Annotated in this window: 34 protein-coding genes, 1 tRNA gene and 1 rRNA gene (1 of these 36 running past the window's edge); 15 read left to right on the forward strand and 21 right to left on the reverse strand. The window is 71.7% G+C overall.

The annotated features are described in order from the left end of the window. Window positions 1-418, reverse strand: a 16S ribosomal RNA gene (locus FJ251_00600) (it extends 1141 nt beyond the left edge of the window). Window positions 419-751: 333 nt separating this feature from the next. Further along, on the reverse strand, window positions 752-1975 hold the full coding sequence (locus FJ251_00605; protein MBM4116238.1) for a tyrosine--tRNA ligase: 1224 nt from the start codon (window positions 1973-1975) through the stop codon (window positions 752-754). A 98-nt stretch (window positions 1976-2073) separates the two neighbouring features. On the opposite strand from FJ251_00605, the gene FJ251_00610 reads away from it, so the two are divergent. Beyond that, window positions 2074-4242, forward strand: a complete 2169-nt coding sequence (locus tag FJ251_00610) for a PBP1A family penicillin-binding protein (protein ID MBM4116239.1) — start codon at window positions 2074-2076, stop codon at window positions 4240-4242. An 11-nt stretch (window positions 4243-4253) separates the two neighbouring features. Here the strand turns inward: FJ251_00610 and FJ251_00615 are convergent, their stop codons facing one another. The 6 genes from FJ251_00615 to FJ251_00640 all read right to left on the reverse strand — a co-directional run bounded on the left by FJ251_00615 (window position 4254) and on the right by FJ251_00640 (window position 10131). Further along, window positions 4254-5666, reverse strand: a complete 1413-nt coding sequence (locus tag FJ251_00615; protein ID MBM4116240.1) for a thymidine phosphorylase — start codon at window positions 5664-5666, stop codon at window positions 4254-4256. Continuing rightward, the gene (gene cdd / locus FJ251_00620) at window positions 5600-6004 is read right to left on the reverse strand and encodes a cytidine deaminase (protein MBM4116241.1); all 405 of its coding nucleotides are present in this window, start codon (window positions 6002-6004) and stop codon (window positions 5600-5602) included. The genes FJ251_00615 and cdd overlap by 67 nt, the downstream gene beginning before the upstream one ends. Next, window positions 5997-7199: a phosphopentomutase gene (locus FJ251_00625; protein ID MBM4116242.1), complete on the reverse strand. Its 1203-nt coding sequence runs from the start codon at window positions 7197-7199 to the stop codon at window positions 5997-5999. The genes cdd and FJ251_00625 overlap by 8 nt, the downstream gene beginning before the upstream one ends. Window positions 7200-7207: 8 nt before the next feature. Next, window positions 7208-8173 (reverse strand): HD domain-containing protein, encoded by a 966-nt coding sequence (locus FJ251_00630; protein ID MBM4116243.1) that lies wholly within the window; start codon window positions 8171-8173, stop codon window positions 7208-7210. A 12-nt stretch (window positions 8174-8185) separates the two neighbouring features. Continuing rightward, window positions 8186-9232 (reverse strand): redox-regulated ATPase YchF, encoded by a 1047-nt coding sequence (gene ychF, locus FJ251_00635; protein MBM4116244.1) that lies wholly within the window; start codon window positions 9230-9232, stop codon window positions 8186-8188. A gap of 92 nt (window positions 9233-9324) precedes the next feature. Further along, window positions 9325-10131 (reverse strand): hypothetical protein, encoded by an 807-nt coding sequence (locus FJ251_00640; protein ID MBM4116245.1) that lies wholly within the window; start codon window positions 10129-10131, stop codon window positions 9325-9327. Window positions 10132-10377: 246 nt separating this feature from the next. On the opposite strand from FJ251_00640, the gene FJ251_00645 reads away from it, so the two are divergent. From FJ251_00645 to FJ251_00655, 3 genes are all read left to right on the forward strand, one after another. Then, on the forward strand, window positions 10378-13872 hold the full coding sequence (locus tag FJ251_00645) for a hypothetical protein (protein ID MBM4116246.1): 3495 nt from the start codon (window positions 10378-10380) through the stop codon (window positions 13870-13872). A gap of 13 nt (window positions 13873-13885) precedes the next feature. Next, a complete protein-coding gene (locus FJ251_00650; protein MBM4116247.1) occupies window positions 13886-15514 on the forward strand; it encodes a GWxTD domain-containing protein in 1629 nt (542 codons plus the stop codon). An 83-nt stretch (window positions 15515-15597) separates the two neighbouring features. Next, complete coding sequence (locus FJ251_00655; GenBank protein ID MBM4116248.1) at window positions 15598-16509, forward strand: phosphate/phosphite/phosphonate ABC transporter substrate-binding protein; 912 nt, start codon at window positions 15598-15600, stop codon at window positions 16507-16509. Between the two features lie 184 nt (window positions 16510-16693). Here FJ251_00655 and FJ251_00660 read toward each other — a convergent pair whose 3' ends face one another. Next, entirely contained in the window at window positions 16694-16975 is a 282-nt protein-coding gene (locus tag FJ251_00660) for an acylphosphatase (protein ID MBM4116249.1), read from the reverse strand. Between the two features lie 81 nt (window positions 16976-17056). Here FJ251_00660 and FJ251_00665 point away from each other — a divergent pair, with 81 nt between their 5' ends. Continuing rightward, window positions 17057-17995 (forward strand): sugar kinase, encoded by a 939-nt coding sequence (locus tag FJ251_00665; GenBank protein MBM4116250.1) that lies wholly within the window; start codon window positions 17057-17059, stop codon window positions 17993-17995. Here the strand turns inward: FJ251_00665 and FJ251_00670 are convergent. From FJ251_00670 to FJ251_00685, 4 genes are all read right to left on the reverse strand, one after another. Further along, window positions 17982-19319 carry a class I SAM-dependent RNA methyltransferase gene (locus tag FJ251_00670; protein ID MBM4116251.1) on the reverse strand — a complete coding sequence of 446 codons (1338 nt, stop codon included), beginning with the start codon at window positions 19317-19319 and terminating at the stop codon, window positions 17982-17984. The two genes, FJ251_00665 and FJ251_00670, sit on opposite strands and share 14 nt — an antisense overlap. 100 nt (window positions 19320-19419) lie before the next feature. Further along, window positions 19420-21741, reverse strand: coding sequence for an NADP-dependent malic enzyme (locus FJ251_00675; GenBank protein ID MBM4116252.1), 2322 nt, complete (start codon window positions 21739-21741; stop codon window positions 19420-19422). Between the two features lie 135 nt (window positions 21742-21876). Further along, entirely contained in the window at window positions 21877-22437 is a 561-nt protein-coding gene (gene efp, locus FJ251_00680; protein MBM4116253.1) for an elongation factor P, read from the reverse strand. A 76-nt stretch (window positions 22438-22513) separates the two neighbouring features. Beyond that, window positions 22514-23443, reverse strand: coding sequence for a histone deacetylase (locus FJ251_00685; GenBank protein ID MBM4116254.1), 930 nt, complete (start codon window positions 23441-23443; stop codon window positions 22514-22516). Between the two features lie 177 nt (window positions 23444-23620). Here FJ251_00685 and FJ251_00690 point away from each other — a divergent pair, with 177 nt between their 5' ends. The 7 genes from FJ251_00690 (at window position 23621) to nikR (ending at window position 27931) form a co-directional block, all read left to right on the forward strand. Then, window positions 23621-24430 carry an SDR family oxidoreductase gene (locus tag FJ251_00690; protein MBM4116255.1) on the forward strand — a complete coding sequence of 270 codons (810 nt, stop codon included), beginning with the start codon at window positions 23621-23623 and terminating at the stop codon, window positions 24428-24430. A gap of 50 nt (window positions 24431-24480) precedes the next feature. Continuing rightward, the gene (locus FJ251_00695) at window positions 24481-24870 is read left to right on the forward strand and encodes a dethiobiotin synthase (protein ID MBM4116256.1); all 390 of its coding nucleotides are present in this window, start codon (window positions 24481-24483) and stop codon (window positions 24868-24870) included. A 133-nt stretch (window positions 24871-25003) separates the two neighbouring features. Continuing rightward, on the forward strand, window positions 25004-25498 hold the full coding sequence (locus tag FJ251_00700; protein MBM4116257.1) for a hypothetical protein: 495 nt from the start codon (window positions 25004-25006) through the stop codon (window positions 25496-25498). A 42-nt stretch (window positions 25499-25540) separates the two neighbouring features. After that, entirely contained in the window at window positions 25541-26191 is a 651-nt protein-coding gene (locus FJ251_00705; protein MBM4116258.1) for a cobalamin biosynthesis protein CbiM, read from the forward strand. Beyond that, window positions 26188-26739 (forward strand): ABC transporter permease, encoded by a 552-nt coding sequence (locus FJ251_00710; GenBank protein ID MBM4116259.1) that lies wholly within the window; start codon window positions 26188-26190, stop codon window positions 26737-26739. Before FJ251_00705 ends, FJ251_00710 begins: the two co-directional genes overlap by 4 nt. Continuing rightward, window positions 26732-27508 carry an ABC transporter ATP-binding protein gene (locus FJ251_00715; GenBank protein MBM4116260.1) on the forward strand — a complete coding sequence of 259 codons (777 nt, stop codon included), beginning with the start codon at window positions 26732-26734 and terminating at the stop codon, window positions 27506-27508. The genes FJ251_00710 and FJ251_00715 overlap by 8 nt, the downstream gene beginning before the upstream one ends. A 3-nt stretch (window positions 27509-27511) precedes the next feature. Beyond that, the gene (nikR, locus tag FJ251_00720) at window positions 27512-27931 is read left to right on the forward strand and encodes a nickel-responsive transcriptional regulator NikR (protein MBM4116261.1); all 420 of its coding nucleotides are present in this window, start codon (window positions 27512-27514) and stop codon (window positions 27929-27931) included. Window positions 27932-27952: 21 nt separating this feature from the next. Here nikR and FJ251_00725 read toward each other — a convergent pair whose 3' ends face one another. From FJ251_00725 to FJ251_00740, 4 genes are all read right to left on the reverse strand, one after another. Continuing rightward, window positions 27953-31981 carry a response regulator gene (locus FJ251_00725; protein ID MBM4116262.1) on the reverse strand — a complete coding sequence of 1343 codons (4029 nt, stop codon included), beginning with the start codon at window positions 31979-31981 and terminating at the stop codon, window positions 27953-27955. 195 nt (window positions 31982-32176) lie between these two features. Beyond that, complete coding sequence (locus tag FJ251_00730) at window positions 32177-34738, reverse strand: hypothetical protein (GenBank protein ID MBM4116263.1); 2562 nt, start codon at window positions 34736-34738, stop codon at window positions 32177-32179. 111 nt (window positions 34739-34849) lie between these two features. Next, window positions 34850-35113 (reverse strand): hypothetical protein, encoded by a 264-nt coding sequence (locus FJ251_00735; GenBank protein ID MBM4116264.1) that lies wholly within the window; start codon window positions 35111-35113, stop codon window positions 34850-34852. Further along, window positions 35110-35721, reverse strand: coding sequence for an HD domain-containing protein (locus FJ251_00740; GenBank protein ID MBM4116265.1), 612 nt, complete (start codon window positions 35719-35721; stop codon window positions 35110-35112). The genes FJ251_00735 and FJ251_00740 overlap by 4 nt, the downstream gene beginning before the upstream one ends. Before the next feature lie 141 nt (window positions 35722-35862). On the opposite strand from FJ251_00740, the gene FJ251_00745 reads away from it, so the two are divergent. Both FJ251_00745 and FJ251_00750 read left to right on the forward strand, forming a co-directional pair. After that, window positions 35863-37926, forward strand: a complete 2064-nt coding sequence (locus tag FJ251_00745; protein MBM4116266.1) for a S9 family peptidase — start codon at window positions 35863-35865, stop codon at window positions 37924-37926. Further along, window positions 37923-38867 (forward strand): hypothetical protein, encoded by a 945-nt coding sequence (locus FJ251_00750; GenBank protein ID MBM4116267.1) that lies wholly within the window; start codon window positions 37923-37925, stop codon window positions 38865-38867. Before FJ251_00745 ends, FJ251_00750 begins: the two co-directional genes overlap by 4 nt. A gap of 74 nt (window positions 38868-38941) precedes the next feature. On the opposite strand, the gene FJ251_00755 is transcribed toward FJ251_00750, so the two are convergent. Next, window positions 38942-39529, reverse strand: a complete 588-nt coding sequence (locus tag FJ251_00755) for a YceI family protein (GenBank protein MBM4116268.1) — start codon at window positions 39527-39529, stop codon at window positions 38942-38944. A 204-nt stretch (window positions 39530-39733) separates the two neighbouring features. Here FJ251_00755 and FJ251_00760 point away from each other — a divergent pair. Continuing rightward, a tRNA-Glu gene (locus tag FJ251_00760) sits at window positions 39734-39811 on the forward strand. 23 nt (window positions 39812-39834) lie between these two features. Here the strand turns inward: FJ251_00760 and FJ251_00765 are convergent. The 3 genes from FJ251_00765 to FJ251_00775 all read right to left on the reverse strand — a co-directional run bounded on the left by FJ251_00765 (window position 39835) and on the right by FJ251_00775 (window position 42733). After that, the gene (locus FJ251_00765; protein MBM4116269.1) at window positions 39835-40263 is read right to left on the reverse strand and encodes a DoxX family protein; all 429 of its coding nucleotides are present in this window, start codon (window positions 40261-40263) and stop codon (window positions 39835-39837) included. Between the two features lie 108 nt (window positions 40264-40371). Continuing rightward, on the reverse strand, window positions 40372-41004 hold the full coding sequence (gene lexA, locus FJ251_00770) for a transcriptional repressor LexA (GenBank protein MBM4116270.1): 633 nt from the start codon (window positions 41002-41004) through the stop codon (window positions 40372-40374). A gap of 580 nt (window positions 41005-41584) precedes the next feature. Beyond that, window positions 41585-42733 carry a DNA polymerase IV gene (locus tag FJ251_00775; protein MBM4116271.1) on the reverse strand — a complete coding sequence of 383 codons (1149 nt, stop codon included), beginning with the start codon at window positions 42731-42733 and terminating at the stop codon, window positions 41585-41587. Window positions 42734-42881: the final 148 nt, after the last annotated feature.

Genomic DNA, 42881 nt, shown 5'->3' on the forward strand with positions numbered 1-42881 from the left:
ACCCACGCGGCGTCGCTCCGTCAGGGTTTCCCCCATTGCGGAAGCCTCTCGACTGCTGCCTCCCGTAGGAGTCTGGGCCGTATCTCAGTCCCAGTGTGGCCGGACACCCTCTCAGGCCGGCTACCGATCGTCGCCATGGTAGGCCGTTACCCCACCATCTAGCTAATCGGACGCGGGGCCATCCCCAAGCGACAGCTTGAGACAGAGGCCATCTTTGACTGAACTCGGATGCCCGTGTTCAGTATCATGCGGTATTAGCGTCTCGTTAGAAACGTTATCCCCCACTCAAGGGCAGGTTCCCCACGCGTTACTCACCCGTTCGCCACTCTACTCACGTCCCGAAGGACGCTTTCTCGTTCGACTTGCATGCCTAATCCACGCCGCCAACGTTCGTTCTGAGCCAGGATCAAACTCTCCGTTGTAGAAAAGAGCCTGGTTACGCGACCTCCTCGCAAGCGAATCGGCCGCGCACCGGTTTTCCTACCTGGCGTCCCAGCAATGGGACGCAAGGCTGCGATCCGGAATCGAACGGACTGTGCGCTATTCGGTTTTCAAAGAGCGGCTGCCCCAAGGGACAGGAGAGGTACCGTAGACCACTGGTACGGCCAAGTCAACGACTTTCTATGCGCAGCCGTACTCGCCCTCTCCCTTTCGCCCTAGGGCTCCGAGGGTAAAGCGGGGGTGAATATAGCCCGGACGCTGGGGCCTGTCAACAGGGGGAGGGAAAAAAGGCCCGCCCCTGTCGATGTCGCTAGGACTCCACTAAGATCCTGAAATAGCGACGCTTACCGACCTTTACTACCGCCGAATCCCCGGCGGCCAGTTCCAGGGACCTCTCGGGATCGCTCACCACCAGGCCATCCACGCTGACGGCTCCCTGGGCAATCAGGCGCCTCGCATCACTCGCGCTCTTCGCCAGGCCCTGCTCTGTCAGCAGTCGGACCAACCAGATCGGTCGACCGGCAGCAAACCTACCCTCAGGGATGTCGGACGGCACGTCCTTGGTGACGAAGAGGCGGTCGAACGCCTCCTCCGCCTGCGCGCCCTGCCCAGGGCCAGCGTAGAGGTCCGCGAGATGCCGCGCGAGCTTCCGCTTGAGAATCACAGGATTCACGGTTCCCGCCGCCAAAGCTGCGAGGTCCGCCTCCACCTCTAGCGGCGGCCAGACACTAGCGAGTCTGAAGTACGATGGCAGCAGCGCATCGGAAATCGACATCGTCTTGCCGAAGATCTCAGCCGCGGGCTCCATGATCCCGATCGTGTTTCCGAGACTCTTAGACATTTTCTCGCCGTTGCCCGCTGTTCCCTCCAGGAGCGGCAGCGTGAGGACGACTTGGGGTTCCTGGCCGAATGCTTGCTGGAACTGACGCCCCACGAGCAGGTTGAATTTCTGGTCAGTTCCCCCCACCTCAATATCGGCCCCCAGGGCAACAGAGTCGTAGCCTTGGATGAGCGGGTAGAGGAACTCCATGACGCTGATCGGTCTTTGCTCGGCGTAGCGCTTCGCGAAGTCGTCGCGCTCTAGCATCCGCGCCACTGTGTAGTGGCTCGTGATCCGGAGCACATCCGCGAAGCTCAGTCCTGAGCACCACTCGCTGTTGAAACGGACTTCGAGGCGGTCGAGATCGAGAATCCTGCCGACCTGCTGACGATAGGTCTCGGCATTCGCCTCGACATCGGTCCGCGACATGGCTTTCCGCGTTTCAGAGCGGCCAGAGGGATCCCCGATGAGAGCTGTGAAGTCTCCGATGAGGAACACCACTCGATGCCCCAGGTCCTGGAACTGGCGCAGCTTCCTCAGCCCCACGGCATGCCCCAGGTGCAGATCTGGGGCCGTGGGATCGAAACCCTGCTTGATGACGAGCGGACGGCCGGTCGCCACCGCTCGTTCGAGCTTCCGCTCCAGTTCTCCCTCCGGGAGAACCTCCTCCGTGCCGCGTCGAATGATGTCGAGCTGTTCCTTGACCGGCAGCATGAACCTCTCCTCGCGCCTTCCCCTGGTGGGGTGCAGATACGCTAGCCACGGGTCGCATCGTTGACAAGGGGATTCGCGTTACCTAAGGTCTCAGCCCAATGAATACGGTTCTGGAGCCTCCGTCACGCCGCCTGCCGCAACGCCGGCCGCCCTTCCGCCGTTCCTTGCTGCTGCGCCTGCTGCTGCTTGCGTTTTGCTTTGCGCTCGGCATCGGCATCGCAAGCTTCGTCTGGCTCTCGCGCGACCTGCCGTCGACGACGCGGCTGCAGACGATCACGCAGAGCCTCAAGACCCAGGTCTTGGACCGCCACGGCGACGTCTATGGTTCCTTCGGCATCGAGAACCGGGTCGCCATCTCGCTCGACGCGATGCCGGAGCACCTGGTCGACGCCGTGCTCTCAGTCGAGGACCGTCGCTTCTACCGGCATTGGGGACTGGATATCTTGCGCTGGCCCAAGGTCTTGCTGACCGACATCGGGATTCGATTGCGCAGCCGGAGCGCGCCCCTCCAGGGAGCCAGCACGATCTCGCAGCAGCTCGCCCGTGACCTCTTCCTCACGAAGGATCAGAGCCTCGAACGCAAGCTCAAGGAGATGATCCTGACGCTGAAGATCGAGCGCGCCTACGCGAAAGAAGAGATCCTGACGCTGTACCTGAATCAGGTCTACTTCGGGGCCGGCGCCTACGGTGTGGAGTCCGTCTCGCAGACGCTCTTCGGCAGGCCTGCCGCCGAGCTCGACATCGTGCAGGCGGCCCTGATCGCGGGCATGCCGAAGAACCCTGCGGCCTACAATCCGCTGCGCTATCCGGACCGGGCCCGCGAGCGCCGGAATCTCGTCCTCAAGGCGATGGTGGACAACGACTGCCTCGATCGCGGACAACTGGCCGCTCTCCAGGCCGCGCCGCTCGGGCTCCTCGAGCACAAGCCTGAACGTCGGAGCGGGAGCTACTTCCTGGAGTACGTGCGACAGTACCTGGAGAGCCGCTACGGTACCGAGCAGCTCTACCGCGATGGGCTCACCGTAGAGACGACCGTTGATCCCGCGGCGCAGCTGCTGGCCGAAGAGGAGATGGAGGCCTACCTCGAGTACCTCGAAGGTTACATGCACTACCGGCAAACCTACGCCAGCGTCACCGCCCGCATCATTGCGGGCCAGCAGGTGCCGTCCGGCGAGCAGTATCTTCAGGGTGCCGTGCTCGTGATGGACCCGGAGATCGGCGCGATTCGCGCGATGGTCGGTGGTCGCGACTTCACGCAGAGCGAATTCAACCGTGCGGTCCAGGCGCCTCGGCAGCCGGGGAGCGCGTTCAAGCTCTTCGTCTATCTCGCTGCTATCGAGAACGGATTCGCCCCCAGCGACCTGATCCTCGACACGCCTGTATCCATTCCCCTCCCCGGGCAGGCGAAGGCCTATCGGCCACGCAATCACTCGGGCAAGTTCCTCGGCGAGATCACCCTGCGCACAGCCCTTGCCCAGTCGATCAACATCCCGGCCGTCAAGCTGACGAGTCGCCTGGGCCCGGTGACCGTGATCGACTACGCCCGACGACTCGGCATCGAGAGTCCGCTGCCGCCGGTGATGTCACTGGCGCTCGGCGCCGCCGATGTCACCCTGCTCGAACTCACCAGCGCCTATGGCACGATTGCCGCAGGCGGTATCCACAGCGAGCCCTTTGCCATCGTTCGCGTCATCGACCGCTGGGGCCAGGTGCTGGAAGAGCACCAGCCCGAGCGGCGCGAGGTCGTCAACCCACGCAGCAACTCTCTGATTACGAGCATGCTCGAGTCGGTGATCAGCTCAGGCACCGGGGTCCGCGCCCGCAGCCTCGGCTTCCAGCACCCTGCCGCCGGGAAGACCGGAACCACGGACTCCAACTTCGACGCCTGGTTCATCGGTTTCTCCCGCCAGTACGTTTGTGGAGTCTGGGTCGGCTTCGACCAGAAGCGGCCAATGGGGCAGTGGATGGAGGGGTCGCACGCGGCCCTGCCGATCTGGGCCGAGATCATGAAGGGTCTGCACGCGGATCTGCCGCCAGAAGCCTTCCCCGTGCCGGAGGGCATCGTCAAGGTGGCGATCTGCCCGCAATCGGGACTGCTTTCCACACGCTACTGCCCGGGCGCCCGCCAGGAGGCCTTCAGCGAGGGCCAGCAGCCGACGCGGACCTGCGATCGCCACGCGCACGGCGCTTCCGGCCGTCTCGGAACCGGGCCCGACTTCCGGGAGATCGACCGTCGAAGTCAGGAAGAGGAACTGCCCGGCCGCTGAGCCCAGCCGCTTCAAGCGCTGAGCAGTTCCTCCAACCGGCTCAGCGGCCGAAATCCGCGCGCGTCCTCCAGGCCCAGCAGCAAGGGGACTGCCGACGGCGGCTCCGGCCGCGCTTCGAGGAGCCGCGCCAGTTCCTCGGCGGCGGTCGTCACGCGCGCGGAGTCGCTGCCCTCGACCTGAGCGATGGTCTCGCCGACAGCGACGGGCTCCCCCCAACCCTTGAGGAAGACCACCCCCGCCGCCGAATCGACGCCATCCTCGGCGCGCACGCGCCCGGCCCCCAGCCGGGCCGCGAGCGAGCCGACGGCGGCCGCACTGGGAGCCGGCAGGAAGCCCGCTCTGCGCGCACAGACTGCGGCCGTCGCCGGTGCTGCCGGCAGACCCCAATCTGGACGGCCGGGATCGAGACGGCCGCCCTGGGCGGCAACCACGGCCAGGAATCGCTCCCGCGCCCGGCCCTCGGCCAGAACCGCTCGACAGTCCGCCAGCAGCGTCGATCGCGGTCTGCCGAGCGCCAGCTCGAGCATGACCGTCGCCAGCGCCAGAACGAGGTCCCGCGGGGGCGACGGACCGCCACCCCCGAGCAGGTCCAGGGCCTCGCGCAGTTCGGGCCGGTTGCCGACCGCCCGCCCCAGCGGCGACTCCATGCCTGTGTAGAGGACGCTGCACCGCAGCCCGAAGGCCGCCGCCGTCTCGCGCAACGCGGTCCCCAGCGCGCGCCCCTCGGCCAGGTCGCGCATGAAGGCGCCCTCACCCACCTTGAGATCGATCACCAGGGCCTGCGGGCCGGCTGCGATCTTCTTGCTCAGGATCGAACTCACGATGAGCGGCAAGGACTCGATGGTGCCCGTGACGTCGCGCAGGGCGTAGAGCCGCCGATCGGCCGGGGCGATGGTCTGGCTCTGGCCGATGAAGGCGCAGCCAAGAGCCTCGACCTGTCGCGCGAATGACTCGGCCGCTAACTCTGTGCGGAAGCCGGGGATCGCCTCCAGCTTGTCGAGCGTGCCCCCGGTGATGCCGAGGCCGCGCCCGCTGAGCATCGGCACGGCTGCGCCCAACTCGGCCACGAGGGGCGCCAGCACGAGCGAGAGCTTGTCGCCGACACCGCCGGTGCTGTGCTTGTCGACCGTCGGCCGGCCGAGACCCGACCACTCATGGCAGTGCCCCGAAGCGGCCATCGCGCGGGTGAGCGCAATGGTCTCGCCGGCGTCCATGCCTCGGCAGTAGATGGCCATCAGCAACGCACCGATCTGGTAGTCCGGCACTTCACCCGTCGCCACCGCCTGCGCAAAGCGGTTCAGCGCGGCGGGGGCGAGGGCGCGGCCCGCCCGCTTCTCGAGAATCAGGGGCAGGGCATTCACCGCAGCGGCTCCCGACGGGGATAGTCCAGGAACGGTCGGGGCAGGAAGTCCACCAGGCGACACCGCTCCCGTTCGCCGCTCGCGTTGACCAGGATCACCGGCAACTCCGCCGCGAACTCGCGCAGGACCTGCAGGCAGGCGCCGCAGGGCGGCGTGAAGCCAGCCGCTTCCGTGGCGATGGCGATCGCGAGCCAATCCCGCCGCCCCGCGAACACCGCCGCCGCGACCGCATTGCGCTCGGCACAGACGGAGAGCCCGAGCGAGGCGTTCTCGAGATTGGCGGCGGCGACGACGCTGCCATCCGCGCAGGCGATCGCCGCACCGACCCGAAACCCCGAATAGGGTGCGTGCGCCCCGGCGCGCGCCGCCAGTGCGGCCGCCACTAACGCCTGCTCATCCATGCCGCTCCTCCTCGCTCGCCGCCGACTGCGGCGCTTCCCTGAGCGCAGCCCAGAGCGACCGCCCCGCGCCCGTGACCGGCAGCGCAAAGGCCTCCGCCAGGGTGGCCGCGAGGTCGGCGAAGCTCTCGCGTCGACCGAGATCGCGCGCCTCGCGAACCTCAGGCCCGCGCGCCAGCAAGGGCACGTACTCCCGCGTGTGATCGCTGCCGGGGCCCGTGGGATCGTTGCCGTGGTCGGCGGTGATGAAGAGCCAGTCCCGCGGGCCCATGTCGGCGAGGAAGCCCGCGAGCCAGCGATCGAAGACCCGCAGCCCCTCGGCGTAGCCCGCCGGATCGCGGCGGTGCCCCCAGAGCATGTCGAAGTCGATCAGGTTGGCGAGCACCAAGCCGGCCCGCGCGGAGCGCGCCTGCACTTCGCGCAGGCTCGCCATGCACTCCTCGTTTCCCTTGCTGGGCACATGCGTGCTGAAGCCTCGCCCCGCGAAGAGGTCGCGGACCTTGCCGATGCCGATCACCGGCAGCCCCGCCGCAAGCAGGCGATCGAGCAGGGTCTCACCCGGCGGCGGCAGCGAGAAGTCGCGCCGGCCGGCGCTGCGGCGGTAGTTGCCCGACCGCCCCGTGAAGGGCCGCGCAATCACGCGGCTCACCCCGAACTCGCCCTGCAGGAGGGCGCGCGCTTCCGCACAGAAGGCGTAGAGCCCGGTCACCGGCAGCCGTTCCTCGTGCGCCGCCACCTGGAAGACGGAGTCCGCCGAGGTGTAGACGATCAGCTTGCCCGTCTCGCGGTGCTCGTCGCCGAGGCGCTCGATGATCTCCGTCCCCGAGGCGGCCACGTTGCCGATGAAGCCGAATCCCGTGCGCTGCGTGAGCTCTTCCAGCAGCGGCACCGGGAAGCCCTGCGGGAAGAGCGGGAACGGCCGGTCGAGCACGAGTCCCATCAGCTCCCAGTGCCCGGTCGTGCTGTCCTTGCCGGGCGACTTCGCCGCCAGGCGCGCGAAACCGCCCTGCACCGGACGGTCCAGGTCCAGGCCGTGCCAGGCCTGCACGCGACCGAGGCCGAGACCCGCGAGGGTCGGCAGCGCGAGCCCGCCTACGGCAGCCGCGAGATTGGCCAGGGTGTTGCGACCTTCATCGCCGAAGGCGCGGCTGTCCGGCAGGTCGCCGACGCCGAGGCCGTCGAGGATGATCACGAACACCCGCGGCGTCACTCCTCATGCCCTCCCATGTAGAGGTTGCGGCCGAGCAGCTTGTGGACGCCGGTCCAGTTGCTGTCGCCCCCCATCGTTTCCCGGCCCTCTTTGAGGACGCGGGCATAGCCGTCGATCTGCGCGTCGAGATTGTCGATGTGGTGGAAGACGATCGCCTCCAGGGTCTTGGGCAGCTTGGGGCTGCCGAACTCGTAGGCGCCCTGGTGGCTGACGATCAGGTGTTTGAGCCGGTAGACCGTCTCCAGCTCGAGTTCGGGGAAGCGCGGCAGGTACTCGCTGAGGATCTCGACGCCCTGCACGACGTGCCCGATCAGGCGACCCTCGGAGCTGTAATCGATCGCCCGCTCGAACTCCATCTCCCGCACCTTGCCGAGATCGTGGAGATAGCAGGCGGCGAGCAGGAGGTCGCGATCGAGCTCCGGATAGAGCGTGCACAGGTTCATCACGATGCGGCTCAGCTTGACGACGTGCTCCATCAAGCCGCCGACGTAGGGATGGTGCCAGGTCTTGCCCGCCGGCGCGGCCCGGAAGCGCCAGCCGAGCTCGGGATCCTCGAACATCTCCGTGAGGAGGCGCCGCAACGTGGGATCGCGGACGTCGGCCAGGCGCTGTCGCCACTCGGCCTCGAGCGCTTGCCGGTCGCAGGGTGTCACCGGCAGGAACTCGGCGAGGTCGAAGTGCGAGCCGTCCACCGCCTCGATCTCGTGGACGCGCACCTGCAGCTGCTCGCGGTAGTCCTGGACCTCGCCGATCACGCGCACGAAGCGGCCCTGCTCGAGGCGGTCGTAGGTCTCCTGGGCGCCGTCCCAGAGGATGCCGCCGAGCACGCCGCTGTTGTCGCTGAACTGGAAGAGGAGGAAGCGGCTGCCGTCCGGGTTCTTCTTGAGCAGCTTGCGCTTGAGGATGTAGATGCTGTCGATCTCCCGCCCCGCCTGGAGGCTGCTCACGGGCTCGCGTCGCATGGCGTCTCCGATCTAGACGTTGAAGCGGATGTTGACGATGTCCCCATCCTGGACAGGATACTCCTTGCCTTCCAGGCGCAGCTCGCCGTGCTTGCGCGCTTCCGCCAGGGAGCCGCGCGCGATGAAGGTCGCATAGGCGATCACCTCGGCCCGGATGAAGCCGCGCTCCAAGTCGCTGTGGACCTTCCCCGCCGCGCGCACGGCCGGCAAGCCGCGCTCGATGGTCCAGGCCCGCACCTCGTCATCGCCGACGGTGAAGAAGGAGGCGAGAGCGAGCAGTTCGTAGCAGGCGCGGATGAAGCGGTCGCGGGCGGGCTCGCTGACGCCGATGTCCGCGAGGAAAGCCTGCCGATCCTCGGGCGCCAGCTGCGCGATCTCCCACTCGTCGACCGCGTTCAGGCTCAGGAAGGCGAGGCCGCCCGCCTCGGCGAGCGCGGCAGCGCCGGCCAGGGCCCGTGCATCCGGCTCGCGGCCGCAGTTCGCGAGCAGCACCATCGGCGGTTTGCTGAGGAACTGGTAGCCGCGCACGAGGCTCTCCTCCGCCTCCTCGAGCGGCAGGCGGCGCAGCGGCTGCTCATCCCCCAGGGCCTCCTGCAGGCGCGTGAGCAGGGTTTGCTCCGGCAGCAGTTCGCGGCGGCCCTTGGCGATGTCCGCCTGCAGCCGCTCCAGCCGCCGTTCGACGAGGAGCAGATCCGTGAGGATGAGCTCCTGCTCCAGCGCTGCCGCGTCGACAGCCGCCCCCCCGCCCGGCTCATCGCCCGGAAAGGCGCGCAGGACGTGGACCAGCGCATCGACGTTGCGCATCTCGCTGAGCCGCTCGGACGGAATGCCGCCCCGCCCGACTTCGAAGGCGGGCAGGTCGAGGAACTCGATCTCCGCGTAGGTGGTCTTCTTCGGCTTAAAGATGGCGGTCAGACGGTCGACGCGCGGGTCGGGCACCTTGATCGTGGCCCGGTGCGCCTCGCGGCCGCCACCGCCCGTCGCCTCGCCCCGCCCCGTGAGCAGGTTGAACACGGTTGTCCGGCCGACCCGGGGCAGGCCGATGAGTCCGATCTTCATCGTCGCCTCCTGGGGGTATTGAAGCACAGGACCGGCGCCGGCGAGTACGAAAAAGCCCCGGTCCGAAGACCGGGGCGGAGAGGTCGAACGCCCTAGCCGTTCGTGATCATGTAGTTCTGGAAGCGGAAGACCTCGAGCGTGAGCGGACCGAGCACGCCCAATTCGTCCTGCTGGCTGCGCCGATAGGACTCGCCGAGCGGGCCGCCGATGCCGATCTGCCCGCCCTCGGACATTGCCGCCTTCAGGAAGAGTTCGCCCAGGGAGTTCACGCCCTCGAGCTTGAAGCGGCCGATCGCGGTGTCCAGCGTGTAGCTGAGGATGCCTCCCAGGTCGTTGCGCCCCAGCTCGCCCGTGACCCAGACCTTCTCGCCCTGCTGCCCATAGGCGCGCAGCATGGAGCGCTGATCCGATTCGCCGAGGCGGCCGATGTCGCCGAGCAGGTCGACGTAGGCGGTGCGGTCGAAGGAGGCGAAGTTCTGGTAGGAGGGGAAGACCGGCGGTTCGTCGGCCGTGACGAAGGAGGTGTCCGCGCCCTCGATGACGTGCTCCAGGATCAGGAAAACGTCCGGGCTGCTGCCCCACTGGCGGCGGACGCCCAGCTTGAAGCTGGCATCGACGCTGCCGAGGAGGGAGAGATCATCGGCGCAGAGGAACTCGAGGCGATCGCCCTCGGCGAGCAGGGCCAGCTTGCTGCCCACAGCCAGCACCTTCGGCGAGCTGAGTTCGAACTTGAAAAGCTTGTTCGTGTTCTCCCCACTGACGGCCTGCGTCAGGGACGCGGGCTCGTAGGGGTTCTCGATCTTCTTCTGACCACAACCCACCAGGGACAGGCTCGAAACCAGAACGCCCAGCGCCAGCAGGCGGAGGGCGAGGCGGGCCGGGTCGGTCGTCATCATCATGGACGAACTCCCTTCCAGAGTCACTCGGGCTCACTATGATGAGGGGCAGTTTGGGAAAGCGCGCGAAAGATACCACCGGTCCCAGGGGGAGTCAACGGCCAAAGTGCCGCCAGAATCGCGAGATATCTCCCTGACGGCCACCGCGGCAGGCAGGGGAACAGGGCTTTGAGGCACCGGGGAGGCTGGGTTATCTTGCTGGCGCCCGGGGCGCGGAGCCCCGGCCGCTCGCCGCCCCAGGAGGTGTTCATGTCCCGCCTACTTCGCCGCCTGCTCCTGAGCGCCACACTGCTCGCGACGCCCGCCGTGCTCGAGGCCGCACCGGCCCCCTTCCCCGGCGAGGAGGAGGCCGCCGCCTTCGCCCGGCTCTTCGTGAGTGAGCGCGAGCGGCTGGTGCCGGGCCTGATCGAGCTCCAGCTCGCCGCGGCGCCGGCCGCGCCGGGCGAGCTGGCGGGCCGCGGGGTGACCAGCCTGCCCGCACTGGACGCTGCCCTGCGCCAGCGCGGCCTGCGCGGGCTGGAGCCGATCTTCTTCCGCGTTGCGCCGGCCCGCGGCGCCTTCGGCGACTTCCGGGACCGCTTCTTCACCGTCCAGCTCGATCCCACCGTCGATCTGCGGGAGACCTGCCTCGCCCTGATGGCCCTGCCGGAGGTGCTCACCGCCTGGCCCGTCCTGCGCTGCCCGCTCGCGCGCGAGCCCGTCGCCATCGTGACGCCCAACGATCCCAGCTTCGGCGCCCAGTACTACCTGACCACCAACGGCGGCCGCGGTACCCTGCGCGCGAAGGGCGCCTGGGGCCACAGCCTCGGCGACAGCAGCGTCGTTGTCGCCATTTGCGACACGGGGATCGATCTCGACCACCCGGACCTCGCAGGGCCGGCGCCCTACCTCGCGGGCAATCTCGCCATCGACTGGGAGGAGTACGGCGGCGCCAATCACGTGGACGACGATGGCAACGGCTACGTCGACGACTGGCGGGGCTGGGACTTCGTCAACGTCGGCTCCGGGCCCTACCCGGGCGAGGACTACGCGACCGAAGACAATCAGCCCGCCGACTTCGTCGGCCACGGCACCAACTGCGCCGGCTGCGTGAGCGCGATCTGCAACAACGGCGTCGGCATCGCCGCGATCGGCTGGCGCGTGCGGATCCTCCCCCTGCGCATCGGCTTCGCCGTCGAGGACGGCCAAGGCGGCATGACCGGCGTCGCCTATTCCACGACGATGGCGAGCGCCTTCAACTACGCCCGCGTCAAGGGCGCGCAGGTCGTGAACCTCAGCTTCGGCTCGAGCTACACGCCGAGCCTGCTGAGCGCGGTGAACGCCTGCTACAACGCCGGCGTGATCATGGCCGTTGCGGCCGGCAACGACAACAGCAGCACGGCCGACTACCTGGCGACGACGGCGAAGTGCCTCGACGTCGCCGCGACGACGAGCACGGACGGCAAGGCGGACTTCTCCAACTACGGCAGCTGGGTCGACCTCTGCGCGCCGGGCGTCGGCATCCTGACGACGGCCATCGACGGCTACGCGGTGACGCAGGGCACCTCCTTCGCGAGCCCGCTCGCCGCCGGCCTCGCGGCCCAGGTGTACTGGCGGCTCCACGCCGGCCAGCGCAGCCAGGCCAACGCGACGAGCGTGCGCGCCAAGCTCCTGGACACCTGCGACGACATCGACGCCCTCAATCCGGGCTACGGCGGCCTGCTCGGCGCCGGTCGCATCAATGCCTTCCAGGCGCTCGGCGGGGGCAGCTTCTTCGCGTTCCCCGACGGGTTCCCCGCTTTCCAGGAGGCGATCGACTTCGCCGTCGCGGGCGACAGCATCGTCGTCCGTGGCGCCGTGAGCGCCGCCACGGGCCTGATCAATCCCGACAAGGCGCTCAGCCTGCTCGGCGGCTGGAGCGCCGACTACGAGAGCCGCGACCCGGCGGGCAACCCGAGCACCCTGCTCGGCAACGGGGTCCAGCCCCTCTTCGTGCTGAACACCCCCGGGCTGGGCGCCGAGCTCGTCATCGACGGCTTCCGGCTCGAGAACGGCGCCGGCAGCGCCGGCTACTTCCCGACCCTGGGCCGCTACGGCGGGGGCATGCTGGTGAGCGCCGGCGCGCCTGCGCTGCGCCATCTCGTCTTCGCGGCGAACGACCTCAGCGGCGAGGCCGTCTCCGCGGGCGGCGGCCTCTTCGTCGCCAACACGAGCCTCGCGCTCCAGGACTGCCGCTTCGAGGGCAACCGCGCCGTCCGCGGCGGCGGCCTCGGGCTCTACCAGGCCAGCGTGACCCTTGCCGATTGCGTCTTCAGCGACAACGCGGCCACGCACGCGACGAGCAGCGCCCGCCGCGGCGGCGCCCTCCACTTGCAGGGCGGGCAGATCGGCGGCAGCGGGGTCAGCTTCGACCTGAACGCGGCCCTCGACGAGGGCGGCGCGGTCTACCTCGACGCGGCGAGCAGCCTGGCCCTGGGCGCCTCTGCCTGGACGGACAACAGCGCCGGACCGGCCGGCGGCGCCATCGCTGCCCTTGGCCCCGTCGCGCTCGACCGCTGCGCGCTCAGCGACAACAGCGCTGCCGCCGGCGGCGCCCTGCACGCTGCCGCCGCGCTCACCGTCACCGGCTCGGCTTTCGCGGGCAACGGCAACCCGGCGCTGACCACTTTCGGCGGCGCCATCTACAGCCTGAATGCGCCGCTGGCGATCCGCAGCTGCAGCTTCCAGGGCGACGCGGTCAGCCTGCAGGGTGCCGCCCTCTACGCCCAGGGCAGCAGCGGGCAGTTCCGCAACAACAGCTGCGAGGCGCTGATCGGCCCCTATGCGGGCGCCGCCATCGTCTGCAACGGCGCGGCCCTGGACCTGCGCAACTGCCAGTTCACGCACATCGCCGCGGGCTTCCCGGTCTTCGCCTCCGGCGCCAACCTGCCGACTGCGGGCTACAACAACTTCTTCGGCAACGGCAGCGGCGACTACCTCGGCGTGACGAGCGCGGGTGGCGACACGCACGTCGATCCGCTGTACGTCGGCGCGGTCGTCGGCGATCTGCACCTGGGCCTCGACTCGCCGAGCCTGGATGCCGGCGATCCGGCGATCCTCGACCCCGACGGCGGCCGCAGCGACATCGGCGCGCACGGCGGACCCGAGGCCACCGCCGAGCAACCGGACGCGCCCGCTGGACTGCAGGTCGTCACCCGCGGCGAGCGGGCCTGGTTCATCGACCTCGACTGGGACGACAACGCCGAGGGCGACCTGGCGGGGTACGCTGTCTATCGGGGTCTCAGCGTCGATTTCACCCCGGGCGCGGCCAGCCGCGTCGCGCTCATCGCGCCGCCCGTCTCCAGCTGGCGCGACGAGGTGCCCGACGGCGAGACGCTCTTCCACTACAAGGTCGCCGCCTACGATGCGGACGGCTACGCCAGCGGCTACTCGGCCTCCGCCAGCGGAACGGGCCAGAACGACACCGCCGCCGGTGACCTGCCGCCGGCCCGCTTCCGTCTGCTGGAAGCCTGCCCGAACCCCTTCAACCCGAGCACCGCCGTCGGTTTCGAGTTGCCGGCGCCGGCGACGGTGCAGCTGACGCTCTTCGACGCCCAGGGCCGCTGCGTGCGCAGCGAGTGGCTGGGACGCGTGGCGGCCGGCCGCCACCGCTGGACCTGGGACGGCCGCGACGGCGCGGGACGGCCCCTGCCCAGCGGCGTCTACGCCCTGCAGTTCGCCGCCGGACCCTGGCAGGGTCGACAGAAGCTGACATTGCTGAAATAGGAGGCGTCCGCCGATGTCCTGGCGCCCTGCCTGCTGGCTGCTCGGCGCCGCCGCGTCCGCGCTGGCGGCCGACTTCGATCCGGCGCAGCTGCCCGCCTGGCAGCGCTACGCCTGGCAGGACCTCGCCCCCCTGCTCAGCCACGCCGACGAAGCCGAGCTGCTCGCGCTCGACTCGCCGGCAGCGGTCGCGGAGTGGACGCGCCGCTTCTGGCTGCGCCGCGATCCGACCCCGACGACACCGGCCAACGAGCGCCAGGAGCTGCACGAGAAGCGCCTCGAGACCGCGCGCGCGCTCTACCCCGGCCGCGGACCGCTCGGCCTCGACCAGCGCGGCGAGGACTACGTCCGCTTCGGGCCGGCGGACGAGGAGGCCACCATCGACGAGTGGTTCGACGAAACCGGCCATCACCCGGCGCGTCTGATCTGGCTCTGGCTCTCCCCGCCGATGCGGGCAACCTACGCCGACTGGAACCTCGACGGCGAGTGGGAGCAGGCCTGGGACGAGTCGCCCTCGTCGCGGCCGGACGTCGCGCGCCGGCTCGAGAGCGCCGTGCTCCAGGACGGTCAGGCCGCCGACGCGCAGCTGCTCGACGAGCTGCGCCTGAAGGACCCCCTCGCCTACCAGGATCTCCTGCGCCAGCTCGCCGAGGGCGAGGTCGTCAATGCGCTCGAGGTGCAGAACCAGCGCCTGATCGCCGACCTGATGGGCAGCAAGTTCCGCCGCATGGAGGCGAGCTACCAGGAGAACCGCCGCAGCCGGCGCGACACCTACGTCCACGACTTCCAGGCCCAACCGCTCTGGGCCGTCTTCGCCGTCGACTGCTACCGCGGCGGCCGCGGGCGCAGCCGCGTGGAGATCAGCCACCAACTGCGCCTGAACGACCTCGGCTTCCGCTGGGCGGAGGCGCGCGGCGACTTCGCCGCTGTCCTGCGGCGCGAGGCGGTCCTCTACGATACCGGCGAGCGCGTGGCGGCAAGCCTCGCCGACAGCCTGCCCATTCGCGCCGAGACGCTCGCGGACACGAAGCGCCCCCTGCTCGTGCCTGGCCTGCTCGCCGTGGAGCTGCCCCCCGGCGACTACCGCCTCGCCCTGCGCCTCGAGGATGCCGCCAGCCGCCGCCTGCAGATCTTCACCACCCCCGTGCGCGTGCCCGCATTCCCGGCCGACAGCCTCTGCCTGAGCGACATCAGCTTCGCGAGCAACCTCCAGCGGGGCGCGGCCCCCGCCGCGTTCGCCAAGGGCGAGTGGAGCGTCACCCCCCACCCCCTGCGCGCCTACGCCACGGACCGCAGCGTCCAGCTCTACTTCGAAGTCTACGGCCTGGCGGTCGACGGCGAAGGCCTCAACGACTATGCGGTGAGCTACCGCATCCGGCCGCGGACGCCGATCGTCAGGTCCTCCTGGCTCTTTTCGCTGGAGGAGAGCGTCAACGCGGAGGCGGGCAGCACCTTCGTCGACCGGCACCGCGGCGAGAGCGCTCGCCATCCACTGAGCATCCCGGCTGCGTCCTTTGCCGAGGACAGCTACCTCGTCGAGGTCGAGGTGCGCGATCGCCTCAGCGGGCGCCGGGCGCTGGCGCGCAGCCAATTCAGCGTCGTCAGCCCCGCCGCCCTCGCGGGAGGCGCCGGGCCCCTGCGCTAGGGGCCCCGGGCCGGCCCGCCCGCGTTGACAGCACGCAGTCCCTGTGTCAGCCTCGCGGCGTGCCGTTACACGGGGAGGTCGCCATGACCCGCCGCACCGCGATCCCGCGCGCGCTCGCCCTCGCCCTCGTCGCCGCCCTCGCCTGGACCGGCGCCCTCCGCGCTCAGGAGGGCACCGCCGCCCTGCCTCTGCGCATCGGGTTCAACGGCGGCGAGAGCCCGGGCATCATCCGCCTGAAGGCGAACGCCTTTGCGGCCTTTCTCGAGGAGCGCAGCGGGCTGCGCTGCCAGCCCCTGATCACCGAGACCTACAGTCAGCTCATCCGCGCGATCGCGGAGGGCAAGGTCGACTTCGCCTTTCTCTCGCCGCTCGGTTACGTGACGGCCTCTCAGGTGGCCGATGCGGAACTCCTGCTCAAGAGCGAGCGCGGCGGCCGGCCCTTCTACTGGAGCGTGATCCTCGTGCGCCGCGAGAGCGGCATTCGCAATCTGGGCGACCTGAAGGGCAAGCGCTTCGCCTTCACGCACCTGGGCTCGACCTCGGGCTACGTCGTGCCCCTCAGCGCCCTGCTCAGCGAAGGCATCGATCCCGACCGCTTCTTCGCCAGCATCGTCTACGCCGGCGGCCACAGCGCGGTGATCCGCGCGATCCTGGCCGGCGAGGTGGACGCCGGCGCCACCTTCGCCGACGACCCGGAGGGCCGCGAGGGCGCCTGGACGGCCGAGGAGTTCATCGCCGCCAGCGAGGCCGCCAAGCTGATGCCGATCTTCTTCTCGCCGCCGATTCCCGGGGACACCTTCGTCGCGACGGCGCGGATGCGGGCGGCGCAGCCGGCCATCGTCGCCCAGGTGAAGGGCGTCCTCTTGGCGATGGGCGAGAGCAACCCCGGGCGCCTGATCCTCGGCGACCTCTACAACATCGACAATCTGGTGCCGGCCGAAGACGCCGACTATGAGGTCGTGCGCAGCGCCTTCGCCGCCGTGCGCAACCGCTAGGCGCGCGATGGCCGGGGAAGCGGAGAGGCCGCAGTGCGTCTACTGCGGAGCGTCCGTGGATCTCGTGGCCGACGAGCACATCGAGGCGCTCTGGTACTGCCGGCCTTGCCTGACGCGCCGGCTGGAGCACCAGTTCCTCGTCGAGGAGGGCTGCGACAGCGACGACCCCAGCCACGAGTAGGCGCTAGCCGTAGCGAATCTCGAATCCCTCGCCGCTGAAGTCGGCGGCTTCGGCGGCGGGCAAGCGCTCAACGGCGCGCACCGTCGCCGCGGCCGGACCTCGCCGCAGCTCCGATTCCAGCGCGTCGAGGGCGGCGGCGGGACCCGCGACGAGCAGCGCGACCGATCCGTCCGGCCGGTTCGCGACCCAACCCTGGAGCCCGAGGGCCCGCGCCGCGCGCCGCGCGAAGGCGCGATAGCCGACGCCCTGCACCCCACCGCTGATCCGATAGACGCGTCGCTCCATTGGCAGGCCTCCCCTCGGCTGCTAAGCTGCCCGCTGTCGGCGACGATCCAAGCACGGAGGCCGCCGGGGGAGCAAGGCCCAATGCCCGGCTCGGCGGAGATCGCGGTGCTCGGCCTCGGCTGGTGCGCCTGCGATCGCATCTACAGCGTCGATCGCTACCCGCCGCCCGGCGGCAAGGCGCGCATCCGCGGCGTGCTCGAGCAGGGCGGCGGCCAGGTGGCGACGGCCCTCGTCGCCCTGGCGCGCCTGGGCCACCGGGGGCGCATCGTCGGCAAGCGGGGGGACGATCCCGAGGGCGAGCGCATTGCGCGCGAGTTCGCCGAGGCCGGTGTCGACACGGCGGGCCTGATCACTGTTCCCGGCGCGCGCAGCCAGCTCTCGGTGATCCTCGTGCCGGCGGCGGGCGGCGAGCGCACCATCTTCGTGCACCGGGGGGGGGGGATCGATCTCGGCCCCGCGGATCTGGAGCCGGGCCTGCTGCCGGCGGCGCCCTACATCCTGCTCATCGACGGCCACGAGCTGGAGGCCTGTCTCTTCGCCGCGGCGCACTGCCGGGCGCGGGGTGGGCGCGTCGTCCTCGACGCCGAGCACTGCGAGCCGCGCACGCGGGAGCTGCTGCCCCTCGTCGACGAGTTGGTCGCGGATGAGAGCTTTCCCGCGAAGTTGCTCGGCGAGGCGGTGGATCCGGGCGCGTCGGCGACGCTCGCGGCGCTGCGGGCCACGGGCGCGCGGCGCGTCACGGTCACCCTCGGCGCGCGCGGGGCGGTCGGCTGGGACGGGCAAACGCGCGTCGAGCAACCGGCCTTCGCAGTGCCGGTCGTCGACACGACGGGCGCCGGGGACGCCTTTCACGCCGGCGTCTGCCACGGCCTGCTCGCCGGGCTCGACTTCGCGGCGACCCTGCGCTTCGCCTGCGCACTGGCCGGGCTCAAGTGCCGCGCTCCCGGCGGCCGCCTGGGCCTGCCCAGCCTCGCCGAGGTCGAGGCCCTCCTCGCCAGCGGCCGGCTCAGGCGCGACTGAGGCGGGCGAGCAGCTCGACGTGGTGGGTCTGCGGGAAAAAGTCGAAGAGCCGCAGGCTCTCCAGGCGGAAGCCACGCGCGCACCAGCCTTGGAGGTCGCGGGCGAAGGTCGCCGGATGGCAACTCACGGCGAGGATCTCCTGCACCCCCAGAGGATCGAGCCAGGCCGCCAGCTCGGGCGCGCCCTGGCGCGGCGGATCGAGGACGATGCTGCGATACTGGCGCCCCTCGGCGGCGAGCACTGGCAGCAGCTCGGCGACGCGACCGGCGCGGAAACGAGCCCGCGCTGCCCGCGCCTCGCGCGCCGACTTGCGCGCGCTGCGCAGGGCGCTGCGCCGGCTCTCGATGCCGAGCACGCGCGCGCCGCTGAGCGCGAGCGGCAGGCTGAGGTTGCCCGCCCCGCAGTAGAGATCGAGAACCCAGGGGGCGTCGGCGAGCGAGAGCTCGGCGAGCAGCGCCTCGAGCAGCTGGCGGTTCGCCGCGCGGTTGGCCTGCACGAACTCCCCCGGTCGCGTGTGGAGCGGGTAGCTGAGCCGGCGCCCATCCGGGGCCGCGAGCTCGACCTGCTCGAGCAGATAGGGCGCGCCCGGCGGTTCCCGCAGCCAGCGGTCTTCGCGGTCGCGCAGCCCCCAGTGGACTGCGAGTCCTGGCGGTGCCCAGGCGGCGAGGGCCGCCGCCAGTTCGCGGCCCTCGCGGCCGGCGTCCCCGACCGTGGCCACCAGCTGCAGGGCAGGTGCCGGCGCCCCGCCGAGCAGAGTGAGTTCGACCTCCGCGCCGAGCGGACGCCGCAGCCGCCCGGCGAGATGCGCGCGTAGCGCGCTGACCGCCTCGGCCAGCGCCGGCTCGAGCAGCAGACAGCGCTCGTGTTCGACCAGGCGGTGGCTGCCCCGCGCGAGGAAGCCGAGCGCGAGCCGGCCGCCGCCTGCGCCGAGGAGCCGGTACTCCGCGCGCCGACGGTAGTCGAAAGGCGCCGGGGTCGGCGCGAAGACCGGCGCCGGCCACTCGGCGAGACCCGCGATGCGCCGCAGGGCCGCCTCGACGACGGCCTGCCGGGCCGCGCGCTGCGCCTGCGGGTGGACCTGCTGCCACTGGCAGCCGCCGCACTCACCGGCCACCGGACAGGGCGGCGCGACGCGCGCGGCCCCCGGCGCGAGGACGGCGAGCAGCTCCGCCCGCGCCCAGCGGGAATGCTCCTCGCTGAGGCGCACGCGCAGGCGATCCCCCGGAACCGCTCCCGGCACGAAGACCGCCCGCCCGTCCAGGCGACCGACGCCGTCACCGCCGGCGGCGAGATCGGCGATCAGCAGTTCCACCGGCTCTCCCATGCCTCACCTCGGCGCGAGGGCGGGGACGAGAAAAGGGTCCGGGCGGCGGCCCGGACCCCCAGCGTAGCCATTCGGGCGGCGCTTGGCGATCGCTTTCGCCCTAGGTGGCGAAGTTGAGTGCCTCGCGCAGCTGCTGCTCCCGGCGCGCCACGGTCTGGGCGTCCACCGTCGCGATCGCCGTCAGATTGACGATCGTGCCGACGTCGCTGCCGCGCACGACGAGGTGGATCGGCTTGGCCATGCCCATCATGATCGGTCCGTAGCTGTGGGTGGCGCTGAACTTCTCCAGCAGCTTGAGGGCGATATTGCCCGCATCGAGATTCGGGAAGATGAGCAGGTTGGGCCGCCCCTTCAGTTCGGTGAAGGGGAAGTGCTCGCGCAGCGCGTCCAGGTCGAGGGCGAGGTCGGCCTGCACCGGACCGTCCACCACCAGGTAGGGACGCTCCTGGCGGATGAGCCGCACGGCCTCCGCCACCTTCTCCGTCTCGGGCGTGCGCACCGAGCCGAAGCTGGCGAAGGAGAGCAGCGCGATGCGCGGCACGATCTGCAGGCGATCCAGCTCGGAAGCGGCCATCAGCGTGATCTCCGCCAGATCGCGTGCATCCGGATTGATGTTCACCGAGCAGTCGGCCAGGCAGTAGAGCCGGTGCTCGTGGACGAGCATGTACATGCCGGCCACGAGGCGGCCGCCGGGTCGCGGGCCGATGATCTTCAGCGCCGGCCGCAGAACCTCCGGGTAGTTGACGGTGACGCCGGCCACCATTCCGTCGGCGTGCCCCTGCTGCACCATCATCGTCGCGAAGACGAAGTAGTCGCGCAGGTCGTGCTGGGCCTGCACCTGGGTGATCCCCTTGCGCTGGCGCAGCTTGTAGTAGGCCTTGACGTACTCCTCCATCTGCGGCGCGCTCTTGGGCTCGACGATCTCGATGCCCTCCGGGTCGTGGTGCAGCTCCTCGAAGCGGGCGCGGATCTCCTCGGCACGGCCGAGCAGCAGGGGTCTGGCGATGCCCTCGCGGGCGATCTCGCTGGTGGCCCAGATGACCTTCGGATGCGTGCCCTCGGGGAAGACGATGCGCTTGGGATCGCGCCGGGCGAGGACGTGGAACTTGCGCATGATCTCGCGCGACCAGTCCTGGCGCTCGCGCAGCTTCTCGCGGTACTCCTCGAGGTCGATCGGCTTCTGGGCGACCCCCGTCGCCATCGCCGCCTCGGCGACGGCGCTCGCCTCCCAGACCAGCACGCGCGGATCGAAGGGCTTGGGGATGATGTACTCGGGCCCGAAGCTGAGATCGCTGTCGTCGTAGGCGCGTTTGACCGACTCCGGCACCTCCTCCTTGGCCAGTCGCGCGAGCGCGCGCGCGGCGGCTAGCTTCATCTCCTCGTTGATCGCCGTCGCCTCGACGTCGAGGGCGCCACGGAAGATGAAGGGAAAGCCGAGCACGTTGTTGACCTGGTTCGGGTAGTCGCTGCGGCCGGTGGCCATGATGCAATCCGGGCGAGCCGCCTTCGCCGCCGGGTAGGTGATCTCCGGGTCGGGGTTGGCCATCGCGAAGATGATGGGCTTGTCCGCCATCGCCCTGACCATCTCGGGCGTCACGAGGTCCTTGAGCGAAACGCCGCAGAAGACGTCGGCGCCGCGCAGGGCGTCGCCGATGTCGCGCGCCTTCGTCGCGCGGTAGTACCTGTCCTTGTACCGGTTGCGCCCCTCGTCGCCGCGGCCCTGCCAGAGCACGCCCTTGCTGTCCACCATCAGGATGTTCTCGGGGCGCACGCCGAGCAGGACGTAGAAGTCCGCGCAGGCGATGCCGGCCGCCCCGGCGCCGCTGAAGACCACCTTCACCTTGCTGATGTCCTTGCCCACCAGCTCGAGCGCGTTGACGAGCGCGGCGCCGGAGATGATCGCCGTGCCGTGCTGGTCGTCGTGAAAGACGGGGATCTGCATCTCCTGCTTGAGCCGCTCCTCGATGACGAAGCACTCGGGGGCCTTGATGTCCTCGAGGTTGATGCCGCCGAAGGTGGGCTCCATCGCCTTGACGGCGGCGATGACCGCCTCGGGGTCCTCGGTGGCGAGCTCGATGTCGAAGACGTCGATGTCGGCGAAGCGCTTGAAGAGGACGCCCTTGCCCTCCATCACCGGCTTGCCGGCGAGGGCGCCGATGTTGCCCAGGCCGAGCACGGCCGTTCCGTTGGAGACCACGGCCACCAGGTTGCCCTTGGCCGTGTACTGGCGGGCCAAGCTGGGATCGCGCTCGATCTCCAGGCAGGGCTGGGCAACGCCGGGCGTGTAGGCCAGCGAGAGGTCGCGCTGGGTGACGCAGGGCTTGGTGGAGATGACCTCGATCTTGCCGCGGCGCTCGCCGCCGGCGTGGTACTCGAGCGCGGCCCGCTTGAGGGCCTCCCGCTTCTCGTTGGCGTCGGCCATCGGATCCTCCTCCGCAATGGCAGCCTGGGCGACCGCGGCGCGGTCGCCGGGTTTAGGACCTACAACTCCTGTCCGGGTACAAGAAAGGGCCGCACCCGGCCCTTGTCAATGCTGAGCCGGGCGGCCGCGAGGGCGCTAGGCGCGCTCGAGGTACTTGCCGGTGGCGGTGTCCACGCGGATCCGCGTGCCGCTCTGCACGAAGCCGGGCACCGTGACGACCAGCCCCGTCTCGCAGGTCGCCGGCTTCGTCTGCGCCGTGGCGGTGGCCCCCTTCACCTCGGGCGGCGTGTCGACGATGGTCATCTCGACCACCTTGGGCAGGTCGATGCCCACGACGCGCCCCTCGAAGGTCTGCACGTCGACGCTGGTGTTCTCGACGAGGTAGGGGAGGGCGTCGCCGAGCAGATCGCCGGGGATGTGGATCTGCTCGAAGCTCTGCTCGTCCATGAAGACGTAGTCGCTGCCATCCTGGTAGCTGTAGGTCATCTTGCGGCTGAGCACGTCCACGCGCTCGACCTTGTCCGGCGATCCGTAGCGAAGCTCCTTGTTCACACCGGTCTGCAGGTTCTTCATCTTGACCTGGACGTGGGCGGGGCCCTTGCCCGGGGTCACGTGATTCATCTCGGTGACGCGGAAGAGCTCGCCGTCGATCTGATGGATCTGGCCGGCGCGGATCTGGGTAGCGATGATCTTCATGGATAGCCTCACGGTGACGGGCGAAGGGGCCCGGGCGAGGGCGCAAGATAGCAGAGGCGGCGAACAGCGGCAAGACTCAGGCGGACCAGGCGTCCAGGCTCGCGGCAACGGACTCGACCAGGGCCCCGAGATCGTAGCCCCCCTCGAGCACGGCGACGAGGCGGCCTCCGCAGAGCTCGTCGGCGAGCGCGCCCAGCTGCGCGCTGAGCTGGCCGTAGCCCGCGGTCGTCACGTCGTGCTGGGCCAGCGGATCGGCGTGATGCCCGTCGTAGCCGGCCGAGACGAGCAGGAAGTCCGGCCGGAAGCCGCGCAGCGCGGCGCTGAGCTCGCCCCCGACCCAGTGCAGGTATTGCTCGTCGCCGCTGCCCGGTCCGAGCGGCCGGTTCAGCGTGCAGTCCAGGCCGGGGCCGGCGCCCACTTCGCTGCGCCGGCCGGTGCCGGGGTAGAGCGGCGACTGGTGGCAGCTCGCGTAGAACACGGTCGGGTCCTCCCAGAAGATCTCCTGCGTCCCGTTGCCGTGGTGGACGTCGAAATCGACGATGGCCACCTTGGCCGCCAGGCCCGCCTCCTGCAGCGAGCGCGCGGCGACCGCCGCGTTGTTGAAGAGGCAGAAGCCCATCGCCCGGCTGGACTCGGCGTGATGCCCGGGCGGGCGCAGCGCGCAGAAGGCGCGCCGTGCCTCGCCCGCCGCCACCGCGCGGCAGGCCGCGATCGCCGCGCCCGCCGCGCAGAGCGCCGCCCGCCAGCTCGCGGGCACGACCGGCGTGTCGGGATCGAGGTAGCCCGGCCCGCGGGCGCAGCCGGCGCGCACCCGCTCGAGGTGGCCGCTCGTGTGCGCGGCGGTGATGGCCCCCTCGGCGGCCACGGGCGCCTCCCGGAGCCAGCGGTAGCGCGCCGGATCGAGGCCGGCGAACAAGCCCTCGAGCGCCGCGAGGCGCGCTGCGCGCTCCGGGTGCCCGTGCCCCGTGTCGTGAGCGTGGCCGCTCGAATCGGTGTAGATGGCCAGCGGCGCCCGCACGCGCAACCTCGCCGTCGCTCTGGACTCGCCCAGCCTCCGCCCTTCGGATGCAGGCGGAGTCAGTATGCCACGGCGTCCCCCACCGCACCAGTCTCGCGCCGGCGCCGCGTTGACGCCCGGCGCCCGCGCGTGCTACTCCTGCCCCACCCCTTCGCGGAGGCCGCGATGACCAGCCACCCCCTCGCGGGTCAATGGGCCCTCGTCCTCGGCGCGTCGAGCGGCTTCGGCGCTGCGTCGGCGCTGGCCCTGGCCCGCCGCAGCTGCCACATCGCGGGCGTGCACCTGGACCGCCGGGCGACGCTGCCCAAGGTCCAGGAGATCATCGGCGCCATCGAGGCGACGGGGGTGCGCGCGCTCTTCTTCAACGTCAACGCCTCGAGCCAGGAGAAGCGCGACGAGGTGATCCAGCAGCTGCAGGCCGTCGGCGTCGGGCGCTTGCAGGTGCTGCTGCACAGTCTCGCCTTCGGGTCGCTGCTCCCCTACTTCCCCGCGGCGGTCGCGGGCGGCGAGCCACCACCCACCATGGGCCGCGACCGCATGGAGATGACCCTCGACGTCATGGCCCACAGCCTCGTCTACTGGACGCAGGACCTGCTGGCGGCCGGCCTGCTCGGCGCCGGCAGCCGCATCTTCTCGATGACCTCCTCGGGCGGGAGCCGAGTAATGCCCAGCTACGGCGCCGTGAGCGCCGCCAAGGCCGCCCTGGAGAGCCACACCCGCCAGATGGCGATGGAGCTCGCGCCGCGGGGGATCACGGTCAATGCCCTGCGCGCCGGGGTCACGGACACGCCGGCCCTGCGCATGATCCCGGGCAACGAACGGATCCTGGCGATGGCCCGCGAGCGCAATCCCTCCGGCCGGCTCACCCTGCCCGAGGACGTGGCGGGCGCCCTCGTCGCGCTCTGCGGGCCCGGCACGGACTGGATCACCGGCAATGTGATCGGCGTCGACGGCGGCGAGGACATCGTCGGCTGAGACCGGGGCCGGGCGTTCGCCGCCGCGGACCCGGAGCGAAGGAGGAGTCGATGCCGATCCCGAAACAGCTGCCCCCGGCTTCCGGCAGCGAGCCGCCGGACGATAGTCACACGCCCTTCGTCCACTGCGCACCGCACACGCGGGCCGGTGAGCCCTTCCCGATCGCCGTGCGCGTCGGCCACGTGGCCGAGCACACGGACGACCCGGAGCACTACATCCCCTGGGTGCAGCTCTGGAGCGGCGAGCGCCTGCTCGCCGAGGCGCGCTTCGCCCAGGGGCTGCTTGGCGGCCAGGGCGCGTGCGGCAACGCGACCGTGACCTTCAACTTGGTGCCGGCGCCGGGAACCCTCGATCTGACCGCCCTGGCCTACTGCAACCGGCACGGCCTCTGGGAGAGCGCGCCGGTCCGCGTCGAAGTCGAAGCGCCCACGGAGGACTGAGGGATCCCGAGCCGACCGGCCGCAGCAGAGGCCGGCGCTGCGGCCATCGGTTCGCGCGCCCGAGGAGCGCGAACGGATGGGACCCTTGGGAAAGGGCTTGCCGGGGGCCCGACCGATCGCTACGCTGCGTAGCATGAAACGAGAACTCGTAATACTCGCCTGCATCGCCTGCACGGCGGCCGGACGGGCTCACGCCCATGGCGTTCGCCATGCGGTGAGCCACGCCAGCGCTGTGGTCGTGACGATCCGCCATGTCGATGGCGCTCCGCTGGTCGGGGCGCAGTACCGGATGTTCGCGCCCGGCGCAGACAGCCCCTTTCAGAGCGGCCGCACGGATGCCGCCGGTCGCGTCGGTTTCCTGCCCGATCGCCCCGGCGAGTGGCGTCTCACGGCGGCGAGCGAGGATGGGCACGGCGCCGACATCGCCATCGCGATCGACTCGTCGCTGGCAGTGCCCTTGGCCGCCGATAGCACTGTCGCCGCCCGGCCGCCGCTGCTGATGATCCCCGGCAGCGCTGCGGCGGCAAAGGTGCGCCCGCTCTGGGACCGGGCGGCTCCGATCGTCGCCGGTGTCGGCCTGCTCTTCGGACTCTTTGGCGTGGTCGTCCTCTTCGCGAGGCGTCGCTGATGCCGGTCCTCCCGGCCCGCGGCGGCCTGCCCCAGGCACGCCGTGCACGTCCCTGACGGCATGCTCAGCCCGCGCTTCTATCTGCCGGCCTGGGGCGCGGCCGGCCTCGCCTGGGCCTGGACGCTGCGGGCCGGCGGCCGCCGCTTCGATCTCGATCGCCTGCCCCGCCTGGCCAGTCTCAGCGCGCTGGCCTTTCTCCTGATGAGCCTGCCGCTCCCCTTGCCCGGCGGCACGAGCGCGCACGCCTCGGGCATCGGCATCCTCGCCGTGAGCGTGGGGCCGGGGCTCTGCTTCCTCGCTGTCTCGCTGGTGCTGTTGCTGCAGGCCCTCGTCTTCGGCATGGGCGGCATCACCACCCTGCCCCTGAACGCCCTCGCGATGGGCCTGGCCGGGGGCAGCGCGGCCTGGGCGATCTGGCGCGCCCTGCGCCGCCTGAACGAACCGGCCGCGCTCTTCTGCGCCGGCTGGCTGGCGACGGCCCTGCCCGCCCTGCTCACGGGCATCGCCCTCGGCCTGCAGCCGCGCCTGGGCCGCGCCGCCGACGGCTCGCCGCTCTACTTTCCCTTCGGCCTCGGGGTGGCGGTGCCCGCGCTCCTCGTCCCCCACCTGCTGCTCGGAGTGGCCGAGGGACTGCTCACGCTCGCCGTTTGCCGCGGCCTGGCGCGCTGGGCGCCGCCGGACGCGGGCGCATGAAGGACCGCCTGCTGCTCGCGCTCTACCTGGCGGCGGTGGTCGCGGCGACCCTCGTGCACGCGCCCGCCCTGCTCGGCGCCGGCCTGCTGCTGGTCCTCGCCCTCGCCGGTCGCGGCGCGCCGCGGCTCCTCGGCCGGGTGCTGCTCGCCGTGGGCCCTTTCCTGCTCGTGCTGAACCTCTCGCTGCTCGCCCTGCCCCCCGCGGGCGGCGGCTCGCGCGCCGCCACGCTGCTGCGCACGGACCTGCGCGTCCTCCTCATCGCGAGCCTGAGCCTGCTCGTCGCCCAGCGCGTGAACCTCTTTCGCGCCCTCGCCCCCTGGCGCGGGCTGAGCGCCCTGCTCGTGCTGGCGGCCGGGCAGATCCAGATCGGCCGCCGCCTGCTCGCCGACGCCCGCCTCGCCCTCGCCAGCCGCAGCCTCGAGCGGCCGGGCCTCGCGCTGCTCTACCGGCACGCCGGGGCCATGGGCATCGCTCTCATCCGGCGCAGCGAGGCGGCCAGCGCCGAGCTGGCCCAGGCCCTGCGCTCGCGGGGGTGGGACCATGATTGAGGTGCGCGCGCTGGACTTCGCCTACCCGGGCGGCGCGCCCGTGCTCGCGGGCCTGGACTTCGCGCTTGCGCCGGGCGAGAAGGCGCTCCTGCTCGGCGCCAACGGCGCCGGCAAGTCCACCCTGCTCAAGCTGCTCGACGGTCTGCTCTACGCCCGCGCCGGCGAGATCCGCTACGCGGGCCGCCGCCTGGAGCGCGCGGCCTTCGCGGAGCGCGCGTTCCGGCGCCGCTTCCGCGCCGAAGTGGGCCTGCTCTTCCAGCGCCCCGAGACGATGTTCTTCAACCCCACCGTGCGCGACGAGATCGCCTTCGGCCCCCGCCAGCTCGGCCTCGCCGACGCCGGAGCGCGCGCCGAGCACTGGGCGCGCGCGCTGGACCTCGCCGCCCAGCTCGAGCGGCCGCCCTTTGCGCTCAGCGGCGGCCAGCAGCAGCGGCTCGGCCTGGCCTGCCTCTTCGCCCTCGAGCCCAAGCTGCTGCTCCTGGACGAACCCAGCGCCCACCTCGATCCCCCGGCCACGGGCTGGCTGGTGGACGCCCTCGCCGCCTCACCGGCCGCCGTGCTCGTCAGCACGCACCGGCTCGGCCTCGCGCCGGAGCTGGGGACGCATGCACTCCTGCTTTCCCCGGCGGGCCGCCTGCTCTACGATGGCCCCGTCGCGCCGCTTCTCGCCGACGGCGAGCGCCTCCTCGCGGCAGGGCTGCTGCACCGGCACGCGCACCGGCACGGCGAGCTCGAGCACCGGCACTACCACGCGCACGACTGGGACTAGGCCATGGCCGCGAACGACCTGCAGCGCTTCAGCGTCTCCCTGCCGGCCGGCCTGCTCGCGGAACTCGACCGGCGCATCACTCGCCAGGGCTACCCCTCGCGCTCGGAGCTGGTGCGCGACCTGATCCGCGAACGCCTCGTCGCCGAGAAGTGGGAGCAAGGCGCCGGGCGCGTCTACGGCACGCTGACGATCAGCTACGACCACCACACGCGCGGCCTCGCCGACCGCCTCGCCGAACTGCAGCACAACCGCTACGTGAACGTGCTGTGCAGCACGCACGTGCACGTGGACCACCACCACTGCCTCGAGGTGATCCTCCTGCGCGGACGGCCGAGCGAGATCGAGAAGCTCGCCATCCGCATCGGCGGGCTCAAGGGCGTGCGTTTCTCGCGCCTGACGCGAGCCTCGACGCTGGTCGAATAGGGCCGGCGCCGCGCGCGGGCGCTAGCGGCGGGCGAGGAGCCCGGCGCGCTGGAGCGCCGCCTCCAGGTCTTCCTTGCGCAGCGGCTTGCTGACGTAGTCGTCCATGCCCGCCGCGAGGCAGCGCTCGCGGTCGCCCTTCATCGCGTTCGCCGTCACGGCGACGATGCGCGGCTGGCGCGACGCCGGCAGCTCGGCGCGGATGCGCTGGGTGGCGCCGAGGCCGTCGAGCAGCGGCATCTGCATGTCCATCAGCACGAGATCGTAGTCCTGCTCGGCGAGGCGCTGGAGGGCGACCTGCCCGTTCTCGGCGAGATCGGCCCGCAGGCCGAGCCGCGCCAGCATGCTGAGGGCGACCTTCTGGTTCACCGGGTTGTCCTCGGCGAGCAGGATGCGCAGCCCGCCCGCGCCGGCGCTTGTCGCCGCCGCCCGCGGCGCATCGCCCTCGCCCGGGCCGGCCCCCGCTCCCGCGCGCCCCGGCGCCCTTGGGGCGAAGACCGTCGCGAGAACCAGCGCGAGGCGCGCCCGCTTCACCGGCTTGCTGAGGGTCCCCACGAAGCCCGCCGGCACCCCCTCGCTGCTGGCGGCGCTCGGGCCGCAGAGCAGGACCCGCGGCGGCGCGTCGGCGGGAGGCAGGGCCGCGAGCTGCCGCGCGCCGTCGCCGTGATCGAGGCCGCCCCCCTCCTCATCGACGAGAATCAACTCGAAGGGCGCGCCGGCCGCTGCGGCGGCAACGAGGCAGGAGCGCGCCTCCTCGCCGGTCGTGGCCGTCTTCACGCTCAGGCCCAGCTCGCGCAGCGTGGCCAGCAGCGCGGCGCGGCTCGTCGCGTTGTCCTCGACGAGCAGCGCGCGGCGCGCCGCCAGCCAGGCCGGCGGCCCCCCCGCGGGTCGATCGGCCGCCACGACGGCGCGCAGCGTGAAGTGGAAGGTCGCGCCCTGACCGGGCTGGCTCTCCACCCAGATCGTGCCGCCCATCAGCTCGCAGAGCTGCCGGCAGATCGCGAGCCCGAGGCCCGTGCCCCCGTAGCGGCGCGAGCTGGAACCGTCGACCTGGCTGAAGGAGCGGAAGAGGCGAGCCTGCCCCTCCGGCGAGATGCCGATGCCCGTGTCGCGCACCTGGCAGTGCAGCTCGACGCGTCCGTCGGGCAGCGCGCGCGCGTCGACCCGCAGGCTGACCTCGCCCCGGTCGGTGAACTTCACGGCGTTGGAGAGGAGGTTGATCAGCACCTGGCGCAGGCGCGACCCATCGCCGAGGATCCGCTGCGGGAGCTCGGGCGCCAGCTGGCAGGCGAGTTCGAGCCGTTTCTCGGCCACGCGCAGCGAGACGAGGTCCAGGGCCTCTTCGACGCACTCGCGCAGGTCGAAGGGCTCTTCGCGCAGCTCGAGCTGGCCGGCTTCGATCTTCGAGAAGTCGAGGATGTCGTTGATGATGACCAGCAGGGCGTCGCCCGAGCTGCGGATGATCTCCAGGTAGTCGCGCTGCTCCGGGCGTGGGTTGCTATCGATGACGAGCTGCGCCATGCCGATGATGCCGTTCATCGGCGTGCGGATCTCGTGGCTCATCGTGGCGAGGAACTCGCTCTTCGCGCGCGTGGCCGCCTCCGCCTCGGCGCGGGCCAGCTCCGCCTCCTGCTGGGAGGACTGCAGCTCGCCCACCATCTTGACCAGCTGCGCCGTGCGCTCCCGGATGCGCGCCTCGAGCAGCCGCATCCGGTAGCGGTTCAGGCTGCCACCGAGCAGGGCGACGAGGCCGAGCAGGACGAGGCCGAGACCCCCGCGCGCCCACCAGGTCTGGTACCAGGCCAGCGGCAGACTGAAGGCGAAGCTCGCCTCGGCGCTCTCGGCGCCGTAGACGTCGCGCGCCTGCACGCGGAAGGCGTAGCGGCCGCCCGCCAGGTTCGTGTAGTCCTTCCGCACATCCGTCGACCAAGCGGACCAACCGGCGTCATAGCCCTCGAGCCGGGTGCGGAACTGCGTCCGCGACGGCGCGTCGAGGCTGGGCGCCGCGAACTCGAAGCGCAACGCCCCCAGGTCCCGCCTCAAGGCGATCGCCCCGGACGGCGGTCGCGGGCCGCGCAAGAGGGAGTCGGGATCGACCGCGCTCACGCGCAGCAGGGGGGCGGCCGGCTGCGGGCGCCGGGCCGGCACGGGCACCGCGAAGCGCGCCAGCCCGTAGTAGTGCCCCACCCAGAGCACACCGTCCGCTTCGGGCAGCAGGGCCATCGGCTGGAGATGCGTCACCCGGCGCAGTTCGGGCGCGATCCAGGCCAGCGAGTCCGTCTCGCCCGGGCGGGCGAGGCCGACCGCAGCGTCCGTCGCGATCCAGGCGCCGTCCCTGCACTCGACGAGTCGGCTCACCTCGCGGCTGCCGTCGGCGAAGCAGCGGCCGAAGCTGCTATCGGGCAGGAGCGGCAGCAGCGCGTCCGTCGCCGCCGCGAGCGACGGTCGCCGCAGGCCGAGCTCGGTGCCGATCGCGACGCGGCCGTCGACGGCGAGCAGTGTGTAGCTGGGCAGGCTCGGCCCGGACTCCGCTCCACTCAGCCGGAGCCGTCGAGTCGGAGCCGCCGTTAGCCCGGCGCCGTAGGCGAGGGCGAGGCCTCCCCCCTCGTCCCAGGCGAGATAGACGGTACCGTCGCTATCCTGGCTCGCCCCGCGGACGTTTCCCGCGACGCCGGGCAGCGCGCCCGCCGGTCGCCAGCCGGCGGACTGTCGACGCAGGCAGTGCACGCCCCGCTCGCCCGCCGCGAGCACGAGCCCGGCATCCGCCAGCGAGCGGCTCAGCGAGTAGATCGTGCCCTCTTCCAGCAGGGGCGTCGCCGTCGTCTCGCCGACGGCGAAGACGCCGTCGTTGCAGCCGGCGAGCAGGCCGACCTCGGTTGCCAGCAGCGTCCAGCACTGCGTGGCGATGCCCGGCACGCGCGCAAAGCGCAGGCGCCCGTCGCCCGGCTGGCTCGCGTAGACACCCCAGGACGTGGCCACGAAGAGCCGGCCCCGGTAGCGCGCGATCGCCTCGACCGAGCCCTCCAGGCCGAGCCGCTCGTCGAAGCTGCTCAGGCGGCTGGGCAGCTCGAGCCGCGAGAGGCCGTTGTCGCAGTTCGCCCAGAGCCCGCCCGCGCCGTCCCGGAAGAGACCGAGCACCATGTCGTCGATCAGCCCCGTCGACTTGTCCTGCTGCGTGAGCAGCTCTCCGGCCGAACTGATCACGAAGACACCCGCCCGCAGGCTGCCCAGCGCCAGGTTGCCGTCGGGGAGCGCGAGCGCGCGGTAGACCTGCGCGTCGCGCAGCCGCTCGTTCAGGGCGCGCGGCAAGGGCAGATAACGACCCTCGGCGTAGCGGAAGAGGCCATGGTCGTCGCCGCCGCCGAGCAGGAGGCCGCCCTCCGGGAGCGGCAGCAGGACGGTCAGGCTGCGCTTGGCGAAGCGCTCGCCCCCCGGCAGCAAGGTGAGTTCGCCACTGGGCAGCAGGCGCTGGAGGCCGACGTCGGCCTGTCGCGTGTAGACCGCATCGTGTGCGGCATAGAGGCCGTGGAAGCGCTTGACCGGGCGCCAGACCTGCAGGCTGTCCGACCCGCCCGTCCAGAGAAAGATGGCGGTGCGGCCCTGGAAGAAGACGCCGCGGCTCGTCTCGACGATCGCGAAGATCTCCTGCGCCCCCAGCTCCGCGGCGGCGGCGGGCAGCAGCGGTCGCAGGGAGCGCAGCCGAAGCCCTCTCCTCGCGTCCGGCTCGAGGACGCCGAAGTCGTGCTGAGCGCCCACGCAGAGGCGGCCCTGGCGATCGCAGTGAACGGCGCGCACCACTTCCTCGCCCAGCGCGCTCACACGGCGCCAGGTGCGGCCGTCGTACTCGAGCAAGCCCTCCGTGTTGCCGACGTAGACGAGACCCAGGCTGTCCTGAGCGCCCGACCAGTTCTGCGGATTGAAGCCCAGCTCGTGGGTGTTGAAGTTCGTCGCGTACACGAGGCCGAGCTCGTGGTAGGCGAGGGGAGCCGCCGGCGTCCGGCTCGGCAACAGGAGCAGCGTCAGGAAGGCGAGGCAGGGTGGATGGAGGCGCATGATTCCGCAGCGGGCTCCGGCAGTCCAGGTCGTGTCGATGGGCGAGTGGTCGATCCGGGGATGTGATCGGCAGGTCGGCGGGCGCGCTTGACGCCAATCGTCGGCTTCAGGAGACGTTGCCACGGCCCCGGCGCGAGGCCGTCAACCGCAGCGCGCGCGGGATTCCCCCCGGCCCCCCGCGGGGAGGCAGGGACCTCAGCGCAGAAGGAGGAGGCGAGCGCGCCGCGTCTCGCCGCCCGCGCTGAGGCGAGCGAAGTAGAGGCCGGCTGCGCAGCGGTGGCCGCGCGCGTCGGCGCCGTCCCAGGTGAGCAGATGCTCGCCCGGTGTCAGCGGTCCCTCGTGCAGTCGGCGTGTGCGGCGCCCCTGGAGGTCGAACAGCTCGACCTGGACCGCGGCGCCGCCGGGACCCGCCACGCGCAGGCGCGGCGCAGCGCCGGCGACGCCGACGAGGCTCCAGACCGCGGGCGGCGCGGCCGGCCCCGCGGGGCTCGTCGTCCAGTCCCCGCGCACCACGTAGTCGCCCTCGCGCGCGAAGCTGACGGGCGTGTCCCCGGCCATCACGGCCACGGCCGCTGGGGCGTAGATCTCGAAATCGAGCTGCGGCGACGAGAGCCAGACCGTGTCGCTGTCGGCGCAGGCCCAGCCCGCTGGCTGGATTCCGATGTAGAGCTGTCCGTCCAGACGCAGCTCCCTGCCGTCGACGAGCAGGCTGCGGGCGGCGGCGCCCGCCTGCTCCTCGACGAGGCCGAAGCGCCCGGCCAGCAGCACCCCCGGCTCGTTGAGGACAGGCGCCCAGGCGGCGACCAGCTCCCGCCGCGCCCCCGCCGCGCCGCGCGTGGCGCGCAGGCCGCCGGCGAAGCGCTGGACGCTCAAGGGCTGGCTGGGCACACCGGGGGCGAGCAGCTCCCACTGCCAGAGGTAGCGGGCGTCCACGGCCCGCTGCGCGACGCGCAGCACTCGGCTGTTGGGATCGCTGTTGCCGTTGTCGTAGGTGCCGAGGCTCCAGCTCGCTTCGGTCGGCGCGGGCCAGAGCAGGTCGGCGTCCAGGCGGCCGTTGGCGCTGGCCAGCGTGTAGCGGCCGCCGGCCGCGCTGAAGCCGATGGACTCGCCGAAGTGCTGGCGCCACTCGTAGTCGTGCGCCTGCGCGTCCTTGCGCAGGTCGTCCAGCAGGTAGAAGGCAGGCATCGCCGGCGCCGTCCCGGGCAGCACCAGAGCCCAGCGCTCCGCCCGCTCGAGCGGATTGCCGCCGTCGTAGCCCCAGGACCAGTCCGTGCCGGGCAGCGGATAGTCGGGGTCGTTGAAGGGCGAGTGTCCATTGTAGGCAGGCGCCATGTCCGCCTTCAGCACGCGGCAGAAGCCGCGGTCGACGACGAGGGTGAGCGTGCCGTCGGTGCCGATGCTCTCGCCCGCGTTGTGCTGGCCGAGACCATCGACGAGGGGCAGGCTGTGCGCCTCGGTTTCCGAGGCCACGCCGGAGGGGCCGTTGTCCATGCCGAAGCGCTCGCCAAAGGCGCGCAGCGTGAAGTGGCCGACGTCCTCCTGCCAGTGGCCGCCCCAGAACTTGCCCGCTTGCAGCGTGAACTGCAGGCTCTCGGCGAGGGGATCGCCCGGCCAGCCGCGGCGCAGCACGTAGAGCCCCTGAACGGGGAAGTAGCGCTCGTCGGGCAGGAAGCCGTGCGGCGGTAGCTGGGGGCCGGTGCGGTGCCAGAGGAGCGTCGCGGGCTGGTCCGCGACCGAACCGAAATCGAAGCCGTGCGGACCGCAGGTGTAGTCGCGCAGCCAGCGCGCGAAGCGCGGATCGGCAACCGCAACCTGCGACCATTCCCAGAGCGTCGTGTGGAGCGCGAAGGGACGGCTGTACTCCGAGCAGTCGTTGCGGTTCAGGCAGATGCCCCCGCCCTCGGGCACGGTCAGGTAGGCGGCCCACTCGATGGCCGCCTCGACCTTCGCGGAGTCCCAGAGGACGACGCCGTCGAGGCGCTGCGCGGCGGCGTAGACGGGCGCCAGCAACCGGAAGACGACGGTGAGGTAGAGTCCCCCCTCGCCGTAGCTGCCGTCCGTGCCGAGCAGGTCGTTCAGCCCCTTCGCGATCAGCGCCTCGCCGACGCTGCGCGCCCGCGCCAGAACGGGGTCGCCCGGCCAGTCGTCGCGCAGGCAGAGCTCGGCCTGGATCAGCACCGCCCCGATGCCGATGCTGTGATTGCTGCAGTAGGGGTTGTACAGGCCCTTCGTGAAGTAGAAGTCGTTGCTCATCGCGACGATGTAGCTGCGGATCTCCGCCAGCGTCGCCGCCGTGATCGCGGGCGAGGCACTGCCGAAGATCATGTCGTACATGTAGAGCAGAGTGCGCAGGCGGATCGCGGCGGAGAGGTCGTCGCCGCCGCCGTAGACGTCCTCCGCGCTCAACAGGAGCAGCGTCGCGTCCATCAGCTTCTGCCGGATGGCACTGGCCAGGGGCTCTTCGGCCATCAGCGAGGTCAGGCCCAGGCTGGGCGCCATCGCGAAGCCGTAGTTGCTGCCGAAGACCAGGTCGACGGGAACATTCTGGTAGATCGAGGCCGCGGATTGCATGCCCGCCCAGGCAGCGGCCTTCGCCGGATCGGCGGCGATCGAGTCGGGCAGGGCGGCCAGCAGCGCCGGATCGACGAGCAGGCGCGGATGGTTGTCGGCCCAGGCGCGCGGCTGGGCCTGGGCGGCGGGCGCCCCGAGCGGGGGCAGCAGCGCGAGCAGGACGGCGACGGCGAGGAGTTGGCGCACGGCGTCTCCCTGGGCAGTGCGTGGCCGGCGCCCCGGGTGGGAGCGCCCGATCCCCAATTCTAGCACAGCCGCCGGGAAAGCGCCGCCCCCCTCGCGCGCCAGCGCCCGACCCTAGAGTTCGGCCTCCAGGCGCTGGCCGCAGTCGGGGTTCCGGCAGACCCAATGGACCTCGCAGCGATCCAGGGGCAGACCGCCCGGCTCGATGCCGAGGTCCTCGGGCGCCTCGACCTGCTTCCACATCCAGCCGCCGCAGGTCGGGCAGGGCCGCTCGGTGAAGTGGCAGACCGGGCAGGTCCGGGCGCCGGGCGCCTGGGCGTCAGGCTCCAGCGGAGTCAGGCAGTTGGGGCACTTGGCAGCGGTGGCGGACTCGCTCATCCCTCGCCTCCCGCGCCGACTGCCCCCGGCTCGCCCGCCAGACCCAGGGCGCCGGCCGCCGTCTGCATGCCGGCGATGGTCTCGGCGATCAGGGTCTCCAGCGGCAGGCCGAGGCGCTCGGCGCCCCGCTCGATGAGGGCGCGGTCCACGCCCGCGGCGAAGCGCGCGTTCTTCCACTTCTTGCGCACCGAGGAAACGGTGGTGTCCAGCACGCTGCGACTGGGCCGGACCAGGGCCGTCGCGGCGACGAGACCGGTCAGCTCGTCGACGGCGAAGAGCACGCGCTCCAGCTCGCTCTCGGGCTCCACCTCCGTGCAGGTCTCCCAGCCGTGGCTGAGCACGGCGCGGATGAGCGGCTCCGGCCAGCCGGCCTCGCGCAGCAGGCGGGGCGTGTGCTGGCAGTGCTCCTGGGGATGCAGGTCGTAATCGAGATCGTGGACGAGCCCAACGGCGCCCCAGAGCTCGGGGTCGCCGCCGTAGCGCGGGGCGAAGTGGCGCATCACGGCCTCGACGGCCAGGGCGTGCGTGCGCAGAGCCTCGCTCGGCGTGTGAGCGCAGAGCAGCGCCCAGGCCTCCTCGCGGCTCGGGACGCGCTCGGCTGTCGTCATCGGAACCTCCTCCAGCGGACGGACGGCGGCAGTCTAGCGCATGCCGGAGCGGCCGAGAAGGCCCTGGCGCGCCGAGGCGGGCTCGTCTATCATCGCCGGATTCTCACGCCGGCGCACGGCGCCCCGCGAGGAGCCCATCGCATGCCTGTCTCCCCGCTCAGCAGCGAGGATCTCTGGACCCTGCCCCGCGTCGGGCTGCCCGCCCCATCGCCGAACGGCGAATGGGTGGCCGTGGCCGTTGCACGCTACAGCCTGGCCGAGAACAGCGGCAAGAGCCGGATCTGGCTGCTGCCCGCGGGGGCGAGGGCGGCCGGCGAGGGCGGACCGCGGGACCCGGCGCGCCCCCTCACCGCCGCCGACGCCGACTGCCGGCAGCCGGTCTGGAGCCCGGACGGCGAGGGCCTCTTCTTCCTGCGCACCCCGGGCGCGGGCGTGGGCCGCTTCGGCGATCGCCCGCAGCTCTATCGCCTGCACCTGGCCGGCGGCGAAGCCGAGCGCCTCACGGATCTGCCCTACGGCGTGCTGGATCCGCGCTGCTTCCCCGACGGCCGCCGGGTGGCCTTCCTCAGCGAGATGGCCGCCGGCCGCCCCGGCGTCGAGGGCGCCGCCGCCCTGCGCAAGCGCGAGGAGGAGCGCGCGCTTCCGGCGCGCGTCACCGAGAGCCGCGTCTATCGGTACTGGGACCACTGGCTCGAGACGGAGCGCTACTACCACGTGCTCTGCCTGGACCTCGCGACGGGCGCGCTCAGCGACCTCACGCCGGACTCGCAGCGCTGGTTCGACCCGCTCGAGCCCCTCGGCGAGTACGACATCGCGCCCGACGGCCGCGAGCTGGCCTTCTCGGCCTGCGCGAGCCGTCCGCCGCACGACCCCTTGCGCTGGGGCGTCTTCACCGTGCGCCTGCAGCTGCGGGTGGACGGGCGCGTGGTCCCCGGCCGCCCGCGCGAGTTGGGCCGGGCCTGGCGGGGCGGCGCGCGCCGGCCGCGCTACTCACCCGACGGCCGCAGTCTCGTCTACGGTGGCCGCCGCGAGCACGATTTCTACGCGGACCGCGTGCGGCTCGTCCTGCGCGAGCGCGCGAGCGGCGCCGAGCGCGTCCTCACCGAGGACTGGGACCGCTCGGCCGACGCCTGGATCTTCGACGCCGATGGCCGTCGCCTCCTCACCCTCGTCGAGGAGGCGGCGCGCAGCGCGCTCTATGCGATTCCTCTCGCCGCGGCGCGCCGCGGCGCCGTCACCCCGCGCCGCCTGCGCCGCGGCGGCAGCTACGCCGGCCTTGCCGCGGCCGGAGCGCGGCTCTTCCTGAACGCGTCCTCGCTGAGCGAGCCGCCGGAGCTGCTCGTCCTCGATCGCGAGGGTCGCCGCCCGCGCGCGCTCAGCGCCTTCACGGCGCCGCTGCTCGCGGGCCGGCGCCTCGGCCGCGTCGAGGAGCGCCACTTCAAGGGCGCGGGTGGTCGCCGCGTGCAGATGTTCCTCGTCCACCCACCCGGGCCCTTTCGCCGGCGGCGCCCCCTGCTCCAGCTCGTGCACGGCGGGCCGCATGGCACCTTCGGCGATCAGTGGCACTGGCGCTGGAACGCGCAGGTCTTCGCCGCCGAGGGCCGCCTCTGCGCCTGCGTGAACTTCCACGGCTCGACGGGCTGGGGCCAGGCCTTCGCCGCCTCCATCCTGGGCCGCTGGGGCGATCAGCCCTACGCGGACGTGATGGCGGCCACGGACCTGCTCGTCGCCGAGGGTCTCGCCGACCCGAAGCGGCTCGCCGCGGCCGGCGGCTCCTACGGCGGCTACCTGATCGCCTGGATCGCCGCCCGCACGCGGCGCTTCGCCTGTCTGGTGAACCACGCCGGCGTGAGCGACCTCCAGTCGCAGTACGCCTCGGACCTGACGCAGGGCCGCCGGCGCGCCCTGGGCGGCGAGCCCTGGGACGATCTCGCGGGCCTGGACCGCTACAACCCGATGCGCCACGCGGCCGGCTTCGGCAGCCCCATGCTCGTGCTGCACGGCGAGCGCGACTTTCGCGTCCCGCACAGCCAGGGCCTGGAGATCTACAACGTCTACCAGGCGATGGGCCTGCCGGCCCGGCTCGTGCTGTACCCGGACGAGAACCACTGGATCCTCAAACCGCAGAACAGCGTCCACTGGTACGGCGAGGTCAGCGCCTGGCTGAGGCGCTGGCTGCGCCCCACGCGCGGAGCGCGGCGATGAAGCGCGCGTCGCTGCTCGTCGCGCTGGGCCTCGCGCTCGCGCTGCCCGCCCTTGCCGAGGAGGAGACCGTGCCCCTGGCCGACTTCGACACGCTCTGGGACTACTTCGATCCGGCCGCGACGGAGGCGCGATTTCGCGAGCGCCTGCCGGCCGTCGTGGCCGCCGGCGACCCTGACCTGCACGCGCAGCTGCTGACACAGATCGCGCGCAGCCAGGGCCTCCAGCGCCGCTTCGCCGACGCGCGCCGCACCCTCGACGAGGCCGAGCGCGTGCTGGCCGGCCGCGGGGGCGTCGCCGCCCTGCGCCTCCTGCTCGAGCGCGGTCGCCTGCTCAACGCGGAGGGCGATCCGGCCGCGGCCCTGCCCTACTTCAGCGCGGCGCTCGAGGCGGCCAAGGCCGAGCGGGAGGACTTCCACGCCGTCGACGCCGCGCACATGCTGGGCATCGCCGCGCCCGGCGAGGCGGGACTCGCCTGGAACCTCGAAGCGATCGCGATGGCCAAGGACAGCCGCGACGAGCGCGCGCGCGGCTGGCTGGGCTCCCTGCTCAACAACACGGGCTGGCGCTACCACGATGCCGACGACTACGCGCGCGCCCTGGCGCACTTCGAGGCCGCGCTCGAGTTTCGCCGCGAGCGCGGCAAGCAGCCGGAGCTGCGCATCGCCGAGTGGACGGTGGCGCGCTGCCTGCGCTCGCTGGGTCGGCTCGAGGAGGCGCTGGCCATCCAGCGGGATCTCGAGCGGCAGTTGGCAGCCGCGGGCGAGGCGCAGGACGGCTACGTCTTCGAGGAGCTGGGCGAGCTCAACCTGGCGCTGGGCCGCGGCGAGGACGCGCGGACCTACTTCGCCAGGGCGCACGCCGTGCTTGCGAGCGATCCCTGGCTGCAGGCCAACGAGGAGGGGCGCCTCGCGCGCATCGCCCGGCTCGGCGGGCTGAAGTAGCGCCGCACGAATGCGAAAGGGTCGGGCGAGCCGCCCGGGCCTTTCGCGTGACGCTGCGCAGGCGGAGCGAGCCGCTAGGGCTTGTGGATGCCCTCCACCTCGAGCTCGATCCCGATCTCGTCGCTGACGACGGCGCCGCCCGTCTCGAGCAGGTTGTCCCAGCTCAGGCCGAAGTCCTTGCGGTTCAACGAGCCCCGGGCGCTGAAGCCGGCGCGCTCGTTGCCCCAGGGATCCTTGATCGTGCCGAAGTACTCGAGCTTGAGAACGATGGGCTTGGTCACGCCACGCATCGTGAGCTCGCCCTTGAGCAGGTAGTGCTCGCCCTGCTTCTCGATGCCCTTGGACACGAAGCTCAGGGTGGGGAACTCCTCAGCTGCGAAGAAGTCCGGGCTCCTCAGGTGGTCGTCGCGCTTCTCGTTGCCCGTGTCGATCGTGGCGGTCTGGATGGTCGCCTGGGCGCTCCAGGTCTCCGGCTTGCCTTCGCTGAACTCGAAGCTGCCCTCGAAGCCACCGAAGTGCCCGCGCACCTTGGCGACCACCATGTGGCGCGCCACGAAGCCGACGCTCGAGTGGGCCGTGTCGATCGTGTAGGTGGCCGCCTCGGCCAGGCCGGCGGTACCGAGAACGAGAAGCCCCGTGAGGGCCAGCAGCTTGCGATTCATCGTGCCTCGCTTTCGTGAGTCCTTGAGGATGCGGCGGGCCAGCCCGGCGCCACCGCGCTGGAAAATATAAGCGGCTCGCCGGGATCTCGCACGCCCTCTCGCCCGGGCGGAATTCAGGGGCAGGTTGTCACGCTTATCGGCCGAGCCAGCCGCGTTGACAAGGCGGGAGGGCATTGCTAGAGTGCGCGCGCCGCGCTGCGGTCCGTCCCCATCGTCTAGCCAGGCCCAGGACACCAGATTTTCAATCTGGCGACACGGGTTCGAATCCCGTTGGGGACGCCTCTCCTCGCGCCGCCCACCTCGCCTCAGCGCCGGATCGCGAAGCGTCCCGGCCCCGCCAGGGCGAGCGCCAGAAAGACGCCCAGCAGTTCGAGCGCGTGGCTCGCCCCCTGCCAGCCGGCGCCCGCGGATGCGGGGGGCAGGTTCAGATGGTACAGGGCGGCCACCAGCATCGTGATGGCGAGCAGGCCGGCCGCCGGCCGCGTGAAGAGCCCGACGAGGACGAGCAGTGCGCCCAGGCTCTCGGCGAAGGCCGCCGCCGCGCCCCAGACGACGGGCCAGGCGTGCAGGCCGAGGTTGCCCATCGCCTCCCCGACGCGGCGCCAGGTATCGGGTCCACCGGTCAGCTTCCCCCAGCCGTGGAAGACGAGCATGCTCGCGCCGCCGGCCACGCGCAGCAGGAGCAGGCCGAGGTCCAGGGCGAGCGGTCCGCGGGCAGGGTTGGCTCGTCGCATGGTGGCTCCTTTCGCGGGCCGCTAGGGTCGAGGCGGAAGCGCCGGCGGCGATTCGGGGCAGTGGGGGCGCGCCGTGACGGCCGGCGGCGGCGATCCCTCTCGCCGCCCCTAGAGCACCCGCATCACGGCCACGACCTTGCCGATGATGCGCACCTCGGCGCTGCCGGCCGGCACCCAGATCGGCTCCATCTGGCTGTTCTCCGGCTGCAGGCGGACGCCGCCGGGCTCCTTGTAGAAGGTCTTCACCGTGGCCTCGCCGTCCACCAGCGCGACGACGATCTCCCCGTCTCGGGCCGTCTCCTGCGGGCTGACCACGATCGTGTCGCCGTCGAGGATGTGCGCCTCGACCATCGAGTCCCCCACCACCTTGAGCAGGAAGTTGCCCTCCCGCGCGGCAAAGGAGGCGTCGACCTCGATCCACTCCTCGATGTTCTCCTCGGAGAGGACCGGGATCCCCGCCGCCACCTGTCCGATCAGGGGCAGGCGCAGCACCTTGCCCTCCGCCGATGGCCGGCGCGCGCCCAGCTCGAGCAGCTCGATGCCGCGCGAGCGCTCCCGGGCGCGGCGGATGTAGCCCTTGCGCTCCAGGGCCTCGAGGTGGTCCTGCACCCCCCGCGGCGAGCGCAGGTCGAAGTGACCGGCAATCTCCCTGATCGTCGGGGGATAGCCGTTTTCCCTCAGGAAATCTCTCAGAAAGTCCAGCACGGATCGCTGGCGATCCGTGAGAGCCGTTGGCGACATATCGCCCGCCTCCTGTGGAAGTACCAGCGGCGCCGGACCCGGCGGCTGGCTGCGGCGAGAAGCTGCCGGCCCGGGGCGGCCAAGAGCTCACAAGCACCCGAGCACAGGCCGGTCAAGGCCGTCAAGGAGAAGTCGATCGACCACCGCTCCGGTCGGCGGCGGTGAGGAACGGCCGGGGAGAAGGAGCGGGAGAGCGCGTCTCGCTCTGCCGAAACCCTGCGAGCCGAACCCTCCCTTTCGGCCCGCTGGCGCCCCTCCTCCCCGGTCAAAACGCCGGCTGCCGCCAGCTGCGCCGTGAGGCGCCGGCCGGCGGGACAGCCCTCCACCCGGGCCAGTGCGGTCGCCGGGTAGATGCCGCCGTCCGGATGGACCGGACAGCCCGGGCAGAGGGCATAGAGCTCGGGGCCTCCCGGGAGACCGGGAAGATGGGCCTGATTGGCCCGGGAGTCCCCGGGGTGACTGCCTGTGACCAGAAAGCGGCGGGCGTTGGCCAGGGCCGTCTCCAGGTCCAGGTCGGCACGGGGGCGCCGCGGCGCCGCCGTGGCGAAAAGGTCGATCTGCCGGTCCTCGATCACGCGCATCAGCGACTTCCTCCCAGCAGGCGGGCCCGCTTGACGGTCCCGCGTCCGAAGCGCGCCCCGAGGGCGTCCATCGCGCCGTCCAGGCGCGCTTCGCGTTCCGGCGTCTCGCCGGCGAAGAGGCTGAGCGGCACGGCGTCCCGGGGAACCAGATTGCGCAGCGAGATGCCCAGCAGCCGCACCTTCTCGCCCCGCCGATCCACCGTGTCCAGCAGGCGGCGGGCGGACTGGAAGATGAGCAGCCCCTGATCGAGGCACTCGCTGCCGGTGACGGAGCGGCTCAGGGTGCGGAAGGAGGCCGTGCGCAGCTTCAAGGTCAGCGTGCGGCCGGCCACCCCCTGCCGGCGCAGGCGCCGGGCCACCTTCTCGGCCAGCTCGAGCAGGGTGCGCTCGAGCACGCGCAGCTCGTCCTGATCCTCGTCGAAGGTGTGCTCGTGGCCCACGGACTGCTCGGCGGGCCGCTCGGCCTCCACCGCGCGCGGATCCTCGCCGCGCGCGAGCCGCGCCAGGCGCGTGCCCCAGCGCCCGAACAGGCGCTCCAGCTCGGCCTCGCCCAGGCGGTCCAGGTCCCCGATCGTGGCGATGCCCAGCGCCTGGAGCCGCGCCAGGGTCTTGGGACCCACGCCCCAGAGGCGCCCCACGGGCAGCGGGTGCAGGAACTCCACGACGCCGCCGGGCGGCACCACGGTGAAGCCGTCGGGCTTCTCCAGGTCCGAGGCGATCTTCGCCACGAACTTCACCGGCGCCAGGCCGGCCGAGCAGACCAGGCCCGTCTCCTCGCGGATGCGGGCCTTGATGCCGCGCAGGGTCTCCACCGGCGGCCCGAAGAGCAGTTCGGTGCCGCTGAGGTCCAGGAAGGCCTCGTCCAGGCTGAGCGGCTGCACCCGCGGCGTGTACTCGCGCAGGATGGCCATGATGCGCTTGCTCTCGGCCACGTAGACCTCCATGCGCCCGGCCACGAAGCAGGCCTGCGGGCAGAGCCGGAAGGCCGTGCGCAGGGGCATCGCGCTGTGGATGCCGAAGCGCCGCGCCTCGTAGCTGGCCGCCGAGACCACCCCCCGCCGCGTCGGATCGCTGCCGCCCACCACGACGGGCTTTCCCCTCAATTCGGGAAAGTCCCGCTGCTCCACCGACGCGTAGAAGGCGTCCATGTCGACGTGGGCCAGGGCGGGGGAGGACCGGAACACGAGCGCGCCACCTCCGAATCCGGGCTCGCCGTGGGGCCGGCGATGGCAGTGAGGCTACTATACACTCGTATAGATGTCAAGCCGCTGGCGATGAAATGGCCTAAACCCTTTT

It is taken from the genome of bacterium, from assembly GCA_016873475.1.
GTDB lineage: Bacteria > Krumholzibacteriota > Krumholzibacteriia > JACNKJ01 > JACNKJ01 > VGXI01.

What these genes read in the sequence shown, in the direction of transcription:
- cdd (MBM4116241.1), bottom strand. Translation starts at nt 6,004, where the DNA reads ATGGATGAGCAGGCGTTAGTGGCGGCCGCACTGGCGGCGCGCGCCGGG.
- FJ251_00665 (MBM4116250.1), top strand. Translation starts at nt 17,057, where the DNA reads ATGCCCGGCTCGGCGGAGATCGCGGTGCTCGGCCTCGGCTGGTGCGCC.
- FJ251_00725 (MBM4116262.1), bottom strand. Translation starts at nt 31,981, where the DNA reads ATGCGCCTCCATCCACCCTGCCTCGCCTTCCTGACGCTGCTCCTGTTG.
- FJ251_00700 (MBM4116257.1), top strand. Translation starts at nt 25,004, where the DNA reads ATGAAACGAGAACTCGTAATACTCGCCTGCATCGCCTGCACGGCGGCC.
- efp (MBM4116253.1), bottom strand. Translation starts at nt 22,437, where the DNA reads ATGAAGATCATCGCTACCCAGATCCGCGCCGGCCAGATCCATCAGATC.
- FJ251_00710 (MBM4116259.1), top strand. Translation starts at nt 26,188, where the DNA reads ATGAAGGACCGCCTGCTGCTCGCGCTCTACCTGGCGGCGGTGGTCGCG.
- FJ251_00775 (MBM4116271.1), bottom strand. Translation starts at nt 42,733, where the DNA reads ATGGACGCCTTCTACGCGTCGGTGGAGCAGCGGGACTTTCCCGAATTG.
- FJ251_00695 (MBM4116256.1), top strand. Translation starts at nt 24,481, where the DNA reads ATGCCGATCCCGAAACAGCTGCCCCCGGCTTCCGGCAGCGAGCCGCCG.
- FJ251_00690 (MBM4116255.1), top strand. Translation starts at nt 23,621, where the DNA reads ATGACCAGCCACCCCCTCGCGGGTCAATGGGCCCTCGTCCTCGGCGCG.
- FJ251_00645 (MBM4116246.1), top strand. Translation starts at nt 10,378, where the DNA reads ATGTCCCGCCTACTTCGCCGCCTGCTCCTGAGCGCCACACTGCTCGCG.
- FJ251_00640 (MBM4116245.1), bottom strand. Translation starts at nt 10,131, where the DNA reads ATGATGATGACGACCGACCCGGCCCGCCTCGCCCTCCGCCTGCTGGCG.
- FJ251_00715 (MBM4116260.1), top strand. Translation starts at nt 26,732, where the DNA reads ATGATTGAGGTGCGCGCGCTGGACTTCGCCTACCCGGGCGGCGCGCCC.
- FJ251_00765 (MBM4116269.1), bottom strand. Translation starts at nt 40,263, where the DNA reads ATGCGACGAGCCAACCCTGCCCGCGGACCGCTCGCCCTGGACCTCGGC.
- FJ251_00610 (MBM4116239.1), top strand. Translation starts at nt 2,074, where the DNA reads ATGAATACGGTTCTGGAGCCTCCGTCACGCCGCCTGCCGCAACGCCGG.
- FJ251_00670 (MBM4116251.1), bottom strand. Translation starts at nt 19,319, where the DNA reads ATGGGAGAGCCGGTGGAACTGCTGATCGCCGATCTCGCCGCCGGCGGT.
- FJ251_00675 (MBM4116252.1), bottom strand. Translation starts at nt 21,741, where the DNA reads ATGGCCGACGCCAACGAGAAGCGGGAGGCCCTCAAGCGGGCCGCGCTC.
- FJ251_00745 (MBM4116266.1), top strand. Translation starts at nt 35,863, where the DNA reads ATGCCTGTCTCCCCGCTCAGCAGCGAGGATCTCTGGACCCTGCCCCGC.
- FJ251_00740 (MBM4116265.1), bottom strand. Translation starts at nt 35,721, where the DNA reads ATGACGACAGCCGAGCGCGTCCCGAGCCGCGAGGAGGCCTGGGCGCTG.
- FJ251_00750 (MBM4116267.1), top strand. Translation starts at nt 37,923, where the DNA reads ATGAAGCGCGCGTCGCTGCTCGTCGCGCTGGGCCTCGCGCTCGCGCTG.
- ychF (MBM4116244.1), bottom strand. Translation starts at nt 9,232, where the DNA reads ATGAAGATCGGACTCATCGGCCTGCCCCGGGTCGGCCGGACAACCGTG.
- FJ251_00630 (MBM4116243.1), bottom strand. Translation starts at nt 8,173, where the DNA reads ATGCGACGCGAGCCCGTGAGCAGCCTCCAGGCGGGGCGGGAGATCGAC.
- FJ251_00755 (MBM4116268.1), bottom strand. Translation starts at nt 39,529, where the DNA reads ATGAATCGCAAGCTGCTGGCCCTCACGGGGCTTCTCGTTCTCGGTACC.
- FJ251_00735 (MBM4116264.1), bottom strand. Translation starts at nt 35,113, where the DNA reads ATGAGCGAGTCCGCCACCGCTGCCAAGTGCCCCAACTGCCTGACTCCG.
- nikR (MBM4116261.1), top strand. Translation starts at nt 27,512, where the DNA reads ATGGCCGCGAACGACCTGCAGCGCTTCAGCGTCTCCCTGCCGGCCGGC.
- FJ251_00660 (MBM4116249.1), bottom strand. Translation starts at nt 16,975, where the DNA reads ATGGAGCGACGCGTCTATCGGATCAGCGGTGGGGTGCAGGGCGTCGGC.
- FJ251_00655 (MBM4116248.1), top strand. Translation starts at nt 15,598, where the DNA reads ATGACCCGCCGCACCGCGATCCCGCGCGCGCTCGCCCTCGCCCTCGTC.
- lexA (MBM4116270.1), bottom strand. Translation starts at nt 41,004, where the DNA reads ATGTCGCCAACGGCTCTCACGGATCGCCAGCGATCCGTGCTGGACTTT.
- FJ251_00650 (MBM4116247.1), top strand. Translation starts at nt 13,886, where the DNA reads ATGTCCTGGCGCCCTGCCTGCTGGCTGCTCGGCGCCGCCGCGTCCGCG.
- FJ251_00605 (MBM4116238.1), bottom strand. Translation starts at nt 1,975, where the DNA reads ATGCTGCCGGTCAAGGAACAGCTCGACATCATTCGACGCGGCACGGAG.